36 protein-coding genes are annotated in these 40,661 nt (G+C 73.7%); 23 read left to right on the top strand and 13 right to left on the bottom strand.

Annotated elements, in window-relative coordinates; all coding sequences use genetic code 11:
• The 3 genes from ACZ4WV_RS32470 to ACZ4WV_RS32460 form a co-directional block, all read left to right on the top strand.
• Positions 1–96, top strand: a 96-nt coding sequence (locus tag ACZ4WV_RS32470) for an acyl-CoA dehydrogenase family protein (RefSeq protein WP_157849844.1), incomplete at its 5' end; no start/stop codon positions are given.
• Between the two features lie 156 nt (positions 97–252).
• On the top strand, positions 253–1,110 hold the full coding sequence (locus ACZ4WV_RS32465; protein ID WP_465752229.1) for an oxidoreductase: 858 nt from the start codon (positions 253–255) through the stop codon (positions 1,108–1,110).
• Positions 1,111–1,261: 151 nt separating this feature from the next.
• Positions 1,262–1,729, top strand: coding sequence for a GNAT family N-acetyltransferase (locus ACZ4WV_RS32460; RefSeq protein ID WP_465752228.1), 468 nt, complete (start codon positions 1,262–1,264; stop codon positions 1,727–1,729).
• A 3-nt stretch (positions 1,730–1,732) separates the two neighbouring features.
• Here the strand turns inward: ACZ4WV_RS32460 and ACZ4WV_RS32455 are convergent, their stop codons facing one another.
• On the bottom strand, positions 1,733–2,329 hold the full coding sequence (locus tag ACZ4WV_RS32455; RefSeq protein ID WP_465752227.1) for an NAD(P)H-dependent oxidoreductase: 597 nt from the start codon (positions 2,327–2,329) through the stop codon (positions 1,733–1,735).
• A 125-nt stretch (positions 2,330–2,454) separates the two neighbouring features.
• Between ACZ4WV_RS32455 and ACZ4WV_RS32450 the strand changes: the two genes are divergently transcribed.
• Positions 2,455–2,904 (top strand): MarR family winged helix-turn-helix transcriptional regulator, encoded by a 450-nt coding sequence (locus tag ACZ4WV_RS32450; RefSeq protein ID WP_465752226.1) that lies wholly within the window; start codon positions 2,455–2,457, stop codon positions 2,902–2,904.
• 47 nt (positions 2,905–2,951) lie between these two features.
• Here the strand turns inward: ACZ4WV_RS32450 and ACZ4WV_RS32445 are convergent, their stop codons facing one another.
• Positions 2,952–3,329 (bottom strand): MerR family transcriptional regulator, encoded by a 378-nt coding sequence (locus ACZ4WV_RS32445; protein ID WP_465752231.1) that lies wholly within the window; start codon positions 3,327–3,329, stop codon positions 2,952–2,954.
• 175 nt (positions 3,330–3,504) lie between these two features.
• Between ACZ4WV_RS32445 and ACZ4WV_RS32440 the strand changes: the two genes are divergently transcribed.
• On the top strand, positions 3,505–3,999 hold the full coding sequence (locus tag ACZ4WV_RS32440) for a peptidylprolyl isomerase (protein ID WP_465752225.1): 495 nt from the start codon (positions 3,505–3,507) through the stop codon (positions 3,997–3,999).
• A gap of 173 nt (positions 4,000–4,172) precedes the next feature.
• Positions 4,173–4,976: an arylamine N-acetyltransferase family protein gene (locus tag ACZ4WV_RS32435; protein WP_465752224.1), complete on the top strand. Its 804-nt coding sequence runs from the start codon at positions 4,173–4,175 to the stop codon at positions 4,974–4,976.
• Positions 4,977–5,035: 59 nt separating this feature from the next.
• On the opposite strand, the gene ACZ4WV_RS32430 is transcribed toward ACZ4WV_RS32435, so the two are convergent.
• Entirely contained in the window at positions 5,036–6,361 is a 1,326-nt protein-coding gene (locus ACZ4WV_RS32430; RefSeq protein ID WP_465752223.1) for an LCP family protein, read from the bottom strand.
• A gap of 390 nt (positions 6,362–6,751) precedes the next feature.
• On the opposite strand from ACZ4WV_RS32430, the gene ssuE reads away from it, so the two are divergent.
• From ssuE to ACZ4WV_RS32410, 4 genes are all read left to right on the top strand, one after another.
• Positions 6,752–7,306 carry an NADPH-dependent FMN reductase gene (ssuE, locus tag ACZ4WV_RS32425; RefSeq protein WP_465752222.1) on the top strand — a complete coding sequence of 185 codons (555 nt, stop codon included), beginning with the start codon at positions 6,752–6,754 and terminating at the stop codon, positions 7,304–7,306.
• Positions 7,307–7,562: 256 nt separating this feature from the next.
• Positions 7,563–8,348: an ABC transporter ATP-binding protein gene (locus ACZ4WV_RS32420; RefSeq protein ID WP_465752221.1), complete on the top strand. Its 786-nt coding sequence runs from the start codon at positions 7,563–7,565 to the stop codon at positions 8,346–8,348.
• Between the two features lie 18 nt (positions 8,349–8,366).
• A complete protein-coding gene (locus ACZ4WV_RS32415; protein ID WP_465752220.1) occupies positions 8,367–10,937 on the top strand; it encodes an ABC transporter permease in 2,571 nt (856 codons plus the stop codon).
• 368 nt (positions 10,938–11,305) lie between these two features.
• Entirely contained in the window at positions 11,306–12,346 is a 1,041-nt protein-coding gene (locus tag ACZ4WV_RS32410; protein WP_465752219.1) for a glycosyltransferase family 2 protein, read from the top strand.
• Between the two features lie 129 nt (positions 12,347–12,475).
• On the opposite strand, the gene ACZ4WV_RS32405 is transcribed toward ACZ4WV_RS32410, so the two are convergent.
• The 3 genes from ACZ4WV_RS32405 to ACZ4WV_RS32395 form a co-directional block, all read right to left on the bottom strand.
• Entirely contained in the window at positions 12,476–14,062 is a 1,587-nt protein-coding gene (locus ACZ4WV_RS32405) for an LCP family protein (protein WP_465752218.1), read from the bottom strand.
• Between the two features lie 206 nt (positions 14,063–14,268).
• Entirely contained in the window at positions 14,269–15,519 is a 1,251-nt protein-coding gene (locus tag ACZ4WV_RS32400; RefSeq protein WP_465752217.1) for an LCP family protein, read from the bottom strand.
• A gap of 36 nt (positions 15,520–15,555) precedes the next feature.
• Positions 15,556–16,347, bottom strand: a complete 792-nt coding sequence (locus ACZ4WV_RS32395; RefSeq protein WP_350746238.1) for a TIGR03089 family protein — start codon at positions 16,345–16,347, stop codon at positions 15,556–15,558.
• Positions 16,348–16,450: 103 nt separating this feature from the next.
• Between ACZ4WV_RS32395 and ACZ4WV_RS32390 the strand changes: the two genes are divergently transcribed.
• Both ACZ4WV_RS32390 and ACZ4WV_RS32385 read left to right on the top strand, forming a co-directional pair.
• The gene (locus tag ACZ4WV_RS32390) at positions 16,451–17,620 is read left to right on the top strand and encodes a peptidoglycan recognition protein family protein (RefSeq protein WP_465752216.1); all 1,170 of its coding nucleotides are present in this window, start codon (positions 16,451–16,453) and stop codon (positions 17,618–17,620) included.
• A 129-nt stretch (positions 17,621–17,749) separates the two neighbouring features.
• Positions 17,750–18,670, top strand: coding sequence for a DNA-3-methyladenine glycosylase family protein (locus ACZ4WV_RS32385; RefSeq protein WP_465752215.1), 921 nt, complete (start codon positions 17,750–17,752; stop codon positions 18,668–18,670).
• Positions 18,671–18,775: 105 nt separating this feature from the next.
• Here the strand turns inward: ACZ4WV_RS32385 and ACZ4WV_RS32380 are convergent, their stop codons facing one another.
• Genes ACZ4WV_RS32380 through ACZ4WV_RS32370 form a run of 3 tightly spaced genes read right to left on the bottom strand, consistent with a single transcriptional unit; the run spans position 18,776 to position 21,724 of the window.
• Positions 18,776–20,074, bottom strand: a complete 1,299-nt coding sequence (locus ACZ4WV_RS32380) for a coenzyme F420-0:L-glutamate ligase (RefSeq protein WP_465752214.1) — start codon at positions 20,072–20,074, stop codon at positions 18,776–18,778.
• The gene (cofD, locus tag ACZ4WV_RS32375) at positions 20,071–21,030 is read right to left on the bottom strand and encodes a 2-phospho-L-lactate transferase (RefSeq protein WP_465752213.1); all 960 of its coding nucleotides are present in this window, start codon (positions 21,028–21,030) and stop codon (positions 20,071–20,073) included. Before cofD ends, ACZ4WV_RS32380 begins: the two co-directional genes overlap by 4 nt.
• A gap of 52 nt (positions 21,031–21,082) precedes the next feature.
• On the bottom strand, positions 21,083–21,724 hold the full coding sequence (locus ACZ4WV_RS32370) for a cysteine dioxygenase (RefSeq protein ID WP_465752230.1): 642 nt from the start codon (positions 21,722–21,724) through the stop codon (positions 21,083–21,085).
• Between the two features lie 677 nt (positions 21,725–22,401).
• Here ACZ4WV_RS32370 and ACZ4WV_RS32365 point away from each other — a divergent pair.
• The 3 genes from ACZ4WV_RS32365 to ACZ4WV_RS32355 all read left to right on the top strand — a co-directional run bounded on the left by ACZ4WV_RS32365 (position 22,402) and on the right by ACZ4WV_RS32355 (position 28,490).
• The gene (locus ACZ4WV_RS32365) at positions 22,402–22,674 is read left to right on the top strand and encodes a WhiB family transcriptional regulator (RefSeq protein WP_030062195.1); all 273 of its coding nucleotides are present in this window, start codon (positions 22,402–22,404) and stop codon (positions 22,672–22,674) included.
• Positions 22,675–22,928: 254 nt separating this feature from the next.
• Positions 22,929–26,804: a glycosyltransferase gene (locus tag ACZ4WV_RS32360; RefSeq protein WP_465752212.1), complete on the top strand. Its 3,876-nt coding sequence runs from the start codon at positions 22,929–22,931 to the stop codon at positions 26,802–26,804.
• 6 nt (positions 26,805–26,810) lie between these two features.
• Positions 26,811–28,490: a DUF5719 family protein gene (locus ACZ4WV_RS32355; RefSeq protein ID WP_465752211.1), complete on the top strand. Its 1,680-nt coding sequence runs from the start codon at positions 26,811–26,813 to the stop codon at positions 28,488–28,490.
• 48 nt (positions 28,491–28,538) lie between these two features.
• On the opposite strand, the gene ACZ4WV_RS32350 is transcribed toward ACZ4WV_RS32355, so the two are convergent.
• Positions 28,539–28,991 (bottom strand): metallopeptidase family protein, encoded by a 453-nt coding sequence (locus ACZ4WV_RS32350; RefSeq protein WP_350747468.1) that lies wholly within the window; start codon positions 28,989–28,991, stop codon positions 28,539–28,541.
• 84 nt (positions 28,992–29,075) lie between these two features.
• Here ACZ4WV_RS32350 and ACZ4WV_RS32345 point away from each other — a divergent pair, with 84 nt between their 5' ends.
• The 6 genes from ACZ4WV_RS32345 to ahcY all read left to right on the top strand — a co-directional run bounded on the left by ACZ4WV_RS32345 (position 29,076) and on the right by ahcY (position 35,573).
• Positions 29,076–29,519 carry a DUF3499 domain-containing protein gene (locus ACZ4WV_RS32345; RefSeq protein WP_465752210.1) on the top strand — a complete coding sequence of 148 codons (444 nt, stop codon included), beginning with the start codon at positions 29,076–29,078 and terminating at the stop codon, positions 29,517–29,519.
• Positions 29,520–29,668: 149 nt separating this feature from the next.
• A complete protein-coding gene (locus tag ACZ4WV_RS32340; RefSeq protein WP_465752209.1) occupies positions 29,669–31,054 on the top strand; it encodes a phosphomannomutase/phosphoglucomutase in 1,386 nt (461 codons plus the stop codon).
• 145 nt (positions 31,055–31,199) lie between these two features.
• A complete protein-coding gene (locus ACZ4WV_RS32335; RefSeq protein WP_465752208.1) occupies positions 31,200–31,382 on the top strand; it encodes a Trm112 family protein in 183 nt (60 codons plus the stop codon).
• Between the two features lie 72 nt (positions 31,383–31,454).
• Positions 31,455–32,696, top strand: coding sequence for an SIS domain-containing protein (locus ACZ4WV_RS32330; protein WP_465752207.1), 1,242 nt, complete (start codon positions 31,455–31,457; stop codon positions 32,694–32,696).
• 114 nt (positions 32,697–32,810) lie between these two features.
• Entirely contained in the window at positions 32,811–33,788 is a 978-nt protein-coding gene (locus tag ACZ4WV_RS32325) for a cation diffusion facilitator family transporter (protein ID WP_465752206.1), read from the top strand.
• Between the two features lie 336 nt (positions 33,789–34,124).
• Positions 34,125–35,573 carry an adenosylhomocysteinase gene (gene ahcY, locus ACZ4WV_RS32320; protein ID WP_465752205.1) on the top strand — a complete coding sequence of 483 codons (1,449 nt, stop codon included), beginning with the start codon at positions 34,125–34,127 and terminating at the stop codon, positions 35,571–35,573.
• Between the two features lie 113 nt (positions 35,574–35,686).
• Here the strand turns inward: ahcY and ACZ4WV_RS32315 are convergent, their stop codons facing one another.
• The gene (locus tag ACZ4WV_RS32315) at positions 35,687–36,760 is read right to left on the bottom strand and encodes a hypothetical protein (RefSeq protein WP_465752204.1); all 1,074 of its coding nucleotides are present in this window, start codon (positions 36,758–36,760) and stop codon (positions 35,687–35,689) included.
• A complete protein-coding gene (locus ACZ4WV_RS32310; RefSeq protein ID WP_465752203.1) occupies positions 36,757–37,269 on the bottom strand; it encodes a SigE family RNA polymerase sigma factor in 513 nt (170 codons plus the stop codon). The genes ACZ4WV_RS32315 and ACZ4WV_RS32310 overlap by 4 nt, the downstream gene beginning before the upstream one ends.
• Positions 37,270–37,373: 104 nt before the next feature.
• Here ACZ4WV_RS32310 and ACZ4WV_RS32305 point away from each other — a divergent pair, with 104 nt between their 5' ends.
• The gene (locus ACZ4WV_RS32305; protein WP_465752202.1) at positions 37,374–38,003 is read left to right on the top strand and encodes a hypothetical protein; all 630 of its coding nucleotides are present in this window, start codon (positions 37,374–37,376) and stop codon (positions 38,001–38,003) included.
• Positions 38,004–38,085: 82 nt separating this feature from the next.
• Here the strand turns inward: ACZ4WV_RS32305 and ACZ4WV_RS32300 are convergent, their stop codons facing one another.
• Positions 38,086–38,994: an RDD family protein gene (locus tag ACZ4WV_RS32300; RefSeq protein ID WP_465752201.1), complete on the bottom strand. Its 909-nt coding sequence runs from the start codon at positions 38,992–38,994 to the stop codon at positions 38,086–38,088.
• A 240-nt stretch (positions 38,995–39,234) separates the two neighbouring features.
• Between ACZ4WV_RS32300 and ACZ4WV_RS32295 the strand changes: the two genes are divergently transcribed.
• The gene (locus ACZ4WV_RS32295) at positions 39,235–40,239 is read left to right on the top strand and encodes a stage II sporulation protein M (protein ID WP_465752200.1); all 1,005 of its coding nucleotides are present in this window, start codon (positions 39,235–39,237) and stop codon (positions 40,237–40,239) included.
• Positions 40,240–40,661: the final 422 nt, after the last annotated feature.

Raw genomic sequence — 40,661 nt, 5'->3', positions numbered from 1 at the left:
CCGGTGGAGCGGATGATGCGGGACGCGAAGATCACCCAGATCTACGAGGGCACCAACCAGGTCCAGCGCATCGTGATGGCCCGCAACCTCCCCTAACGGCGCCACCGGTTCCGAACCCGCCACGCCCCCGGCCGATCCCGATCGGCCGGGGGCTTCCGCGTGCCGGGCGGCGGCCGGGACGGCCGGCCACCGTCGTGTCGTATAAATGATCGTCAACTCCCCTACGTGGAAACCGAGTGCGGAGGAACACAGATGACCGCCCGCGAGACCCCCGGCAGGATCTGGCTGATCACCGGTGCCAACTCGGGCTTCGGCCAGGCCATCGCGGAGGCCGCCGTGGCCGCCGGAGACACCGTGGTCGCCGCCGCCCGCCGGCCCGAGGCACTGACCGGGCTGGCGGACGCCCACCCCGGCCGGGTCCTGCCGGTCCGGCTGGACGTCACCGAGCACGAGCAGATCTCCGCCGCCGTCGAGGAGACGCTGTCCCGGTTCGGCCGGATCGACGTCCTGGTGAACAACGCCGGGCGCGGTCTGGTCGGCGCCGTCGAGGAGCACACCGACCGCGAGCTGCGAGACCTCATGGACCTGCACTTCTTCGGCCCGGCCGCGCTCACCCGGGCGGTGCTGCCGCACATGCGGGCCCAGGGATCGGGCGCCGTGGTGCAGATGAGCAGCATGGGCGGCCGGTTCACCTTCCCCGGTGTGGGGGGCTACTCGGCCACCAAGTTCGCGCTGGAGGGGCTGTCCGAGGCGCTGGCCCAGGAGGTGGCGGGCTTCGGGATCAAGGTGCTGATCGTCGAGCCGGGCGCGTTCCGGACCGGCTTCGCGGGCGGCGGCGCGCTCGCCCGCACCACCCCGATCGCCGCGTACGAGCCGGTCGTCGGCCCGGTCCGCACCGGCCTGCCGGACTCCGACGGCAAGCAGCCGGGCGACCCGGCAAGGGCCGCCGAGGCGATCCTGGCCGCCCTGAACGCCGAGCGGACCCCGCTGCGGCTCGCCCTCGGCACCGACGCCGTGACGGCGGTCCTCGGCCACCTGGACGCCGCGCGCGCCGAGGCCGAGGCCTGGGCGGAGGTCGGCCGCGGCACCGACTACCCGTCCGGCGCCTGAACGGCCGGCGCCTGAACGGCCGGTGCCTGAACGGCCGGCGTCTGAACAGCCGAAGCCTGAGCGCGGCCCACCGGTAAATCGGCCGGCGGCTGAGCGCGGCCACCGGTAAATCGGGCGACGGCGGGCGGCCCGGTTTCCTAGGCTGCCCGCCATGCCCTCCGCGCTCAGCCTGGCCCCGCTCACCCCCGACAACCTCGACGCCGCGCTCGCCCTGCGGGTGCGCCCCGAGCAGGAGGGGCTGGTCGCCTCGGTGGCCGAGTCGCTGGCCGTGGCGTACGTGCACGGGGAGGCGGCCTGGCCCCGGCTGATCCTCGACGGCGGGCGGCCGGTCGGCTTCGTGATGGCCTTCTTCGACGTGACCTTCTACCCCGAGCGGCCCGAGGACCGTCCCCGCTCCGGCCTGTGGCGCCTGCTGATCGACGCGGAGCGGCAGGGCGGCGGGTACGGCCGGTTCGCCGTCGAGCAGGTCTGTGCCGAGATCCGCCGTCGTGGCGGCGCCCGCGCGGCCGTCACCTACGTGCCCGGCCCGGACGGCCCGGCCGGGTTCTACGCCCGGCTGGGTTTCCGTCCGACCGGCGAGCTGAGCGGCGGACAGGCCGTCGCGGAGCTGGCGCTGTAGGTCTCAGTCGAGCAGTGCGGCCGCCTGCTCGCGCGCCTGCCGCAGCCATGCGGCCCGCTGGGCGGCGGGGGCGTCGGTGACGGTGCGGAACACCGTCCGCCGGACGTCGGTGACGCCGACGTACGGCAGCACGCAGGCCGCCCAGATCCGCTCCAGCGGGTCGCCGAACTCCTCGCGCTCCCGGGCCTCGGGGGTGTCCGAGGTGTTCAGCACCAGGGCCCGGCCGGCCCGCAGCAGTCCGGTGGGCTCGCCGTCGGCGGTGCCGAGCTTGTACGCGACGCCGGGGGCCAGTACCCGCTGCACCCAGCCGGTCAACACGGCGGGCGGCATGCCCCACCAGTTCGGGTGGATCAGCACCAGCGCGTCCAGGGTGGCCACCTCGGCGCGGTGCAGGGCGAGTCCGGGGTCGGCGGCGGCCCGGGCGTCGGTCACCGTGCCGGTCTCCTCGGCGGTGAGCAGCGGCGCGAACCCGTCGGCGTACAGGTCGTGTGCCCGGACCTCGCAGCCTCGCCCGCGCAGCTCGTCGACCACGGCCTGGTAGAGCGCGTGATTGAAACTGCCCGGCCGCGGATGTGCCAGGTAGACCCCGATTCGTCCCATGTCCCCGCCCCCTCAAGGTGGTTGGAGGCCGATGCTACTGGTACCCCCGGGGCTGTCGGGCGGCCGGGCGGCCGTGCGCCCGGACACTGTGTGCACACGCACGCAATCTCGGTACGATGAACGCCATGGACCGCGCCGATCTCACCCTGGGCCCGCTGTCGGAGCAGGACCACGCCTTCTACGGCCTGGTCTGGGCCGGGACCACCCTCGCCGCCCGGGTCGACCGGGAACTCGCCCGGGTGCACGGGCTGCCGCTCTCTTGGTTCGAGGTGATGCTCTGGCTGAACGGCCAGCCGGAGCCGGTGGCCGCCTCCGACCTCGGCGCCAAGACGATGCTCAGCCGCAGCCAGGTCTCCCGGGTGGTGGACGCCCTGGCCGGGCGTGGACTGGTCTCCCGCGCGCCCTCCGCCTCGGACGCGCGCTCGGTGCGGATCGAGCTGACCGAGCGGGGCCGCGCCCTCTTCGCCGAGGCCGACGCCACCCGGCGGGCCGTCCTCGCGCCGGTCTTCACCGAGCGGCTGGACCAGGCGGACATCGAGGCCCTGGAGACGGTCTGGCGCAAGCTGAAGGCCTGACCGACGCGCCCTGCCCGCTCGTCCGCGCGACCGCCTGCGCGACCGCGCTACGCGGCCTCCGCCGCCGACCGGCCCGAGGCGCCGGCGCTCACCTCGTCCAGCACCTCCCGCGAGCGCAGCAGGTCGGCGATCATCCGGTCGATCCGCTCGCGCCGCGCGGTGAGCTCCTCGACCAGCCGCGGCGTGGCGACCTCGTTCGGCCCGCCGTCGGCGTCCCGCATGCAGGGCAGGACCTTCTGGACGGTGCGGCTGCTCAGCCCGGCGGCGAACAGCTCCTGGATGTGGACCACCCGGTCCACGGCCGTCTCCGGGTACTCCCGGTGCCCGCCCGGAGTACGGTGCGCGACCAGCAGGCCCTGCTGCTCGTAGTACCGCAGCGAGCGCTCGCTCACGCCCGTGCGCCGGGCCAGTTCGCCGATCCGCATGTCGCCCACCCCGTCCTCCCCGTGATCGCGACGCGAGCGCCCGCCGCGAGCGCTCGTGGAAACGCTCGCCGAGACGCTCGCCGAAGGTGCTCGATTCCCGGATAGCACGCCCTGGTGCCCCCGGGCTCCGAGGGGGCGGCGCGCGGCGTCCTGCCGCTCGTGCCATGATCCCTGCATGGGTTCCAACGTTTTCTTCGACATCACCATCAACGACGAGCCGGCCGGCCGTATCGTCTTCAAGCTGTACGACGACGTCGTCCCGAAGACCGCCCGCAACTTCCGCGAGCTGGCCACCGGCCAGAACGGCTTCGGCTACGAGGGCTCCGGCTTCCACCGCGTGATCCCCGCCTTCATGCTGCAGGGCGGTGACTTCACCAACCACAACGGCACCGGTGGCAAGAGCATCTACGGCGAGAAGTTCGCGGACGAGAACTTCCAGCTGAAGCACGACCGCCCGGGCCTGCTCTCGATGGCCAACGCCGGTCGCAACACCAACGGTTCGCAGTTCTTCATCACCACCATCGTCACCGACTGGCTGGACGGCAAGCACGTCGTCTTCGGTGAGGTCGTCGAGGGCATGGACCTCGTGAAGAAGATCGAGGGCCTCGGTTCGCAGAGCGGCCGCACCTCGGCCAAGATCACCATCGCCAAGTCGGGCGTGGTCGAGTAATCACCGCCCTCCGGGACCGGTGACGAACCACCTCCGAAGCGGGAAGTCGGCCTCGCCGACCTCCCGCTCGGGGGCGGTGGTGTTCCCGGCGCCTCCGGCGGTCTCGACACCGTCCCGATGCCTAGGCCGAAGGACCGATGGCCGAATCCCCGCCGCCCGGGTGGAATGGGCGGGTGGACGACGAGCAGGCGTACGAGGGACTGGCACCGGCGGTACGGGCGGCGTACCTGGAGCGGATCGGGCTGACGGAGCCCGGGCCGCCTTCGGTGGCGGGCCTGGCGCGGCTGCAGGCGGCCCACCTGCGGACGGTCCCGTTCGAGAACCTGAGCATCCACCTCGGCGAACCGGTGGTGCTGGAGCCGGCCGCCCTGGCGGCCAAGCTGGTCGACCGGCGGCGCGGCGGCTTCTGCTACGAACTCAACGGCGCCTTCGCCGAGTTGCTGCGCTCGCTGGGCTACCGGGTGAGCCTGCTGGCCGCCCGGGTCTTCGACGGTGAGCGGCCCGGACCGCCGTTCGACCACCTGGCGCTGCGGGTGGACCTGGACGAACCGTGGCTGGCCGACGTGGGTTTCGGCCGCTTCGCCCTGCGCCCGCTGCGCCTCGACGAGCGCGGTGTCCAGCCCGACCCGCACGGCACCGTCACGATCAGTCCGTACGGCGACCACGGCGAGCTGGACGTACGGCTCGACGGCGTGCCGCAGTACCGCCTCGACCCGCGCCCGTACCCGCTCGCCGACTTCGGGCCGACCTGCTGGTGGCAGACCACCTCGCCGCAGTCCCACTTCACCCGGTCGACCACCTGCTCGCTGCTCGCCCCGGACGGCGGCCGGACCACCCTCAGCGGTACGCGACTGATCCGGACCGCCCCCGACGGCACCCGTACCGAGGAGCAGCTCACGGACGCCGGGGCGCTGGCCGCGTACCGCGAGCACTTCGGCATCGTGCTCGACCGGCTGCCGGCCCGGCCGGCGGCCTGAACCACCCGGGCAGGCCGGCCGCCGGTCAGCCGAGGCCGTCGGTCAGCCGAGGCCGCCGGTCACTTGAAGTCCGGCATCGCGGTGTCGTTCTTGAAGGCGTCGAAGACCTGCTTGGACTTGGTGGTGTCCCAGAGCACTGCGGACTCCCCGGTCTTGGTGTGGTAGTCCGCGTTGCCGATGGGGATGGTGATGGTCTTGCCGCCGCCGCCGTTGACGTCCTTCATGGCGAGGAAGAGCGAGCCCAGGTCGGTCAGCCCGCAGTCGTCGTCGACGATCAGCGTGCCGAGCGCCGAGTCGACCAGCGGGTAGAAGATGAACGGGTTGAGCAGGGTGCCCGGGGAGGCGGCCTGGTGGGCCAGGGCGCCGAGGAACTTCTGCTGGTTGCGCATCCGGCCGAGGTCCTGGTCGGCCATCTGGTGGCGCTGGCGGACGAAGGCCAGGGCCTGCTTGCCGTTGAGGGTCTGGTCGCCGGCCTTGAGGTCGAGGCCGGAGTCCTTGTCCTTGATGTCCTGGTCGATGTGCATCTCGACGCCGCCGATGGAGTCGACGATGCCGACGAAGCCGGCGAAGCCGATCTCGGCGTAGTGGTCGATGCGGATGCCGGTGTTCTGCTCGACGGTCTGCACGAGCAGGCGGCCGCCGCCGTTGCCGAAGGCCGAGTTGATCTTCGCGGTGGTGGCCTTGACGGGCTTGCCGTTGCTGCCCGCGTGCTCGGGGATCGGCACCCAGGAGTCGCGCGGGATGCTCATCAGGGTGTTCCCGTTGTCCCCGATGTGCAGGACCATCATCGAGTCGCTGCGCTTGCCCTCGGTGTCGTGCCCGGTGTGCAGGTCGTCCTGCTCGGCGTCGGTGAGGCCCTGGCGGCTGTCCGAGCCGACGATCAGCCAGTTGGTGCCCTTGCCGGCCGCCGGGCGGCCGGGGTAGTCGGCGAGCACGTTCTCGTGGTTGAGCTTGGAGTCCGCCCAGAAGTAGGTGGAGACGGCGGTCACCATGACGGCGATCAGCAGCCCGAAGACCGACCACTTGACGATCCGGCGCGGCGGCCAGCGCCTGGCTTCCGGGTCGGCCAGCCACGCTCCGGCCGGGCCACCGGGGCCACCGGGGCCACCGGGGCCGCCGGGGCCGTCCGGACCGCCGGGCCGATCAGGACCGCCCGGACCGCCAGGGCCGCCGGGCCGACCGGGACCGGCCGGGGCGCCCTGCGGCGGGACACCGACGTACGGCGACGACGGCGGCATCGTCGACGGCTGCCGTGGCGCGGGCGCGCCCGGCCCGCGCGGGTTCAGCGAGGCCGGCAGCGGCGGCTCGGCCGCCGCCCCGCCTCCGCCGTTGCCGCCGTACGGGTTCCCACCGCCGCCCGGGCGGCCCTCCTGCCACGTGTTCATGCCGTCGAGGATGCCCGACGCCGGTCGTGCTGACTCCCCCCGGGGGCTTCACCAGGCCTCTTGTAGCAGTTTTGATGCACGTACCGGATCGTTCCGCTGAAACGTCCCGTCACCGGCGTTCCGGCAGCCGAAACGATTCTTGACCGCCTCGAACACAGCGTGTTTGCATCTCAGGCATGGACCAGCGTTGGGCACTCACGCGTCGGCGGCACGTCGACCTGCGGCGTGGGGTGGCCTGCTCGCTCTGTCGCGGCTGACGCCGCCCGCTCCCCGCGTCCGCCGGGACGCCGTCTCCGAGCACCGACTCATCCCGAGCACCGAACCGCGGCGCCCTGCCGTCGCGGCGCCGCTCCGCAGAGCCGCCGCCCCGCTTCCAGCCAGAGGTGAACCATGGCCACCGTCCTGTCCGTTTCCGGCTCCCCGTCCGCCACCTCCCGCACCACCCGCCTGCTGCGCCATGTCGACGCCCACCTCACCGACCGCGGCCACCACGTCGTCCCCTTCGAGGCCCGCAGCCTGCCCGCGCACGCCCTGTTGTCCGGTGACTTCGACCACCCCGCGATCGCCGCCGTCACCGACCTGGTCGCCCGCGCCGACGGCGTGGTGATCGGCACCCCCGTCTACAAGGCCGCCTACTCGGGCCTGCTGAAGGCCCTGCTGGACGTGCTCCCGCAGCACGCGCTGACCGGCAAGGCCGTCCTGCCGCTGGCCACCGGCGGCTCGCCCGCGCACGTCCTCGCGGTGGACTACGCGCTGCGCCCGGTGCTCAGCTCGATGGGCGCCGGCCACATCACCCAGGGCTGGTTCGTGCTCGACCGCCACATCACCGCCGGGGAAGACGGCACGACCCTGGTCGAGCGCGGGACGGACGCCCTGCTGGCCCCCGTCGTGGCGGGCTTCGCCGACGCCCTGGAGCGGCTCGCCGCACCCGCGCTGACCGGCTGATCAGCGGTCGGCGCGGCCCCGTACGGGCTGACCCCGAGACGGTTCGCGGCGCCCCTTAGGGGGTGGGGCGCCGCAGCCCGTAGAACCTTGGTTGCACCGCTTCATTCCGACGGAGGACGAGCGGGACCGCAGCCGGCTCCTACCGTGGATCCCACGTCCCCACCCGCCCGAACGCGGCCCGGTTCCATCGGGTCCGCGGCCCGTTTCCGCCGGGAGGGTGGGGGCGTCGGGTGGGCCCACTTCTGAGGAGAATCCAGTGACGACGGCAGCAGCCGTGTACGACCCCCAGCTCCCCGGCGGAGCGTCCGCCGTCGCCGCGTCGGCCCGTCAGGTCACCAAGGCGTACGGCTCGGGGGAGACCAAGGTGACCGCCCTGGACGCGGTCGACGTCGACATCCAGCGGGGTCGGTTCACCGCGATCATGGGCCCGTCCGGCTCCGGCAAGTCGACCCTGATGCACTGCCTGGCCGGTCTGGACACGGTCAGCAGCGGTCGGATCCGGATCGGGGACACGGAGATCACCGGGCTCAAGGACAAGCAGCTGACCAGGCTGCGCCGCGACAAGATCGGTTTCATCTTCCAGGCGTTCAACCTGCTGCCGACCCTGAGCGCGCTGGAGAACATCACGCTGCCGATGGACATCGCCGGCCGCAGACCAGACCCGGCCTGGCTGGACCAGGTGGTGGAGACGGTGGGCCTGGCCGGCCGGCTCAAGCACCGCCCCACCCAGCTCTCCGGCGGCCAGCAGCAGCGCGTCGCGGTGGCCCGGGCGCTGGCCGCCCGCCCCGAGATCATCTTCGGCGACGAGCCCACCGGGAACCTGGACTCCCGGGCCGGTGCCGAGGTGCTGACCTTCCTGCGCCGCTCGGTGGACGAACTGGGCCAGACCATGGTCATGGTCACCCACGACCCGGTCGCCGCCGGCTACGCGGACCGCGTGCTCTTCCTCGCCGACGGCGTGATCGTCGACGAGATGCACGCGCCCACCGCCGACTCCGTCCTCGAACGCATGCGCCGTTTCGACGGCAAGCGCACCAGCTGAGCGGCGGGACGACTCACCATGCTGCTCAAGACCTCACTGCGGAGCTTCTTCGCCCACAAGGGCCGGATGGCGCTCTCGCTCGTAGCCGTCGTGCTGTCGGTCGCCTTCGTGTCCGGCACTCTGGTGTTCTCCGACACCGCCACCAGTACCTTCTCCAAGCTGTTCGCCGCGACCGCCTCGGACATCTCGGTCCAGCCGCCCAAGCCGGCCGACGACGAGGACCGGCAGCCCACCGACAAGCCCCTGACCGTCCCGGTCTCGCTCGCCGGGCAGGTCGCCGCGGTTCCCGGCGTGAAGACGGCCGTCGGCCAGGTCATGGTCGGCAACGCGATCCTGGTCAACCCGGCCACCAGCAAGCTGGTCGGCCCGACCACCGGCGCGCCCACCCTGGTCGGGAACTGGACCGACACCCCGCGCAACCCGGTCCGGATCACCTCCGGGCACGTCCCGCAGAACTCCGGCGAACTGGTCCTGGACGCGGACACCGCCAAGAAGGCCGGCCTCGGCCTCGGCGACCGCATCCGGGTCGACAACGCCGCCGGGCAGCACCCGTACACGATCGTCGGCATCGCCACCTTCACCACCACCAACCCGGGCGCGGCGCTGGCCTTCCTGGACACCCCGACCGCCCAGCAGGTGCTGCTCGGCGAGCAGGCGTACACCTCCGTCGAGGCCTTCGGCGACGGCAGTCGCGGCGACGACCGGCTCAAGGCCGACGCCCTGGCCGCCGTCGGCAGCGGCTACCAGGTCAAGACCGCGGCCGAGCAGAAGGACGAGAACACCAAGGCGATCGGCAACGGCCTGAGCTTCATGAAGTACGCGATGCTCGGCTTCGCCGGCATCTCGCTGGTCGTCGGCGGCTTCCTGATCATCAACACCTTCTCGATGCTGGTCGCCCAGCGCACCCGCGAGATCGGCCTGCTGCGCGCCATCGGCGGCAGCCGGCGGCAGGTGAACGGCTCGGTGCTGGTCGAGGCGCTGATCCTGGGCGTGCTCGGCTCCACCCTCGGGGTGGCGGCCGGCCTCGGCGTCGCGGTCGGGCTGATCAAGCTGATGAACGCGATCGGCATGGACCTCGACGCGGGCGACCTGGAGATCGGACCGGACGTGTTCGTCGCGGGCTACGCGGTGGGCGTCCTGATCACCGTCATCGCGGCCTGGATCCCGGCCCGCCGGGCCGGCCGGATCGCGCCGATGGCCGCCCTGCGCGACCACGGCACCCCGGCCGAGGCCCGGTCCAACACCGTCCGGTCGGTCATCGGCCTGCTGCTGACCGGCGGAGGCGCCGCCCTGCTGGTCCTCGCGGGCACGGCGCGGGAGGCGTCCACCGGCGGCCAGTACCTGGGCCCGGGCCTGGTCCTCACCCTGATCGGCTTCGTGGTGCTCGGCCCGCTGCTGGCCACCGTGATCATCAAGGTGCTCGGGGCCCTGCTCCCCGCCCTGTTCGGGCCCTCCGGCACGCTCGCCCAGCGCAACGCGATGCGCAACCCGCGCCGCACCGGCGCCACCGCCGCCGCGCTGATGATCGGCCTGGCCCTGGTGATCGGCGCCTCGGTCTTCAGCTCCTCGGCCGTCACCTCGGTCGGCGCTCAGATCGACAAGTCGGTCGGCGTGGACTACATCATCGCGGGCGGCCCGACCGGGGTCACCGCGGACATGACGGACGCGGTGCGGCGGACTCCGGGCATCGACCACGTCACCACCCAGGAGGACTTCGGGCACGTGAAGGTCCGGCTGCCGGGCGGCCAGAGCACCAGGACGGACCTGACCGCGGTGCCGGGCAGCTTCTTCGGCGCCGACTTCCACCCGGTGGTCAGCTCCGGAGCGGTGGACTCGGTCGGGCGCGGCTCGCTCGGGATCGGCGAGGCCTTCGCCGAGGACCACGGCCTGAAGGTCGGCGACCGGCTCACCGTCGACTACGGCAGGGGCCGCACCCAGACGCTGCCGGTGGGCGTGGTGTTTCAGAAGGGCGGCCTGCTCGGGGACGGCTCCTTCGTCGGCCTGGACACCGTCACCGGGGCCGTCCCGGCCGCCGAGCAGCCGCCCGTCCGCACCTTCTTCGCCAAGGCCGCGCCCGGCGCCGACGTCGCCAGGACGCTGACGGCCCTGGAGGACGCGCTCAAGCCGTACCCGCAGCTGACGGTCAAGGACCAGGCCGGCTACAAGGAGCTGGTGCAGTCCCAGGTCGACACCCTGCTCTACCTGATCTACGGACTGGTCGGCCTGTCGATCACCGTCGCGGTGCTCGGCGTGGTCAACACCCTGGCGCTGTCGGTGGTCGAGCGGACCCGCGAGATCGGCCTGCTGCGGGCGATCGGACTCTCCCGCCGCCAGCTGCGCCGGATGATCCGGCTGGAGTCCGTGGTGATCGCGGTGTTCGGCGCGGTGCTCGGCGCCGGGCTGGGCCTGGCCTGGGGGGTCACCGCCCAGCGGGTGCTGCGGGACCAGGGCCTCGGGACGCTGTCCGTCCCGACCGGCACGGTCGTGGTGACGCTGGTCGCCTCGGTGGTGATCGGTCTGGTCGCCGCGCTGGTCCCGGCCTTCCGGGCCGGGCGGATGAACGTCCTCGCGGCCATCGCGACGGACTGACCCGGCGGCGGGGGACGCCGGGTCGAGCTCCCGGGGCGGGGGGACCGGGAACACGGGGGAAACGGGGGAACGGGGGTCAGGGGCCGGGCGCGCACAGCGCCCGGCCCCTGCGGCGCCCGCACGGAGGAGGAGGCGGTCCGGGCGGCCATGCGGCGGTCCGAGCGGCCAGGGGCTCCGCGGTCCGGCTCCGTTCACCGATCGCCCTGAACCTGCCCCGAACCTGCACCGTTCCCACTCCGATTCGGGAGCGGGCGGGCGGAGCGGTACGGTGTGCGTGATCACAGCGCCGGTACGGCCCTTCGGGGCACCCGGAGCCGCCCAGACCGGGACAAGACGGAGACGCGTCGGCACCGGTACGGTTGGCCCCGATGAACACCAAGGCTGCTGATGAGCTGCCGGCTGTTTCCGTGATCATGCCGGTGCTCAACGAGGAACGACACCTGCGCACGGCGGTCCGGCGCATCCTGGATCAGGAGTACCCGGGGCCGATGGAAGTGGTGATCGCCCTCGGCCCCTCCACCGACCGCACCGCCGAGATCGCGGCCGAGCTGGTCGCGGAGGATCCGCGGGTGCGCACGGTGGAGAACCCCACCGGCCGGACCCCCGCAGGGCTGAACGCCGCCATCCGCGGCTCGCAGCACCCGATAGTGGTGCGCGTGGACGGCCACGGCCTGCTCACCCCCGGCTACATCACCACGGCGGTCCGGCTGCTCGGCGAGATGGACGCGGCGAACGTCGGCGGCATCATGCACGCCGAGGGCGAGACCGAGTGGGAGCACGCGGTCGCGGCCGCGATGACCTCCAAGATCGGTGTCGGCAACGCGGCCTTCCACACCGGCGGCCTGGCAGGCCCGGCGGACACCGTCTACCTCGGGGTGTTCCGGCGGGAGGTGCTGGAGAAGCTCGGCGGCTACAACGAGGAGTTCATCCGCGCCCAGGACTGGGAGCTCAACTACCGGATCCGCCAGGACGGCGGGCTGGTCTGGTTCACCCCGCAGCTCAAGGTGACCTACCGGCCCCGGCCCTCGGTCCGGGCGCTCGCCAAGCAGTACAAGGACTATGGCCGTTGGCGCCGGGTGGTGACCCGCTACCACCGCGGCTCGGTCAACCTGCGCTACCTCGCCCCGCCGTCCGCGCTGCTCGCGGTCGTCCTCGGGCTGGTGCTCGGCGCCGCCGTCCACCCGGCCTTCCTCGCGGTGCCCGGCGCCTACCTGCTGGGCATCCTGGGCGGCGCGGCGGTCGAGGGGCGCGGCCTGTCCCTCAAGGCCAGGGCGCTGCTGCCGGTGGCGCTCGCCACCATGCACCTCAGTTGGGGCTTCGGCTTCATCACCTCGCCCCGTTCGCTGGCCCGCCGGGTGATGCGGAGCGTCAGCCCGTCCTCCAAGGACGTGCTCTCCCAGGCGCGTTGACCGACGTCGCGAAGGGGTGACGCCCCCGGAGCGGCGGCGCGGGTGTCGGTCCGCACGGTGCCGGCCGCGGTTCGCGGCCGGCACCGGGCTCTCCGCTGTGGTGCCCCTGCCGGCGCCTCCTCGGCCGCGCTACTTGGCGCAGACGTCCACGTCGTCCGCCTGCACGCGCTGGAGGTCCTTCGGGGCCTCCGTCGGCGCCTGCGCGGGCGTCGCGAGGACGTCCTTGCCGAGCACCAGCAGCAGCGGGTCCTTCGGCCCCGCCTTCGGGTTCGGCCGGACGGCGTCGGCGGGCAGCCCGAGGGCGGCGGCCAGCGCGGAGGCCGCGGCCTCCTGGCCGGCGGGATAGGACACCGTGGTGCCGGCGGTGACCGGTGCGTCGGAGGCCACCGCGGCCTTGGCGAAGCCCTTGGCCTTCAGCTTCTCCACCGTCGGACCGGACTGCCCGCGCGTCCCGCTGGCATTGCGCACCGTCACCGGGACGTCCTTGGCGTCCACCGCCGCGGCGGTGGTGGTCGGCGCGGCCGGGGCGGGCGCGGCCGTCGTGGTCGTTCCGGCGGTGGGCGGGGCGGTCGTCCCGGTCAGCGAGCGGTCGCCCGCGATCATCGCGAACACCTGCCCCGCGTCGGGCTGCTTGAGGATCAACCGGTCCTCGTCCTTGGGGTCGTCCAGGACGGGCACGGTGGTGAAGGTGATGTTCTTGGTGTCCACCTTGCTGAGGTCCTGCGCGAGGTCCTTCAGCTTCTCCACGCTGCCGATGGCGGAGTCGACGGTGAGCGCCTTGGTTGCCGCGTCCGCGAGCTTGTAGAGCTTGGTCGGGCTGGTCAGGGTGTCGTCGCTCTTGATCTTGCGGATCATCGAGCTGATGAACTGCTGCTGGAGCGGGATGCGGGTGAGGTCCCCGCCGAAGCCGACGGCGTGCCGGGTGCGGACGAAGGACAGCGCCTCCTCGCCCTGGACCACGTGCCGGCCCTTGGACATCTTGAGGTGCGAGTCCTTGTCGTCGATGTCCTTGGCCGCGCAGACCTCCACCCCGCCGACGGCGGTGGAAAGGGTCTTCACCGCCTCGAAGTTGACCTGCACGAAGTGGTCGACCCGGATCCCGGTCATCTTCTCGACGGTCTTCCAGGTGCAGCCCGCGTCGCGTCCCTGCTGGCCGAGGCTCGTGTTGAACATGTCCCGCGCCGAGCCGGGGATCTTCGTCCCCTTGTCGGTCTGGCACTCCGGGATCGGCACCATCAGGTCGCGCGGGATGCTGATCACGGTCGCGTTGGAGCGGTCCTTGGCGATGTGGAACAGCAGGGTGGTGTCGGCGTGCCCGCTGCTGCCCTCGTCGCCGTACTCGCGGCCGAGGCCCGCCCGGCTGTCGGTGCCGATCACCAGGACGTTCAGCGCGGCCCCGGCGGCCTGCGGCCGCTCGGCCTCGTCGCCCAGCTGGACCTTGACCGAGGTCAGGTTGTTGTTGAAGTGCTGGTACAGGTAGTACGCGCCGCCGCAGCCCGCGGCCATCACCAGCGCGCCGGTGCCGGCCGTCCACTTGACCATCCGTCGCCGCCGCCTGCGCCTGGCGGTGGCGGCGGCCCGCCGTCGGGTGTCCCGGCGGCCCTCCCCGGCCGGGGCCGGCTCGGCCGCCGCGTCCCCGTCGGGCCGGCGCTGCCCGGGGACCCCGGCGGCCCGGTCGACCCGGTACGGGCCGGTTTCCGGTTGCTCCTCGTACACGGGGGTTCCCTATCTTCGGACCGGTCACGGCTCCGGCCCGCCCGCTCCGACGGGCCGATCCGGACACACTAGACGAGCCGAACGGGGGAATCGTTCCGGTTGTGACTTCCGTCATGCGCTGGCAAGGGCTCGGCAAAGTCGTGGCCCGGTCCGGCATTTCCCGGCCGTCGCCGCCTCGGTGGCGCGGACCTGCGGCGTCGCCGGGATCAGCGCTGGGCGCAGGGGTCCACGTCGGCCGTCCGTCCCTCGAAGGTGGGCGAGCCGCTCGCCGAGGGTGACGCGGTGGCCCGGTCCGACCCCGGGCCGGCGGCCCCCGCCGGGCTCGGTTCCACGCCGGCGGACGGGCTCGCCCCCGCGGTGGGCGTCGATCCCGGCGGCCGGACGGTGATCGGCCGGTCGTCCCGCAGCGCGGTGAACAGCTGGGTGGTCTGGGGCTGCACGAACTCGTCCCGGTCCGAGTCGTAGTGGTACGGGCGGCGCGGCGCGGTCAGGAACGCCACGTCCTGCGCGGGGATGCCGCGCAGGTCCTGGGTGAGGTCGTACAGCGCGCCGAGCGACGACAGGCCGGCGTCCGCCTCGATCGAGGAGGTGGCCGCATCCAGCACCGGCCACAGCTTCGCCGGGTTCAGCAGCACCCCCTGCGACTGCACCTTGTGGATCAGCGAGGCCAGGAACTGCTGCTGACGGCCCATCCGCTGGGTGTCGCTGCCGTCGCCCAGGCTCTCCCGGGCCCGGACGTAGCCGAGGGCCTGTTCGCCGTGCAGCACCTGGCGGCCGGCCGGCAGGTCCAGCTTGGCGTCCTTGTCGTGGATCGGCTGCGTGACGCACACCTCGACGCCGCCGATCGCGTCCACCATCGTCTTGAAGCCATGGAAGTCGAGGATCAGGTAGTGGTCGATCCGGATGCCGCTCAGCTGCTCGACGGTGCGGATCGAGCAGGCCGGACCGCCCACTTCGAAGGCCCAGTTGAACTGCATCACCCCCGGCTTGCTGCGGGTGCCGTCCGGCTTCTCGCAGGCGGGCACGGTGACCATGACGTCGCGCGGGACGGAGACCGCCGTCGCGTGCCGGCGGTCGGCGGCGACGTGCAGCAGGATCGTGGTGTCCGAGCGCTGGGTGCCGCCCTGGCCGCCGTAGGCGGAGTTGGCGCCGGAGCGGTCGTCGCTGCCGATCAGCAGGATGTTCTGGGCGTCCTTGGCGCCGGCGGTACGGCTCGGGCGCTCCGCCTCCAGCTTGGCCAGCAGCTTGTCGGTGGCCGAGTCGGTCCGGATGTTGCCGTCAAGCTTCCGGTAGGCGACGTACAGCAGCACCCCGCCGGCGACCACCAGGAACGCGACGACGCCGGCGGTGATCATCAGCCACCGCCGGCGCCTGCGCGGGCGTTCCGGTCCGCCCGGGGGAGCGTCCGTCGGGGGAGCGTCGTCGGTCGGGGGGTGCTCGGTGTCGTCCTCGGCCATGGCGGGGATCCCTACCCGCCGGGCCGCCGCCCGGGGTCAGCCGAGGCGCAGTGTCACCCGTTCGGATTCGACCCGCTTCTCCCACTGATCGGCGCTCAGACCCTCGGAGTTGCGGCACAGCACCACCGAGGCGCCGGCCGCCAGCGGCGCCAGCAGGCCGGCCTCCAGACCCGACCAGTCGTCGTAGGACAGCGTGGACAGGACCCGCCCGCCGGGTTCCAGCCCGAGGCGCGCGGCGCCCTCCCGGGCCAGCGCGACGGTCTGCTCGCCGGTCAGCTTCAGCGGCAGCCCGTCCACCGTGGTCTCCAGCGACGGCCCGTCCGGCGGCACGGGGGAGTACGGCGCGAAGCGGTCGCCCTGGCCGGGCACCTCGGCGGCGTAGTCGAGGAAGCCGTCCGGGCGCTGCGGGAAGCGGCCGCCGAGCGGGCGCAGCGCGAGCGCGACGCGCTCGCCCTCGCAGGCGTGGGCGGCCTCCAGGCCGTCCGGGCCGCTCACCACCAGGTCGGCGGTGGCCGGGTCCCCGGCCGGCACCGCCGTCACCCCGACCGACCAGCAGGCCAGCAGCCAGACGGCGCTCTGCCAGTGGGCGGGCAGCAGGAGTGCGGCGCGGTCGCCCGGACCGGCGTTCAGCTCGTCCTGGAGGAGGTTGGCGGTCTTGGCGACCCAGTTGTCGAAGGTCCGGGCGGACAGCTCCACCCGTTCGCCGGTGGCGTCGTCGTAGAAGGTGACCAGCGGGGCCGCGGGATCGACCGAAGGGGTGCCGCCGCGCAGGTAGGCGTGCAGCAGCTCGACGGGGGTGCGGGCATCGGCAGCGAATGGCGCAGTCATGGTGCGCCCCAGCCTACGGCCTTCGGGTGGGAGGCCGGGAGGGCGGCCGACCGGGCGCGAGGTGGCGTGGCGGGACGTCCGTTTTGCGGCGACGATCCCTTTCATGTGCATTTCCAACGAGGCCTCACGTCGGACCGTGCGCCCCGCCCTTCGGGGCGTGCGCCGCTCCCTCCCCGCCCTGCTGCTCGCCGGCTGCGCCGCCGCCCTGCTGCTCCAGCCCGCTCCCGCAGCCTCCGCCGTGCCCCTTGCCCCGGCCGCCGAGCGCCGTGACTTCCCCGGCGGCGGCACGACCGTCTCGCTCCCGCTGGCCACCGGCCACCGGCTGGCGCCGCGCGCCACCCGGACGTTCGAACTCCTCGGCGTCGGCTGGGACGGCCCGCCGGCGGCGATGGCCGGCGCCACCGTCCGGGTCCGCACCCGGGACGCCGCCACCGGCCGGTGGGGCGACTGGCACGCCCTGGAGGCCGACGCCGAGGACGGCCCCGACCGCAGCACCCACGGCGCCACCGCCCCGCTGTGGACCGGCCGCAGCGACGGCGTCGCGGTGGAGGTCGTACCGGGCCCGGCCGGTCCGCCGCCCGGCCTGCGGCTCGACCTGGTCGACCCCGGCGCGGGCGGCGGCGCCACGGCCGCCACCCGGACCCTGCCCGCCGCCCCCGCGGACGGCCGTCGCGCCCCGCGCCCGGCCATCGTCACCCGGGCCGGCTGGGGCGCCGACGAATCGCTGCGCGCCCCCGGCTTCGAGTACACCGGCCCGGTCCGCGAGGTCTTCGTCCACCACACCGCGACCGCCACCGACTACGCCTGCTCCGACGCTCCCCGGGTGATCAGGTCGATCTACCAGTACCACGTCAAGACCAGCGGCTGGCGGGACATCGGCTACAACTTCCTGGTCGACCGCTGCGGCACCGTCTACGAGGGCCGCGCCGGCGGCGTCGACCAGCCCGTCCACGGCGCCCACACCCTGGGCTTCAACACCGACTCCGCCGGGGTCGCCGCCATCGGCACCTACGGCGACGCCCCGCCGCAGCCCCTCCTCGACGGGCTCGCCACCCTCGCCGCGTGGAAGCTCGGCCTCACCGGCCAGGCCGCCGACGGCCACACCAAGCTCACCTCCGCCTCCGACGCCAGCCGCTACCCCAAGGGCACGGTGGTCGACTTCGACGCCGTCTCCGGCCACCGCGACGCCTTCAACACCGAGTGCCCCGGCGACGCGCTGTACGCCCGGCTCCCGGACCTGCGGGCGGCCGCGGCGCGACTGCAGGCGAGCTGACGCCCGCCCGGCCGCCCGCGCCCGCCGTCCCCCGCCCACCGGCCGGAAGGTCCCCGCCCGCCGTCCGGAAGGTCGCCGCCCGGCCCGCGTTATCGTTCATAGCCTCAGGCACCACAGGAGGCGACGGCAGTGACGGGCGGCGAAGCGGTACGGCGCTGGCGGCCGGGCTTCCCGATCGACGCGGTCCGGACGCTGCTGCCGCTGCGCCGGGGCCCGGCCGACCCCTCCTACCGCACCACCGGCGACGGCGCGGTCTGGCGGGCCTCCCGCACCCCGGCCGGCGTCGGCACCCTCCGGGTGCTGTCGCGTCCGGGTGTCGGCGAGGTACAGGCGACCGCCTGGGGCCCCGGCGCCCAGTGGCTGCTGGACCGGCTGCCCGCGCTGCTCGGTGCGGAGGACCGGCCGGAGGCGCTGGTGCTGCCGCCCGGCCCGCTGCGGGACGCCCAGCGCCGGACCGCGGGCGTGCGCCTGACCCGTACCGGACTGGTGCTGGAGTCGCTCGTCCCGGCGATCCTGGAGCAGAAGGTCACCACGGACGAGGCCTACCGCGCCTGGCGCATCCTGCTGCGGGACTTCGGCACCCCGGCGCCCGGCCCCGCCCCGGGCATGTGGGTGACGCCGACGGCCCGGGAGTGGGCGATGGTCCCGAGCTGGGAGTGGCACCGGGCGGGCGTGGACCCGAAGCGTTCGGCGACGGTGATGCGGGCGGTGCGGCTGGCACCCCGGCTGGAGGAGGCCTCGGCGATGGGCCACGAGGAGGCCTTCGTCCGGCTGACGGCCGTCCCGGGCATCGGCGTCTGGACGGCCGCCGAGACGCTGCAGCGCAGCAACGGCGACCCGGACGCGGTCTCGGTCGGCGACTTCCACCTCCCGAACCTGGTCGGCTGGGCCCTGGCCGGGCGCCCCCGCAGCGACGACGCCCAGATGCTCGCCCTCCTGGAGCCCTACCGCCCCCACCGCTACCGCATCTGCCGCCTCCTCCTCGCCATCGGCACCCGCGCCCCCCGCTACGGCCCCCGGCTGACGCCCAACGACCACCGCCACCGCTGAGCGAAGAGCAGCGAAGAGCGCCGCGCTGCGATCCGGGAGGAGGTCCCGGTGATCCTCGTTGTCAGGGTCGGCTACCGCCGCGAGACCCACCGCGGCCGCTGAGCCCTACCGCACCTCGATGAACGCCTCCGCGTCGCGCTGCGGCCGTTCGCGGGGCGGTTCGGCCGGGCGGCCGACGGCGACGGCGCCCATCGGGTCCCAGCCGTCCGGGAGGTCCAGTGCGGCCCGGACGGTGTCGCGGCAGAACATGGTGGACGACACCCAGGCGGAGCCGTAGCCCTCGCCGGTCAGCGCGACCAGCAGGTTCTGCACGGCCGCGCCGGCGGCCACGGTGAACATCTCCCGCTCGGCCGCGGCCCGGCGCGGGTCCGGGTAGTCGTGGGAGCCGTCCATCACCAGGCAGGGGACCACCAGGTACGGCGCGTCGCGCAGGACGTCGCCGCGGGCGGTGCGGCGGGCGATCCTGGCGTCGTCCCAGCCGTCGAGTTCGCGCAGGTCGCGCTGCCAGGCGGCGAGCATCGCGTCGAGCAGCCGGGTGCGGGTCCCGGCGGACTCCAGCAGGACGAACCGCCAGGGGGTGGTGTGGTGCGGGGCGGGCGCGGTGACGGCGGCGGCGACGGCGCGGCGGACGGCGGCCGGGTCGACCGGGTCGGTGGTGAAGGAGCGGACGGTGCGCCGCAGGGTGACGGCCTGGCGCAGCGCCTCGGAGGTGCCGAGCCGGAACATGTCGTCCGAGGCGCGCCGCACCAGGGGCCGGGTGCCGTCGCCGTCCTCGTCGGTGACCAGGTGTCCGAGCCCGCGCACGATCGCGACCGGCACGCCGGTGGCCTTGCCCTTCACCAGGTCGGCGGCGGCGGCGAGTTCGTCGGCGGTGGCGGTGACGGTGAGCACCAGCTCGTTGCCGTGGCTGTCGGTGCGACCGCGGTGGTCCTCCAGGACGGACAGCCCGGCGGCGCCGATCGCCACGTCGGTGAGCCCGTTGCGCCAGGGCCGGCCGAAGGTGTCGGTGACGACGACGGCGAGTCGGCGGCCGGTGAGCTGCTGGAGCCCGGCCCGCAGCGCGCGCGCCGAGGCGTCCGGGTCCTCGGGGAGCAGCAGCACCGTGCCGGGGGCGGTGTTGGAGGCGTCGACGCCGGCGGCGGCCATGACGAAGCCGTTGCGGTTCTCCACGATCCGGGCCGGTCCGCGCCGGGCGACCACCCGGACGGTCTCGGCGTCGATCGCGGCCTCGCGGTCGGCGGCGCGCAGCAGCCGGCCCTCGGCCTTGCTGACGATCTTCGAGGTGACCACCAGGATGTCGCCGTCCTGGTAGGTCGCGGCCTTGGCGATCAGCCCGGCGAGGTCCGCCCCCTGGTCGATCTCCGGTATGCCCTCGACGGCCAGGACCTCCAGCGAGGCGGTCACGTGCGGACCTGCTCGGCGAGCGCGAGCGCCGCCCGGGCCATCTCGGCGGTGGCGTCGACGTCCGTCATCAGCAGCGGGACGGCCCGGCAGGCGATCCCGGCGGCCTCGACGGCGGCCACGGCGCCTTCGTCGGCGGTGTCCACCAGCCAGCCGTCCAGGATCCCGGCGCCGTAGTGGAGCGCGACGGCCTGCGCGGTGGCCTCGACACCGATGGCGGCGAGCACCTTGTCGGCCATGCCCCGCACCGGCGCTCCGCCGATGATCGGGGAGAGGCCCACGACCGGGGCGGAGGCGGCGGCGACGGCCTCCCGGATGCCGGGGACGGCCAGGATGGTGCCGATCGAGACGACCGGGTTGGACGGCGGGAAGAGGATGACGTCGGCCGCGGCGATCGCCTCCAGCACGCCGGGCGCGGGCTTGGCGGTGTCGGCGCCCACCGGGATGATCGCCTCGGCGTCGACGGCGGCGTGCAGCTTGACCCAGTACTCCTGGAAGTGGACGGCCCGGGTGCCCTGCTCGTCGGTGATCCTCACGTGGGTCTCGACCCGGTCGTCACTCATCGGCAGCAGCCGCACGCCGGGCTGCCAGCGCACGCACAGCGCCTCGGTGACCTGGCTGAGGCTGTATCCGGCGGTGAGCATCTGGCTGCGGACGAGGTGGGTGGCGAAGTCCCGGTCGCCGAGGCCGAACCACTCGGGGCCGACGCCGTACTCCTTCATCTCGGCCTTGATCGACCAGGTCTCGTCGGCCCGGCCCCAGCCCTGCTCCTCGTGGATGCCGCCGCCGAGGGTGTACATCACGGTGTCGAGGTCGGGGCAGACCTTGAGGCCGTAGAGGTGGATGTCGTCGCCGGTGTTGCCGATGACGGTGATCTCGTCCTGCGGTCCGACCGCCGCGAGGAGTCCGCGCAGGAAGCGCGCCCCGCCGATTCCGCCTGCCAGTGCCACGATGCGCATGGGGTCATCCTGCCACGGTCGGACTCCTCGTCAGGCCGCGCTCAGTCCGTGCTCAGTGCCGCTCGGCCGGTGCCCGCCGGTGCTGCCCCGGGTGCGGCCCGGCCTGCTGCCCGTGCTGGTCGGGGCGCGGCCCGGCGTGCTGCTCGGCGCTCTGTTCGTGGTGCTGCTCGGGGACGCCGGTGGCGGCGCCGTACTGGTTCATCTCGGTCAGCCCGGGGGCGTAGAGGTGGATGGAGACGGCTGGTTCCAGCGCGCCGTTGACCACCTCGTGGAGGTAGCCGGGGGAGAAGACCCGCTGCCTGCCGGGGCGCAGGGTGCGGGCGTCCTCGCCCGCGTGGCTGAGGGAGCGCTCGATCAGTTCGCCCTGGACGACGGTCAGAACGCCGGAGGACTCGCCGTGGTCGTGGAAGCCGCTGCTCTGGCCGGGCAGCCAGCTGAGCAGCCAGACCTCGTAGCCGGGGCCGGTCGCCAGCCGGGCGTACCAGCGGGTGAGCGCGTCGTAGCGGACCAGCGGCTCCCAGCGGGCGCGGTCGGCGGCGATCTCCCGCACCAGCCGGGCGTACTCGGCGACGGTGGTCGGATGGGCGGGCAGGTCGGTGCGGGCGAGGTGGGGGAAGGCGAGCGGGTCGCCGGCGATGGAGACGTCGCTGAGCCCGTCCGTCCAGCGGGGGGCGCGGGCGGGGGTGAGGCCCAGGCGGGCGAGCTTGTTGCGGTCGCGGTTCCGCTCGCGGATGCGGATGGTGCGCACGGGAGTCGTCCTCGGATGAGTCGGCTGGTTCGGTGGGATCAGCCGGATCCGGGATGTCCTGGGGCGGGAATCGCGGGCGGCCTCTGTGGGTCCTGGGGGCGGCGCGCGGTGGGACGCGGGCGCCTAGATACAGCAGGAACAGAGGCGACAACAAGAGTTCACGGCACGGCGGAACGTGGAACCGCTCCGGGGGCTGGCGAACTCTGACATAGGTGCAAGGACACCGCATGCGCGGGGTCGGTGTCAAACAGGAGGATGCGGCATTCGGGTGGATTCCGTCCGGATCTTTCCCGGATGGGGTGATTCATCACTCTCTATGTTTCGATGGGAAGATCGCCGGGAAGGCAGGCCGATGACCGGCCTGTGACGGTGACCTGGCGTCATTCCGCGCATGGTTGCCGATGGTTCGGTGCCGTCCGGGGCTTTCGAGTCGAAAGTCCGATGTGTCCGGATATGCACACTATTGGTAACCGCTTGGTGCCAGGGAGTGAATCCCGGCCCCAATACCAGAGCTCGGCTTGACTGGGCCAGAGTGACGCAACTGTAATTTCACTCGTGTCGTCGGCCGCACGAGGCAACGGCAACCACGGGGACGCCAAGTAGGGGCAGAGGAGGCGCGCCACATGAGCGAGCTCTTTGAGCTGTTGATCGGGGACGGCATCGCGGAGGACGAGGAGGAACTCGGTTGGCAGGAGCGCGCGTTGTGCGCCCAGACCGACCCGGAGTCCTTCTTCCCCGAGAAGGGCGGCTCCACTCGCGAGGCCAAGAAGGTGTGCCTCGCCTGCGAGGTCCGCTCCGAGTGCCTGGAGTACGCCCTCGCCAATGACGAGCGCTTCGGCATCTGGGGCGGCCTCTCCGAGCGCGAGCGCCGTCGGCTCAAGAAGAGCGCGGTCTGACCGGGGCGGCCCCTGACCCCCGCTGACCCTCCGACAGGTCCGACGAACGGACCTCCAGACAGCTGTACGAGCGCCTCACCCCAGCGGTGGGGCGCTTTCGTGCTCCCCGGCCGTCTCCGGCGCTCCTGCCCGCTTCTTCACCGCCTCCGCACCCGCACCGGGCACGAGCCGGCCATCCGGAGCCGTTAGTGTGGTGCGCCATCCGGTTGCCGTTCACCGGCTGTGTCCACCGAGAACTGGGGCCCGCGCACTCGATGACCGTCTACAGCCACCCGAGCGGCTTCACCGCTTCCAGGCCGCCCGCCTACCCGCGCCACCTGGTCACCGCGGTGATCGTCTCGCACGACGGCGCCCGCTGGCTGCCGCAGGCCCTGGCCGGCCTGCTCGGCCAGGACCGCCAGGTCCAGCGGATCCTCGCGGTCGACACCGGATCCACCGACAACTCCCCGCAACTGCTCGCCGACACCCTGGCCGACTGGCTGCCCGAGAGCGGCCCGCTGGTCCTCGGCCGCCGGGCCGGCTTCGGCACCGCCGTCGCCGAGGCCGTGTTCAACAGCCCGCCGCTGCGCCCGGAGGACCTCCCGTACCGGCTCGACCCCTCCGGCTACGACCCCGTCACCGGCGGCTGGGACGACTTCGGCGACCCGCTCGCCCAGGAGGACGACCTCGGCCGCGGCGGGCCGCGCGAGACCCAGCCGGTCGAGTGGATCTGGCTGCTGCACGACGACTGCGAACCGCAGACCGACGCACTGCGCCGCCTCCTCCAGGTCGCCGACTCCACCCCGAGCGCCGGGGTCGTCGGCCCCAAGCTGCGCAGCTGGTACGACCGCCGCCAACTGCTGGAGGTCGGCGTCACCATCGCCCACTCCGGCCGCCGCTGGACCGGCCTGGACCGCCGCGAGCAGGACCAGGGCCAGCACGACCAGGTCCGCCCGGTGCTCGCCGTCTCCAGCGCCGGCATGCTGGTCCGCCGGGACGTCTTCGAGGAACTCGGCGGCTTCGACCGGGCCCTCCCGCTGATGCGGGACGACACCGACTTCTGCTGGCGGGTCAACGCCGCCGGCCACCGCGTCGTGGTCGCCCCCGACGCCGTGCTGCGCCACGCCGAGGCGGCCAGCCGCGAGCGCCGCGCCATCGACTGCGGCCCCTCCCACCCGCACCGGGTGGACAAGGCCGGCTCCGTCTACACCCTGCTCGCCAACTGCAAGGGCGCGCTCTTCCCGTACGTCCTGCTGCGGCTCGTCCTCGGCACCCTGCTGCGCGTCGTCACCAACCTGCTCGGCAAGGACCCGCGCCAGGCCTTCGACGAACTGGCCGGCCTCGGCCACGAACTCGTCCGCCTCCCACGGCTGTTGGCCGCACGCAAACGCCGCGCCCGAACCAGGGCGGCCGACGCCCTGGACGACCGCACGCTCTTCCCGGCCCCCGGCGCCACCACCCGGCTGGCCATCGAAGGCGTCATCGGCTCGCTCGGGATAGGGGGCGGCGACGACTCCGGCGGCCGGCACGGCACGGTCGAGGCCGGCGGCGACGAGGACGCCGAGGACCTGGTCGTCGAGCAGTTCGCGCTGCTCAAGAAGCTGGCCCGGCGCCCCGCGCCGGTGCTGTTCGCCGCCCTGCTGGTGTTCGCCCTCATCGCCTGCCGCAGCCTGCTCGGCAGCGGCGAACTGCTCGGTGGCGCCCTGCTGCCCGCCTCCGACGGCGCCGGCGGGCTCTGGTCGATGTACGCCGACGCCTGGCACCCGATCGGCACCGGCTCCACCGCCGCCGCGCCGCCCTACCTCGGCGTGCTCGCGGTGTTCTCCTGGCTGCTGTTCGGCCACGCCGACCTCGCGCTCACCGTGCTGGTCGTGCTCACCGTGCCGCTCGCCGCGGTCAGCGCCTACCTGGTGTCCCGGCCGCTGCTGGACTCCAAGCTGGTCCGCGCCTGGGCCAGTGCCACCTACGCCCTGCTGCCCGCCGCGACCGGCGCGCTCGCCCAGGGCCGGATCGGCACCGCCGTCCTCGCCGTGCTGCTGCCCCCGCTGGCCCGCGCCGCCGCCATCGCGGCCGGCCTCGGCATCCGCGAGGAGAGCGCGGCCAAGGGCGCCCGCCCCGGCTGGCGGCCGGTCTGGATGACCGTCCTGCTGCTCACCCTGACCACCGCCTTCGTCCCGCTGACCTGGGCGCTCGCCCTGCCGCTGTGCCTGGCCATGCTGGCCGCCGCGGTGCTGCGCGGCGGCGCCTTCGGCTCCGGCGGCACGGCGCTGCGGCTGCTCGGGCTGCGCGTCCTGGTGATCCTCGCGGCGCCGGTGGCCGTGCTCGCCCCCTGGTCCCTGAAGGTGCTGTCGCACCCCCAGTGGCTGCTGCTGGAGGCCGGCCTGCCCGGCCTGCACGGCGCCGGCGCGAGCGCGACCGGCCTGCTGCTGGTCAACCCGGGCGGCGCCGGGGTGCCGCCGGTCTGGCTCTCCGCCGGTGTGGTGCTCGCGGCGCTCGCCGCACTGCTGCGCGCCGACCGCCGCCGCGCGGTGCTCGCCGCCTGGGGCGCGGCCGGCGCCGGCCTGGTCTTCGCGGTCGCGGTTGCCGGTACCTCCGTCACCCCGGCCTCCGGCGGCCCTGCGGTGCCCGCCTGGGCCGGCCCCGCCAGCCTGATCGCGGGCATCGCCCTGCTCGCCGCCGCCGCGATCGGCGCCGACGGGGCCAACGCCCGCGTCGCCGGGATCGCCTTCGGCTGGCGCCAGCCCGTCGCCGCCCTGGTGGTGGCCGCCGCCGTGCTGGCCCCGCTGGGCACCGGCCTGTGGTGGGCGCTGACCGGCGCCGGCGGCCCGCTGCACCGCAGTGACGCCGCCCAGGTGCCCGCCTTCATCGCCGAGGAGGCCGGCACCACCGACCGGGCCCGCACCCTCGTCGTCACCGGGGAGAAGGGCGCCGTCCGCTACGCCGTGGTGCGCGGCGCCGGCCTGACGCTCGGCCAGGCCGAGTCCACCGTGGACCCGGTCACCGGCACCCAGGACGGCCTGAACCGGATGGTCGGCAGCCTGCTGGCCGGCTCCGGCGCCGACCAGGCGAACGCCCTGTCCGGCTACGGCATCGCCTACGTCCTCGTCGAGCGCCAGGCGATCGACGCCTTCAAGGACGTCCTGGACACCACCCCCGGCCTGGTCAAGGCCAACCAGGACGGCGACGCCGCGCTCTGGCAGGTCGACGGCGTCCCCGCGGTCCGCGCGGTGATCACCGCCCCGGGCGCCACCCCGGTGGTCGTCCCGGCCGGGGTCCGCGACCTCGCCACCACCCTGCCGGCCGGCCCGGACGGCCGGGTGCTGCGCCTGGCCGAGTCCGCCGCTCCCGAGTGGAAGGCCACCCTGGACGGCACCGCCCTGGAACCGACCACCGTGGACGGCTGGGCACAGGGCTTCAAGCTCCCGGCCTCCGGCGGCAAGCTGTCCGTCACCCGGGAGGGCAGCCTCGCCCACACGGGCTGGATCTGGGCCCAGGTGCTGCTCGGCCTCACCGTCCTGGTGCTGGCCCTGCCCGGCCGCCGAAGCAACAAGGACGACGACCTGCCGGAGGAGGTGCTGGCCGCCGCCGCGCTGGCCGCCGCCGCCCAGGCGCAGGCCCCCGTCCCCGGCAGCCGCCGCGCCCGCCGGATGGCCGAACGCGGCGAGGGCGCCGAGGGCGGCGAGCCCGGCGTCGAGGAGGCCGGGGTGTACGAGGGCCGGCCGGGGGCCGTCCCGGCCCAGCCGGCCGGCGAGCCGGTGAGCGAGGCGGTCCAGGCCGCCGCCGCCGTCCAGGAGGCCGAGCCGTACACCGACCCGTACCAGACGTACCAGCAGGCCGACCCGTACAGCTACGACCAGTACGCGGCCCAGCAGCCGGCCGCGCCGTACGGCGGCCAGGGGTACGACGCCCACGGGTACGACGGCGCGCAGCAGGCCTACCCGCAGTACGGCTACGACCCCTACCAGCAGGGTCAGTACGGCTACGAGCCGTACCAGCAGCCCGAGCAGCAGCACCAACAGCAGCAGCACCAGCAGCCCTGGCTGCCGGGCCAGCAGCAGGGCGAGTCCTACTACGACCCGAACGCCCCCTACGACCCCAACGACCCGGACGGCACCGGCCGGTACCCGCACCAGCACGGATCGGGGAGCTGACCCGCGATGAAGAAGCCCGCATTCAGGAAGAAGCCCGGCGCCCGCACCGAGGAGGCCTTCGAGCCCGCCGGGGACTTCGCGTCGGCGGAGAGCGCCGGGCCCGGCGCCGAGGGCACGGCCCCCGGCCGGTCCGCGGGGGCGAAGACCAGCCAGTCCCTGCTGGCCGCCGCCGTGGTGCTCGCGGCGGTGTTCGGGATCGCCCAGGTCCGCCAGCCGGCCGCGCCGGCCAAGACGGGCGGCGTCACCCCGGCCACCGCCCAGGTCGAGCGCAGCACGGCGGTCTGCCCCCAACCGCTGCAGGGCCTGACCGGCTCGACCACGCTCACCGCCTACACCCCGCCCGGCACCGGCTCGGCCACCGGCGGCTCCGGCTGGCTCGCCGACCAGGCCGCCCCCGCCACCCCGCCGACCGCCGCGCCCTCGGCCACACCGACCGCGACCGGCCCGGCGAGCCCGGCCCCGGACAAGAACGCCGCGCCCGCCGACGCCAAACTGACCCTCACCAAGCCCGGCACCCCCGCCACCGGCCCGGCCACCAACGGCGACGGCGCACCCGGCACCGGGGCCGTCGCGACCGGCGCGCTCGCCCCCGGCTTCACCGTCACCCAGACCACCGTGGTCACCGAGCAGCGCGGCCTGGGCCTGTCCGGCCTCACCTGCACCCCGGCCGGCACCGGCTTCTGGTTCGCCGGGGCCAGTACGGCCGGGGACCGGGTCGACTACCTCAGCCTGGTCAACACCGAGTCCTCGGCCGCCGTGGTCGACATCAAGCTGTACGGCGACAAGGGCCTGATCGACAACGACGCCGGCAACGGCATCGCCGTCGCCCCCGGCAGCTCCCAGTCCGTGCTGCTGTCCACCCTCAGCAAGGGCGCCGTCACCGACCTCGCGGTGCACGTCGTGGTCCGCTCCGGGCGGGTCGGCGCCGCGCTGCACGCCGCCGACGGCAACAAGGGTGCCGACTGGATCCCCGCCTCGGCCGACCCGGCCGCCACTCAGGTGCTGCCGGGCCTGCCCGCCGACACCTCCGCGGCCCGCCTGGTGGTCTGGGCCCCGCCGGAGGACGACGCCGACCTGAAGATCCAACTCGCCGGCAAGAACGGCTGGTTCACCCCGGCGGGCAACGAGTCGATCCACGTCAAGGCGGGCATGGTGGCCGCCGTCGACCTCGGCAAGATCACCCGCGACGAGGTCGCCGGGCTGCGGCTGTCGCCCAGCGACGACAAGCACCCCACCCCGATCGTGGCCGGCCTGCGGGTCGACCGCACGGGGAGCAACGGCAAGAGCGACGCGGCCTGGCTCACCGGCAGCAACCCGGTCGGCGCCCGCGCCACCGTCGCCGACAACCGGGCCGGCGCCTCCACGCTGTTCCTGACCTCCACCGGCGACGCCGCCACCGTCAAGGTCACCGGCTCGGCCGGCAGCGGCGGCGGCACCCCGGCCACCAAGGAGGTCCAGGTCCCGGCCGGCGGCACGGTCGCCGTCCCGGCCCCCGAGCCCGCCGGACTGAACGGCGTCTTCGCCGTCACCGTCGAGACCGAGTCCGGCGGCCCCGTGGTCGCCGCCCGGATGCTCGCCATCCCCACCAAGGACGTGCCGATGTTCACCGTCCAGGCACTGCGCGACGACCACAGCACGGTCAAGGTCCCGCAGGCCACCCAGGACCCGGCCGTCGTCCTGCGCTGACGGCACGGCGGGGGCGGGCGCCCGGTCGCGGATGCCCGCCCCCGCCGGTCACTCCTCGTCGTAGCGCGGATCGATCGCGTCCGGGGACAGCCCCAGCAACTCGGCCACCTGCTCGATCAGGATCTCGTGCACCAGCGCCGCCCGGTCCTCCCGGGTCTTCGCCCGAATCTCCACCGGCCGCCGGTAGACCACGATCTGGCTCTTGCGCCCCTTCTCGCCCGGCGACACCCGGCCCAGCGGCACCCCGTCCTCGGTGTCGGCGCCCTCCGCCCCGTGCAGCGGCACCTCCTGGACGGCGAACTCCACCTCGATCAGCTGCGGCCAACGCCGCTCCAGCCGCTCCACCGACTCGCGCACGTAGTCGTCGAACAGTTCGGAGCGGGTGAGCGAGATCGGCACCTGGGGCGGCGCCAGCGGGCCGCGCAGCCCCCTGCCGTGCCGGTCGCGGTGCCGGGGGCGGCGCGAGGGCCCTGTCGGTGACTGCGGTGCGGAGCTGTCCATATCACTGCCGAGAGTAGTCCTTGGACGGTCGGAAGTGGACCACTCCGGCGGGGAAACGCCCGGGGGACGGGCGCACTGCCGAGCGTGCGCCGGGCGACACGGCACCCCCTCCGGACAGGCGGTCTTCGCTCCCCGGCGGGGAGTGCGGTACCGTCCACCCTCGTGAGCTCTGTACGTCGTTGTTCGCGGACCGCGTGCGGCCGACCGGCCGTCGCAACGCTGACGTACGTCTACGCCGACTCCACCGCCGTACTGGGCCCGCTCGCCACCTACGCCGAGCCGCACTGCTACGACCTGTGCGCCGAGCACGCCGAGCGGCTCACCGCTCCGCGCGGCTGGGAGGTCGTCCGGCTCGCCGCCGACGCCGGGCCGCTGCGCCGCAGCAGCGACGACCTGGAGGCGCTCGCCAACGCCGTGCGCGAGGCCGCCCGCCCGCAGACGCCCCGTCAGGGCCGCGCCCCCATGGGCGAGTCCACCGAGGGCAGCCGCCGCGGCCACCTCCGGGTCCTGCGCTCGCCCGACAGCTAGCGAGGGCCTGGCACCTCCCCAGCCCTCGCCCCGCACGGAACCTTCGCCCGGCCCGGGTACGCTGCCCGTCTGACATCACCGCGCCCCGTCGACCGGGCGGGCGGGGTGGCCCGACGTATCGATCAGCACAGAACCAGGGTGGAGCCGCAGTGCGCGACCTCAAGCAGCTCGTGAAGGCGTACGACGTCCGAGGTGTCGTCCCGGACCAGTGGGACGAGAGCCTGTCCCGGGCCTTCGGCGCCGCGTTCGTGCAGGTCACCGGCGCGTCCGCGATCGTGGTCGGCCACGACATGCGGCCCTCCTCGCCGTCGCTCAGCCGGGCCTTCGCCGAGGGCGCCGCGGCCTACGGCGCCGACGTGGTCGAGATCGGCCTCTGCTCGACCGACCAGCTCTACTACGCCAGCGGCAAGCTCGACCTGCCCGGCGCGATGTTCACCGCCAGCCACAACCCGGCCCAGTACAACGGCATCAAGCTCTGCCGGGCCGGCGCCGCTCCGGTCGGCCAGGACACCGGCCTGGACGAGATCCGCGAGCTGGTCGAGTCCTGGACCGCCGAGGACGACACCGTCACCGTCCCGGCCAAGGACGTGAAGCCCGGCGCGCTCTCCGAGCAGGAGACCCTGCGCGGCTACGCCGACCACCTGCTGGGCCTGGTCGACCTCACCGCCATCCGCCCGCTCAAGGTCGCGGTGGACGCCGGCAACGGCATGGGCGGCCACACCGTGCCGACCGTGTTCGACGGCCTGCCGATCGAGCTCGTCCCGATGTACTTCGAGCTGGACGGCACCTTCCCCAACCACGAGGCCAACCCGCTCGACCCGAAGAACCTGGTCGACCTGCAGGCCAAGGTCCGCGAGGTCGGCGCCGACCTCGGCCTGGCCTTCGACGGCGACGCCGACCGCTGCTTCGTCGTCGACGAGCGCGGCGAGCCGGTCTCCCCGTCCGCGATCACGGCCCTGGTCGCCGCCCGCGAGATCGCCCGCGCCAAGGCCGCCGGCGAGGCCGAGCCGACGATCATCCACAACCTGATCACCTCCTGGACCGTCCCCGAGGTGGTCCGCGAGCTCGGCGCCACCCCGGTGCGCACCCGGGTCGGCCACTCCTTCATCAAGCAGGAGATGGCCGTCACCGACGCCGTCTTCGGCGGCGAGCACTCCGCGCACTACTACTTCCGGGACTTCTGGCGTGCCGACACCGGCATGCTGGCCGCGCTGCACGTGCTGGCCGCGCTCGGCGGGCAGGAGGGCACGCTCTCCGCGCTGACCGCCGAGTACGACCGCTACGCCGCCTCCGGCGAGATCAACAGCACCGTCGCCGACCAGGCCGCCAGCACCGCCGCCGTCCGCGCCGCCTACGCCGGCCTGGAGGGCACCACCGTGGACGAGCTGGACGGCCTCACCGTGGCCGGCCCGGACTGGTGGTTCAACCTGCGCGCCTCCAACACCGAGCCGCTGCTGCGCCTCAACGTCGAGGCCAAGGACCCGGCGAAGATGGCCGAGCTGCGTGACGGCGTGCTCGCCGTCGTCCGCGGCTGATCGCAGCGCGCCTGCGGCAGATCGGGGTGCGCCCGCAGCAGATCGGAGCGCGCCCGCGCCTGACCGCTGGCCCCGGTGCCCCGGCCGGTAGGGTTGCCTATCGGCCGGGGCACCTCCGTGCCACCCCCGAACTTTGGAGAGCCCCATGAAGCTCGAATCCTTCCTGCTGGAGATCCTGGTCTGCCCGCAGTGCCGGTCCGCGCTCACCGAGGGCGGCACCGAGGAGCAGCCCGAGCTGCGCTGCACCGGCACGGAGTGCGGCCTGGCGTACCCGGTCCGGGACGGCATTCCGGTCCTGCTGGTGGACGAGGCCCGCCGCCCGGCCTGATCCTGGGGGCGAAGCCCCACCCGCGCCCGCCCTCACAGGACAGCGCCCACAGGACAGCCGGAGGCCCGCCGCATGCTGGACGACACCCTGCTCGACGATCCGACCGCCCTCCAGCGCGCCGACCACGACCGCGCCCTGCTGGCCCTGGCCGGCGCCGGCGCCCGGGTCCGCACCGCGCTGCGACAGGCCGACGCGGCCGGCCTTGACCGGCTGCGCCCGGACGGCCGCCCGCGCGTCGTGCTGGTCGCCGGGCACGGCAGCGCCCTGACGGCGGGCGAGATCCTGGCCGTGCTGGCCGGCTCCGCCAGCCTCGTCGTCCCGCTGCCGCCCACCGAGGCCGCCGCCCCGCGCGGCGACCGCTCCGGCGCTCGGCCCGCCTTCACCGCCGGGCTCGGCTGGCAGCTGCCCGGCTGGGCCGGCCCGCTCGACCTGCTGGTGGTCAGCTCCGCCGACGGCGGCGAGCAGGGCCTGATCAGCCTCGCCGAGCAGGCGTACGCGCGCGGTTGCGCCGTCGTCGTCACCGCCCCGACGGGCAGTGCGCTGGCCGAGGCCGCGCTCCAGGTGCGCGCGCTGCCGCTGCCGTACACGGCCTCGGTGCTCTCCGACGAGGAGCTGCCGGTCGTGCCGGCCGCCGAGCCCGACCTTCCGGCCGAGGATCCGGCCGCGCTCTGGTCCCACCTGACCCCGCTGCTGGCGCTCGCCCAGAAGCTCGGCCTGACCCAGCTGCCCTACGACGCCCTGCCGGCCGTCGCCGACCTGCTGGACGCCACCGCCGTGCGCTGCCGCCCGGACGCCGCCGCGTACACCAACCCGGCGAAGGGGCTGGCCGCCCGGCTGGCCGGGACGGTCCCGCTGCTGTGGGCGGACGGCCCGATCGCCGGGGCGGCCGCCGCGCGGTTCGCCGCCCAGCTGGCCGACCGGGCCGGGCGCCCGGCGCTGGCCGGGCCGCTGCCGCAGGTGCTCACCGCCCACCGCGGCATGTTCACCGGCCAGTTGGGCGCGGGCGCGGACCCGGACGACTTCTTCCGCGACCGGGTGGACGAGCCCGACCCGCTGCACCTGCAAGTCCTGCTGCTGCGGCACGTCCCCGGCAACGGTTCGCCGGAGGGGCACGACGGCCCGGCCGAGGTGCCGGAGGACGACGAGCGTCCGCGCGGCTTCGGCGTCAGCCGCGCCCACCGGCTGGCCGTCGCCCACGACGTCCGGCTGACCGAGTACGCGAGCACCCTCGCGGACCCGCTGCACGCGCTGGCCGACCTGATCGCGCTCACCGACTTCGCCGCCGTCTACCTGGGGCTCGCCGCACAGGCCTAAGACCGCCGGCTCGCCCGCGACCGCTAAGTTGTCCCGCGTGAGTGAGCGAAGCGAGCGAACCGTCGACAGGCGCGTACGGACGAATGCCCCCACCGGGTGCAGCGAGGTGGGCGCATGAGCGCAGAGGGTGGGACGAAGGCACTGGTCGCGGCGCTGTCCGCGAACCTGGCGATCGCGGTGGCCAAGTTCACCGCCTTCGGCTTCACCGGCTCCTCCTCGATGCTGGCCGAGGGCGTGCACTCGGTGGCCGACTCCGGCAACCAGGTGCTGCTGCTGATCGGCGGCAAGCGGGCGCGCCGGGCGGCGGACGAGGAGCACCCCTTCGGCTACGGCCGCGAGCGCTACGTCTACGGCTTCCTGGTGGCCATCGTGCTGTTCAGCGTCGGCGGCCTGTTCGCCGTCTACGAGGGCTGGCACAAGGTCAGCCACCCGGAGGCGCTGGACTCCTGGGGCTGGGCGGTCGGCGTGCTGGTCTTCGCGATCGCGATGGAGGGCTGGTCGTTCCTCACCGCGATGCGCGAGTCCGCCAAGGCCAAGGGCGGGCAGGGCTGGGTGCAGTTCATCCGCACGGCCAAGGCGCCGGAGCTGCCGGTGGTGCTGCTGGAGGACACCGGTGCGCTGATCGGCCTGGTGCTCGCGCTGTTCGGCGTCTCGCTGACCGTGATCACCGGCGACGGCGTCTGGGACGGCGTCGGCACCCTGTGCATCGGCGTGCTGCTGGTGGTGATCGCCGTGGTGCTCGCCCTGGAGACCAAGTCGCTGCTGCTCGGCGAGTCCGCCGACCGGGAGTCGGTGCGGCGGATCCGCGCCGCACTGGTGGACGGCGAGGCGGTCACCGGGGTGATCCACATGCGCACCCTGCACCTCGGCCCGGAGGAACTGCTGGTCGCCGCCAAGATCTCCGTCAACGCGGAGGACAGCGCCGCCCGGGTGGCCCAGGCGATCGACGCGGCCGAGGAACGCGTCCGCGCCGCCGTCCCGATCGCCCGGGCGATCTACCTGGAACCGGACGTCTACAGCGCCGAGAAGGCCGCCGCCGGCGAGGACCCGGCCGCCACCCCGGGCGGCCCCGGCCCAGGAGCGGCGCACTGACCGCCCGCCGCGACCCGGCTGGTTCCCGGGTCGAGCGGCGGTCGGATCCCGCGGCGGAAATAGGTCATCGCAGGACGGCCGGTGGGGCCGCCGGTGTAGATTCGTCACCAGAGCCAGAACGTCGCTGCTGATGGCGGTCGATCGGCGGTCCGCGCCCGTAGGGTGTGCGCCGGTCGAGGGAGAGAGGTCCTCCGACGGTTTGTGCTGCGCAACAGGGAGCCGGTCCGCCACCACGGGATCGGGCGGCCCGGCGTAGCCGTGCATCCGTACGGCCCGCCACGCGCGACACATCCGGACCTTGGCCCGTTCCCCACCCCATCAGCGAGGAGCAGACGCATGTCGACCGACATCACCGGTGACTTCAAGGTCGCCGACCTTTCCTTGGCGCCGTTCGGCCGCAAGGAGATCCAGCTCGCCGAGCACGAGATGCCCGGCCTGATGGCGATCCGCGCCGAGTACGCCGAGGCGCAGCCGCTGGCCGGCGCCCGGATCACCGGCTCGCTGCACATGACCATCCAGACCGCCGTGCTGATCGAGACCCTGACGGCGCTCGGCGCCGAGGTCCGCTGGTGCTCCTGCAACATCTTCTCGACCCAGGACCACGCGGCCGCCGCCATCGCCGTCGGCCCGGAGGGCACCCCGGAGAACCCGCGGGGCGTGCCGGTCTTCGCCTGGAAGGGCGAGACCCTGGAGGAGTACTGGTGGTGCACCGAGCAGGCGCTGACCTGGCCTGACGGCCAGACCCCGAACATGATCCTGGACGACGGCGGCGACGCCACCCTGCTGATCCACAAGGGCGTCGAGTTCGAGAAGGCCGGCGCCGCCCCGGACCCGTCCACCGCGGACAACGACGAGTTCCGGATCATCCTCCAGCTGCTCAACCGCACCCTCGAGGAGACCCCGAACAAGTGGACCGAGGTCGCCTCCACCATCAAGGGCGTGACCGAGGAGACCACCACCGGTGTCCACCGCCTGTACGAGATGCACCGTGACGGCAAGCTGCTGTTCCCCGCGATCAACGTCAACGACTCGGTCACCAAGTCGAAGTTCGACAACAAGTACGGCTGCCGCCACTCGCTGATCGACGGCATCAACCGCGCCACCGACGTCCTGATCGGCGGCAAGGTCGCGGTCGTCTGCGGCTACGGCGACGTCGGCAAGGGCTGCGCCGAGTCGCTGCGCGGCCAGGGCGCCCGCGTCATCGTCACCGAGATCGACCCGATCTGCGCGCTCCAGGCGGCGATGGACGGCTACCAGGTCGCCACCCTGGAGGACGTCGTCGAGACGGCCGACATCTTCATCACCACCACCGGCAACAAGGACATCATCCTGGCCTCCCACATGGAGCGGATGAAGCACCAGGCCATCGTGGGCAACATCGGCCACTTCGACAACGAGATCGACATGGCCGGCCTGGCCCAGCTGCCCGGTGTCGTGAAGACCGAGGTCAAGCCGCAGGTCCACGAGTGGCGCAAGGCCGACGGCCGCACCATCATCGTCCTCTCCGAGGGCCGCCTGCTGAACCTGGGCAACGCGACCGGCCACCCGTCCTTCGTGATGTCCAACTCCTTCGCCAACCAGACGATCGCCCAGATCGAGCTGTTCACGAAGACCGAGCAGTACCCGATTGGCGTCTACGTGCTGCCGAAGCACCTGGACGAGAAGGTCGCCCGTCTGCACCTGGACGCGCTGGGCGTGAAGCTGACCACCCTGACCCAGGAGCAGGCCGACTACATCGGCGTTCCCGTCGAGGGCCCGTACAAGTCGGAGCAGTACCGCTACTGATGCGGTCCCGCTGCCGCCGAGGCGGTGAGCGCTGAACGCCGGTGGCCGGTACCCCTGGGCGGGGTGCCGGCCACCGGCGCGTTCGCGGGCAGCGGCGCGTTCGAGGCGGGACCTCAGCGGACGATCACGTCGGTGGTCCAGGTTCCCGGGTCCTGGCCCAGGGCCGTGGTGTGGGCGAGCATCCAGGGAAGGCCGCCCAGTTGCTCCAGGGTGGCGGGCACGCCGGCCCCGCAACTGACCGAGACCTCCACCCCGTTCTGCACGGTGACCAGCGGCGGGTGCGGATCGGTGTACGGGGAGCCGTCGGTGCTGGTGTAGGTCGCGTGGGGCCCGTTGGGGCGGAGGGTGACCGAGACGTTCTTGCCGTCGAGCTGGAACATCAGCCACAGGTCCCAGGCACCCACGCCGTCCGTGTCCGGCTGCGAGAGCAGGACGTCGGTGGCCTTGAACGCCTCCGGCAGGCCGGTGAAGCGCACCGGCAGCGGGACGTTCCAGTGGCCGAACCGGACGTCCTCGGCGGCCTTGTGGAGGATCTCCTTCGTGACGTCCCCGGGCTGGCCGCCGTAGCCGCTGATCTCCGCCCAGCGCCCCGAGGGGGTCAGCCAGCGCAGGGTCGGCTGGGAAGGGGCACCCCTAGTGGACGGGTCGTCGACCACCCAGTAGGCCGGCCGGCCGCCGATCGGCTCGGCGTCGACCTTGACGAGCTTCTCACCGACCGAGGTGGTCATCCGCGGTTCCTCGCCGGGCTGGTACTCGGAGAGCAGGATGCGCGGGGCGTGCTCGCCGGTGCCGCGTGCCTGGGCGTAGATGCCGTGGTAGCCGGTCTCGTAGCCGATGCCCCGTTCGCCGCGGGCCCAGTCGGGCAGCCACCCGAAGTGCACCTCGGTGGTCAGCGGGTCGACGCCGACCGGCGTCGGGCTGGCGGACGGCGAGGGCGAGGTCGTCGCCGTGGGGCCGGCCGGCGGTGCGGGGGTGGCGGAGCCGCCCCCGGGGGCCAGCAGCGCGGTGGTGGTGATCACCGCGGCCGTGACGGCGGCGACGGCGCCGACGACGCTGCGCCGGCGGCGGCGCAGCCGGGTGGAGCCCTCGGCGATGGACCGGCCGGTGTCGATGCCCGGCGGCGGTGCTGGTCCGTCGGCGAGAGCCGCCAGCCGGGCGGTCAGGTCGTCGTGATCCATGGCGGTCATGGCGTCCTTTCGGCGACGGTGGGACGGGGTGCGAGGCTGCCGCGCAGGGTGTCCAAGGCGCGGGAGCTCTGGCTCTTGACGTTGCCCGAGGAGCAGCCCAGGGCCTCGGCGGCCTGCTCGATCGACAGGTCGCAGTAGTAGCGGAGCACCACCGTGGCCCGCTGGCGGGGCGGGAGGGCGGCGAGGGCGCGGCGCAGGTCGAGGGAGGCGTCCAGGTCGATGCCGCCGGCCACTGCGTCCGGATCGGTCTCGGAACGGACGGTGCGGCGCCACCACGGGGAGCGCTGCTCGGCCAGGAACGTGTTCACCAGCACCCGGCGGGCGTAGCCGTCCCGGTTCTCCATCCGTGCGGCTCTCGCCCAGTTCACGTACAGCTTGGTGATCGTCTCCTGGACCAGGTCGTCGGCCCGGTGCCAGTCCCCGCACAGCAGATAGGCGACCTTCCGCAGCCAGCCGCTCCTGGAGGCCACGTACTCCGTGAACTCCTCGTCGCGCGTCTGCTTCGCCATCTGCACCCCCTCTCGTCATGGCGGCGCGGCTTCCGCACCGTCCGCCTCCCTAATGCGGGCACCGGCCCGGAACGTTGCACGGGGTGCGCACGTAGGCTTCGGGCATGCCCAATGGCCGGTATTCGCTCCACGACACCCATGACCACGTGCTGCTCGGCGAGGAGCGTTTCAGCTGTGCGCCCGGGGCGGCGGGGTGGCGGTACGTCTCCAAGACCTATGCGCCGGACGGCCGGGTGATCGGCAGTGTCGACCTGACGCTGGACTCGCGGGCCCGGCCGCTGCGGATGGAGGTGCGGGCCGGGGGCTGGCAGGTGCGGGGCGGTGCGGTGGACGGGGTGGCCTGGGTCCGCACCGACGCGGCTGACCCGGGTGGCGCCGCTGCGGCGGAGGGCCACGACCGGGCGCACGGCTTCTCCGGGCGCTCACCGGCCTTCCTGGTCGCCACCGCCCGGATGTTGCGGCTGCGGGAGGGGGCGAGCGCGCGGGTGCGGCTGGTGGCGTTCACCGAGCCGGTGCTGGCACCGCGCACCTTCGATCAGGGCTGGCTGCTGGAGGGCGTCGACACCCACGAGACGGATTCCGGGCCGCTGGTGGTCGAGCGGTACCAGGTGGCGGACCTGGAGACGGGGGAGCAGCAGGTGGTGCACCTGGCGGGGGACGTGGTGCTGGCGGCCGAGGGGATCGAGCTGGAGGAACTGGAGTCGCCTCCGAACGCCTGGCCGGTGCGGGAGTAGCGGCATAGGCGGATCGCAGGGGACGCATGGGGACGTAGGACGTATGGGGACGTAGGGAGACAGGAGTGCGGGAGCGCCCGGCTCAGGCGGGCGGGGCGAAGCCGGTGTCGGGGGCGGGCTTGTCGAAGGACGGAGCCGCCGGTCGTGCAGGGGCCACGGGTGCTGAGACCGGAGCCTGGACGGGCCGGTGCGGGGCCGGCATCTGCGAGGCCGCCTGCGCGGCCCACTGCTGCTGGGCGCGCATCCACTCCCGGCGCTGCCGCTCGGTGAGGACGGCGCCGAGATAGGCGGCCGGATGCAGCCCCGGCGGCATCGGGTGGCCGATCCGGGCGGACAGGTCCCCGGCCAGACCGACGGCCATCCGGAGCGCCACGGATGGATCCAACTGGCCGATACGGCCGAGCAGTTGGCGCACGGCGAGCCAGAGCGGCTCGGGCACCGCGGACAGGTCCATCGCGACCAGCTCGCGGCCCATGTCGTGGAGCAGCTGCGGGTGCACCGGGGGCAGCGGGTGGGCCGGCCCGCCCGAGCCGGGGGTGCGCTCGCGGACGACCACCGTCCCGGCGAAGATGTCGCCGAGCCGCTTGCCGTCCGAGTTCACCGCCGAGGTGATCGCGGCCACGGCGCCCGTGGTCGCGATCAGCTCGATGAAGCCCACCAGCCCCCGCACCAGCGAATGCCGGAACCGGACCGGCCCGCCGTCGGTGCGCACCACCCGCAGGCCGAGCGCGGCCTTGCCGAGCGAGCGCCCATGGCTGAGGGTCTCGACCATCACCGGCACCCCGACCAGGAAGAACACCATCAGGCCGAGCAGCGCGGCGGCGGCCGCAGCTCCGTCGAGGTCGATCAGGGCGACGCTCAGCACCACCGCGACGACGAACAGGGCGGCGAACTCGACGAGCAGGTCGAGCGCGATCGCCAGCGCCCTGCTCGGAAGCTTCGCCGTCTGGAGGTCGAGGACGACCGCCTCACCCGTCACCAGGTCGCTCAAGTCACCTGTCCGTTCACGCTCATGCGGGGAGGTGGGGTTCGAGTGGACCGGCCCCCACGACCCGCTCTCCGCCGTCGATCCGCAGCCGCAAACATACGGCGCCCGGCGGGCGCACGGGAAGTGAGATCCCGGCGGCCGGGGGGTGGGCGGCTCCTGGCATGCTGGGCCGCGCGTGTCCGTACGCACCTGTCCGCCCGCGCACGCGCGCCACGTGCCCACCGCCGACCATGGAGCCGCCGAATGGACCTGGACGTCTTCGTCGCCACCCACCAGGGGGAGTGGGCCCGGCTGGACGCCCTCGCCCGCAGGCGCCGGCTCAACGGCGAGGAGGCCGACGAGCTGGTGGGCCTCTACCAGCGCGCCACCGGCCACCTGGCCAAGGTGCAGGCCGCCGCGCCGGACCCGGCCCTGGTCAGCCGGCTGACCGGCCTGGTCTCCCGGGCCCGCAGCGCGGTGACCGGCGCCCGGACCAACGGGTGGCAGGACGTCGCCCGTTATTACACGGTGAGCTTCCCGGCCGCGCTGTACCGCGCCCGCCGCTGGTGGGGGCCGGTGGCGGTCCTGTCGATGGTCGCGACCGCGCTGCTGGCCTGGTGGATGGTCACCCACCCGGAGGTCCGCAACAGCCTCGTCGCCCCCGCTGAACTGCGGGATCTGACCCGCCCGGGGGGCCAGTACGAGGCGTACTACTCGGACCGGCCGGCCAGCTCCTTCGCGGCGCAGGTGTGGACGAACAACGCCTGGATCGCCGTGCAGTGCCTGCTGTACGGAATCGCGCTGGGCATTCCGGTCCTGTTGGTGATGTGGACCAACGTGGTCAACCTCGGGGTCGGCGTGGGGCTGATGGCTTCCGCCGGCCGGCTCGACGTCTTCCTCGGCCTGCTGATCCCGCACGGGCTGCTGGAGCTGACCACGGTGTTCGTAGCCGGCGGCCTCGGCTTGCGCCTCGGCTGGACGGTCATCGACCCGGGCCCGCGCACCCGCACCGTGGCATTGGCGGAGCAGGGGCGCGCGATCATCGGAATGTCGATGGGCCTGGCGACGGTCCTGGCGGTGTCCGGTGTCCTCGAAGCCTTCGTGACCCCTTCCGGCCTGCCCACCTGGACGCGCATTTCGATCGGCGTGCTGGCCGAGGCGGCCTTCCTGCTGTACGCCCTGGTGTGGGGTCGAAGGGCTGCGGAGGGCGGAGAGTTCGGCGATGTGGACGCGGCCGATCGGGCGGACCTGCAGCCCGTCGCGGCCTGAGCCGATGTGATCAACAGGCCTCTGACCTGCTACTCTTCTCGCATCCCAGCCAAACCATTGACGTGGTGGGGGTGGGCTAGTAGGTTTGAACGGTTGGGACTGACTGGACAACGGTCGGGCCCGGGCGTTAGTGTCTACGACACCGCCGAAATCGAGGCGAGCGCGTTTCACGAAATGCGCGCCCTCCGACGAAAGCAAATCCCGCGAACTGAGCACACCGAAGGCTTTGATAGGCTTCGGAGCGAAGTTCGAAGGAAAGCCCGCCAGCGGGAATTCAGGGAAAACGAAGCCGGTAAGAGCGGCCGAGAAGATCTGATAAGCTGGAAAACGAAAGAACGAAGCGCCCGGAGGGCCCGCTGGAAGGCGGCTCGAAGGAAGTGTCCGTTCCTTGAGAACTCAACAGCGTGCCAAAAGTCAACGCC

Source organism: Kitasatospora sp. NPDC029312 (assembly GCF_055569215.1).
This window is presented reverse-complemented; position numbering and strand designations above follow the sequence as displayed.

Bases quoted from the DNA above. Each gene is read 5' to 3' on its own strand.
- ACZ4WV_RS32465 (WP_465752229.1), top strand. From the start codon at position 253: ATGACCGCCCGCGAGACCCCCGGCAGGATCTGGCTGATCACCGGTGCC.
- ACZ4WV_RS32460 (WP_465752228.1), top strand. From the start codon at position 1,262: ATGCCCTCCGCGCTCAGCCTGGCCCCGCTCACCCCCGACAACCTCGAC.
- ACZ4WV_RS32455 (WP_465752227.1), bottom strand. From the start codon at position 2,329: ATGGGACGAATCGGGGTCTACCTGGCACATCCGCGGCCGGGCAGTTTC.
- ACZ4WV_RS32450 (WP_465752226.1), top strand. From the start codon at position 2,455: ATGGACCGCGCCGATCTCACCCTGGGCCCGCTGTCGGAGCAGGACCAC.
- ACZ4WV_RS32445 (WP_465752231.1), bottom strand. From the start codon at position 3,329: ATGCGGATCGGCGAACTGGCCCGGCGCACGGGCGTGAGCGAGCGCTCG.
- ACZ4WV_RS32440 (WP_465752225.1), top strand. From the start codon at position 3,505: ATGGGTTCCAACGTTTTCTTCGACATCACCATCAACGACGAGCCGGCC.
- ACZ4WV_RS32430 (WP_465752223.1), bottom strand. From the start codon at position 6,361: ATGAACACGTGGCAGGAGGGCCGCCCGGGCGGCGGTGGGAACCCGTAC.
- ssuE (WP_465752222.1), top strand. From the start codon at position 6,752: ATGGCCACCGTCCTGTCCGTTTCCGGCTCCCCGTCCGCCACCTCCCGC.
- ACZ4WV_RS32415 (WP_465752220.1), top strand. From the start codon at position 8,367: ATGCTGCTCAAGACCTCACTGCGGAGCTTCTTCGCCCACAAGGGCCGG.
- ACZ4WV_RS32410 (WP_465752219.1), top strand. From the start codon at position 11,306: ATGAACACCAAGGCTGCTGATGAGCTGCCGGCTGTTTCCGTGATCATG.
- ACZ4WV_RS32400 (WP_465752217.1), bottom strand. From the start codon at position 15,519: ATGGCCGAGGACGACACCGAGCACCCCCCGACCGACGACGCTCCCCCG.
- ACZ4WV_RS32395 (WP_350746238.1), bottom strand. From the start codon at position 16,347: ATGACTGCGCCATTCGCTGCCGATGCCCGCACCCCCGTCGAGCTGCTG.
- ACZ4WV_RS32390 (WP_465752216.1), top strand. From the start codon at position 16,451: ATGTGCATTTCCAACGAGGCCTCACGTCGGACCGTGCGCCCCGCCCTT.
- cofD (WP_465752213.1), bottom strand. From the start codon at position 21,030: ATGCGCATCGTGGCACTGGCAGGCGGAATCGGCGGGGCGCGCTTCCTG.
- ACZ4WV_RS32365 (WP_030062195.1), top strand. From the start codon at position 22,402: ATGAGCGAGCTCTTTGAGCTGTTGATCGGGGACGGCATCGCGGAGGAC.
- ACZ4WV_RS32360 (WP_465752212.1), top strand. From the start codon at position 22,929: ATGACCGTCTACAGCCACCCGAGCGGCTTCACCGCTTCCAGGCCGCCC.
- ACZ4WV_RS32355 (WP_465752211.1), top strand. From the start codon at position 26,811: ATGAAGAAGCCCGCATTCAGGAAGAAGCCCGGCGCCCGCACCGAGGAG.
- ACZ4WV_RS32350 (WP_350747468.1), bottom strand. From the start codon at position 28,991: ATGGACAGCTCCGCACCGCAGTCACCGACAGGGCCCTCGCGCCGCCCC.
- ACZ4WV_RS32335 (WP_465752208.1), top strand. From the start codon at position 31,200: ATGAAGCTCGAATCCTTCCTGCTGGAGATCCTGGTCTGCCCGCAGTGC.
- ACZ4WV_RS32330 (WP_465752207.1), top strand. From the start codon at position 31,455: ATGCTGGACGACACCCTGCTCGACGATCCGACCGCCCTCCAGCGCGCC.
- ACZ4WV_RS32325 (WP_465752206.1), top strand. From the start codon at position 32,811: ATGAGCGCAGAGGGTGGGACGAAGGCACTGGTCGCGGCGCTGTCCGCG.
- ahcY (WP_465752205.1), top strand. From the start codon at position 34,125: ATGTCGACCGACATCACCGGTGACTTCAAGGTCGCCGACCTTTCCTTG.
- ACZ4WV_RS32315 (WP_465752204.1), bottom strand. From the start codon at position 36,760: ATGACCGCCATGGATCACGACGACCTGACCGCCCGGCTGGCGGCTCTC.
- ACZ4WV_RS32310 (WP_465752203.1), bottom strand. From the start codon at position 37,269: ATGGCGAAGCAGACGCGCGACGAGGAGTTCACGGAGTACGTGGCCTCC.
- ACZ4WV_RS32305 (WP_465752202.1), top strand. From the start codon at position 37,374: ATGCCCAATGGCCGGTATTCGCTCCACGACACCCATGACCACGTGCTG.
- ACZ4WV_RS32295 (WP_465752200.1), top strand. From the start codon at position 39,235: ATGGACCTGGACGTCTTCGTCGCCACCCACCAGGGGGAGTGGGCCCGG.